The 57,671-nt window shown below is 47.2% G+C and carries 56 protein-coding genes, 2 tRNA genes, 3 pseudogenes and 1 riboswitch (1 of these 62 cut by a window edge); of the genes and pseudogenes, 51 read left to right on the forward strand and 10 right to left on the reverse strand.

Annotated features, from left to right (window positions below; all coding sequences use genetic code 11):
* The first annotated feature begins 132 nt into the window (after positions 1–132).
* From L3V45_RS04385 to thiC, 4 genes are all read left to right on the forward strand, one after another.
* Positions 133–214: transfer RNA gene (locus tag L3V45_RS04385), tRNA-Leu, on the forward strand.
* A 404-nt stretch (positions 215–618) separates the two neighbouring features.
* Complete coding sequence (locus L3V45_RS19620) at positions 619–939, forward strand: hypothetical protein (RefSeq protein ID WP_236837267.1); 321 nt, start codon at positions 619–621, stop codon at positions 937–939.
* Between the two features lie 37 nt (positions 940–976).
* The gene (locus L3V45_RS04395; RefSeq protein ID WP_025852227.1) at positions 977–1,675 is read left to right on the forward strand and encodes a Type 1 glutamine amidotransferase-like domain-containing protein; all 699 of its coding nucleotides are present in this window, start codon (positions 977–979) and stop codon (positions 1,673–1,675) included.
* A 49-nt stretch (positions 1,676–1,724) separates the two neighbouring features.
* A riboswitch (TPP riboswitch) is annotated at positions 1,725–1,835 on the forward strand.
* Between the two features lie 121 nt (positions 1,836–1,956).
* The gene (gene thiC / locus L3V45_RS04400) at positions 1,957–3,729 is read left to right on the forward strand and encodes a phosphomethylpyrimidine synthase ThiC (RefSeq protein WP_014304664.1); all 1,773 of its coding nucleotides are present in this window, start codon (positions 1,957–1,959) and stop codon (positions 3,727–3,729) included.
* A gap of 40 nt (positions 3,730–3,769) precedes the next feature.
* Here thiC and L3V45_RS04405 read toward each other — a convergent pair whose 3' ends face one another.
* Positions 3,770–5,125, reverse strand: coding sequence for an FAD-binding oxidoreductase (locus tag L3V45_RS04405; protein ID WP_003155432.1), 1,356 nt, complete (start codon positions 5,123–5,125; stop codon positions 3,770–3,772).
* Positions 5,126–5,379: 254 nt separating this feature from the next.
* Here L3V45_RS04405 and L3V45_RS04410 point away from each other — a divergent pair, with 254 nt between their 5' ends.
* The 6 genes from L3V45_RS04410 (at position 5,380) to L3V45_RS04435 (ending at position 11,167) form a co-directional block, all read left to right on the forward strand.
* On the forward strand, positions 5,380–5,559 hold the full coding sequence (locus L3V45_RS04410) for an FbpB family small basic protein (protein ID WP_063174138.1): 180 nt from the start codon (positions 5,380–5,382) through the stop codon (positions 5,557–5,559).
* Positions 5,560–5,561: 2 nt separating this feature from the next.
* Positions 5,562–7,283 (forward strand): ABC transporter substrate-binding protein, encoded by a 1,722-nt coding sequence (locus L3V45_RS04415; RefSeq protein WP_069448625.1) that lies wholly within the window; start codon positions 5,562–5,564, stop codon positions 7,281–7,283.
* 68 nt (positions 7,284–7,351) lie between these two features.
* Positions 7,352–8,308, forward strand: coding sequence for an ABC transporter permease (locus L3V45_RS04420; RefSeq protein WP_236837268.1), 957 nt, complete (start codon positions 7,352–7,354; stop codon positions 8,306–8,308).
* Between the two features lie 12 nt (positions 8,309–8,320).
* Complete coding sequence (gene opp4C, locus L3V45_RS04425) at positions 8,321–9,226, forward strand: oligopeptide ABC transporter permease (protein ID WP_003155427.1); 906 nt, start codon at positions 8,321–8,323, stop codon at positions 9,224–9,226.
* The gene (locus L3V45_RS04430) at positions 9,223–10,209 is read left to right on the forward strand and encodes an ABC transporter ATP-binding protein (RefSeq protein ID WP_043866938.1); all 987 of its coding nucleotides are present in this window, start codon (positions 9,223–9,225) and stop codon (positions 10,207–10,209) included. The genes opp4C and L3V45_RS04430 overlap by 4 nt, the downstream gene beginning before the upstream one ends.
* Positions 10,202–11,167, forward strand: a complete 966-nt coding sequence (locus tag L3V45_RS04435) for an ABC transporter ATP-binding protein (protein ID WP_024085043.1) — start codon at positions 10,202–10,204, stop codon at positions 11,165–11,167. Before L3V45_RS04430 ends, L3V45_RS04435 begins: the two co-directional genes overlap by 8 nt.
* 71 nt (positions 11,168–11,238) lie before the next feature.
* Here L3V45_RS04435 and katA read toward each other — a convergent pair whose 3' ends face one another.
* Positions 11,239–12,684: a catalase KatA gene (gene katA, locus L3V45_RS04440; protein ID WP_003155420.1), complete on the reverse strand. Its 1,446-nt coding sequence runs from the start codon at positions 12,682–12,684 to the stop codon at positions 11,239–11,241.
* A 256-nt stretch (positions 12,685–12,940) separates the two neighbouring features.
* Here katA and L3V45_RS04445 point away from each other — a divergent pair, with 256 nt between their 5' ends.
* From L3V45_RS04445 to rpsN, 6 genes are all read left to right on the forward strand, one after another.
* Entirely contained in the window at positions 12,941–13,876 is a 936-nt protein-coding gene (locus tag L3V45_RS04445; protein WP_003155415.1) for an amidohydrolase family protein, read from the forward strand.
* 223 nt (positions 13,877–14,099) lie between these two features.
* Complete coding sequence (locus tag L3V45_RS04450) at positions 14,100–14,867, forward strand: ABC transporter ATP-binding protein (RefSeq protein WP_003155413.1); 768 nt, start codon at positions 14,100–14,102, stop codon at positions 14,865–14,867.
* Positions 14,868–14,882: 15 nt separating this feature from the next.
* Positions 14,883–15,872: an aliphatic sulfonate ABC transporter substrate-binding protein gene (locus L3V45_RS04455; RefSeq protein ID WP_057080140.1), complete on the forward strand. Its 990-nt coding sequence runs from the start codon at positions 14,883–14,885 to the stop codon at positions 15,870–15,872.
* Positions 15,872–16,705: an ABC transporter permease gene (locus L3V45_RS04460; RefSeq protein ID WP_057080139.1), complete on the forward strand. Its 834-nt coding sequence runs from the start codon at positions 15,872–15,874 to the stop codon at positions 16,703–16,705. Before L3V45_RS04455 ends, L3V45_RS04460 begins: the two co-directional genes overlap by 1 nt.
* Positions 16,706–16,729: 24 nt before the next feature.
* Positions 16,730–17,866: an FMNH2-dependent alkanesulfonate monooxygenase gene (gene ssuD / locus L3V45_RS04465; RefSeq protein WP_057080138.1), complete on the forward strand. Its 1,137-nt coding sequence runs from the start codon at positions 16,730–16,732 to the stop codon at positions 17,864–17,866.
* Positions 17,867–18,040: 174 nt separating this feature from the next.
* Complete coding sequence (gene rpsN, locus L3V45_RS04470) at positions 18,041–18,310, forward strand: 30S ribosomal protein S14 (protein ID WP_007610245.1); 270 nt, start codon at positions 18,041–18,043, stop codon at positions 18,308–18,310.
* A gap of 20 nt (positions 18,311–18,330) precedes the next feature.
* On the opposite strand, the gene L3V45_RS04475 is transcribed toward rpsN, so the two are convergent.
* Together L3V45_RS04475 and L3V45_RS04480 are read right to left on the reverse strand one after the other, a co-directional pair.
* Complete coding sequence (locus L3V45_RS04475; RefSeq protein WP_024085048.1) at positions 18,331–18,798, reverse strand: hypothetical protein; 468 nt, start codon at positions 18,796–18,798, stop codon at positions 18,331–18,333.
* Positions 18,795–18,998, reverse strand: coding sequence for a helix-turn-helix transcriptional regulator (locus tag L3V45_RS04480; RefSeq protein WP_003155407.1), 204 nt, complete (start codon positions 18,996–18,998; stop codon positions 18,795–18,797). The genes L3V45_RS04475 and L3V45_RS04480 overlap by 4 nt, the downstream gene beginning before the upstream one ends.
* A gap of 188 nt (positions 18,999–19,186) precedes the next feature.
* On the opposite strand from L3V45_RS04480, the gene L3V45_RS04485 reads away from it, so the two are divergent.
* A tRNA-Gly gene (locus L3V45_RS04485) sits at positions 19,187–19,260 on the forward strand.
* An 89-nt stretch (positions 19,261–19,349) separates the two neighbouring features.
* Here L3V45_RS04485 and L3V45_RS04490 read toward each other — a convergent pair.
* Positions 19,350–19,973, reverse strand: a complete 624-nt coding sequence (locus L3V45_RS04490) for a hypothetical protein (protein WP_003155405.1) — start codon at positions 19,971–19,973, stop codon at positions 19,350–19,352.
* A gap of 84 nt (positions 19,974–20,057) precedes the next feature.
* On the opposite strand from L3V45_RS04490, the gene queG reads away from it, so the two are divergent.
* The 15 genes and pseudogenes from queG (at position 20,058) to L3V45_RS04565 (ending at position 33,896) form a co-directional block, all read left to right on the forward strand.
* Positions 20,058–21,218, forward strand: coding sequence for a tRNA epoxyqueuosine(34) reductase QueG (gene queG / locus L3V45_RS04495; RefSeq protein ID WP_003155403.1), 1,161 nt, complete (start codon positions 20,058–20,060; stop codon positions 21,216–21,218).
* Between the two features lie 76 nt (positions 21,219–21,294).
* Positions 21,295–22,206 carry an amidase domain-containing protein gene (locus L3V45_RS04500; protein ID WP_025852208.1) on the forward strand — a complete coding sequence of 304 codons (912 nt, stop codon included), beginning with the start codon at positions 21,295–21,297 and terminating at the stop codon, positions 22,204–22,206.
* 36 nt (positions 22,207–22,242) lie between these two features.
* Complete coding sequence (trmL, locus tag L3V45_RS04505; RefSeq protein ID WP_007610253.1) at positions 22,243–22,725, forward strand: tRNA (uridine(34)/cytosine(34)/5-carboxymethylaminomethyluridine(34)-2'-O)-methyltransferase TrmL; 483 nt, start codon at positions 22,243–22,245, stop codon at positions 22,723–22,725.
* Between the two features lie 137 nt (positions 22,726–22,862).
* Positions 22,863–23,495 (forward strand): YhbD family protein, encoded by a 633-nt coding sequence (locus L3V45_RS04510; protein WP_024085052.1) that lies wholly within the window; start codon positions 22,863–22,865, stop codon positions 23,493–23,495.
* Positions 23,486–24,199 carry a polymer-forming cytoskeletal protein gene (locus L3V45_RS04515; protein WP_024085053.1) on the forward strand — a complete coding sequence of 238 codons (714 nt, stop codon included), beginning with the start codon at positions 23,486–23,488 and terminating at the stop codon, positions 24,197–24,199. Before L3V45_RS04510 ends, L3V45_RS04515 begins: the two co-directional genes overlap by 10 nt.
* Before the next feature lie 11 nt (positions 24,200–24,210).
* Positions 24,211–24,921: a hypothetical protein gene (locus tag L3V45_RS04520; protein ID WP_032858320.1), complete on the forward strand. Its 711-nt coding sequence runs from the start codon at positions 24,211–24,213 to the stop codon at positions 24,919–24,921.
* A gap of 358 nt (positions 24,922–25,279) precedes the next feature.
* The gene (gene prkA / locus L3V45_RS04525) at positions 25,280–27,175 is read left to right on the forward strand and encodes a serine/threonine protein kinase PrkA (protein WP_003155391.1); all 1,896 of its coding nucleotides are present in this window, start codon (positions 25,280–25,282) and stop codon (positions 27,173–27,175) included.
* A gap of 190 nt (positions 27,176–27,365) precedes the next feature.
* Positions 27,366–28,544: a sporulation protein YhbH gene (gene yhbH, locus L3V45_RS04530; protein WP_014417268.1), complete on the forward strand. Its 1,179-nt coding sequence runs from the start codon at positions 27,366–27,368 to the stop codon at positions 28,542–28,544.
* A 186-nt stretch (positions 28,545–28,730) separates the two neighbouring features.
* Entirely contained in the window at positions 28,731–29,195 is a 465-nt protein-coding gene (locus L3V45_RS04535; RefSeq protein WP_003155389.1) for a MarR family transcriptional regulator, read from the forward strand.
* A 36-nt stretch (positions 29,196–29,231) separates the two neighbouring features.
* Positions 29,232–29,897 carry an HlyD family secretion protein gene (locus tag L3V45_RS04540; protein WP_007610259.1) on the forward strand — a complete coding sequence of 222 codons (666 nt, stop codon included), beginning with the start codon at positions 29,232–29,234 and terminating at the stop codon, positions 29,895–29,897.
* A gap of 40 nt (positions 29,898–29,937) precedes the next feature.
* Positions 29,938–31,533 carry an MFS transporter gene (locus tag L3V45_RS04545; protein ID WP_003155387.1) on the forward strand — a complete coding sequence of 532 codons (1,596 nt, stop codon included), beginning with the start codon at positions 29,938–29,940 and terminating at the stop codon, positions 31,531–31,533.
* Between the two features lie 24 nt (positions 31,534–31,557).
* Entirely contained in the window at positions 31,558–32,091 is a 534-nt protein-coding gene (locus L3V45_RS04550; RefSeq protein WP_003155386.1) for an NAD(P)H-dependent oxidoreductase, read from the forward strand.
* 12 nt (positions 32,092–32,103) lie between these two features.
* On the forward strand, positions 32,104–32,475 hold the full coding sequence (locus L3V45_RS04555; RefSeq protein ID WP_003155385.1) for a hypothetical protein: 372 nt from the start codon (positions 32,104–32,106) through the stop codon (positions 32,473–32,475).
* A 55-nt stretch (positions 32,476–32,530) separates the two neighbouring features.
* Positions 32,531–32,956 (forward strand): annotated as a pseudogene (locus tag L3V45_RS04560) (bacitracin ABC transporter ATP-binding protein); the annotation flags it as partial.
* Positions 32,949–33,896, forward strand: a complete 948-nt coding sequence (locus L3V45_RS04565; RefSeq protein WP_003155377.1) for an ABC transporter permease — start codon at positions 32,949–32,951, stop codon at positions 33,894–33,896. The pseudogene L3V45_RS04560 and the gene L3V45_RS04565, both read left to right, overlap by 8 nt.
* 90 nt (positions 33,897–33,986) lie before the next feature.
* On the opposite strand, the gene cspB is transcribed toward L3V45_RS04565, so the two are convergent.
* Positions 33,987–34,187, reverse strand: a complete 201-nt coding sequence (cspB, locus tag L3V45_RS04570; protein ID WP_003155376.1) for a cold shock-like protein CspB — start codon at positions 34,185–34,187, stop codon at positions 33,987–33,989.
* Positions 34,188–34,568: 381 nt separating this feature from the next.
* Here cspB and L3V45_RS04575 point away from each other — a divergent pair, with 381 nt between their 5' ends.
* A complete protein-coding gene (locus L3V45_RS04575) occupies positions 34,569–35,399 on the forward strand; it encodes a MetQ/NlpA family ABC transporter substrate-binding protein (protein WP_003155368.1) in 831 nt (276 codons plus the stop codon).
* Between the two features lie 16 nt (positions 35,400–35,415).
* Here the strand turns inward: L3V45_RS04575 and L3V45_RS04580 are convergent, their stop codons facing one another.
* Positions 35,416–36,495, reverse strand: coding sequence for a GGDEF domain-containing protein (locus L3V45_RS04580; RefSeq protein WP_003155367.1), 1,080 nt, complete (start codon positions 36,493–36,495; stop codon positions 35,416–35,418).
* Between the two features lie 151 nt (positions 36,496–36,646).
* Between L3V45_RS04580 and L3V45_RS04585 the strand changes: the two genes are divergently transcribed.
* Positions 36,647–38,038, forward strand: coding sequence for an L-cystine transporter (locus tag L3V45_RS04585; protein WP_003155366.1), 1,392 nt, complete (start codon positions 36,647–36,649; stop codon positions 38,036–38,038).
* A 68-nt stretch (positions 38,039–38,106) separates the two neighbouring features.
* Here L3V45_RS04585 and L3V45_RS04590 read toward each other — a convergent pair whose 3' ends face one another.
* Complete coding sequence (locus tag L3V45_RS04590) at positions 38,107–38,586, reverse strand: hypothetical protein (protein WP_236837269.1); 480 nt, start codon at positions 38,584–38,586, stop codon at positions 38,107–38,109.
* 144 nt (positions 38,587–38,730) lie between these two features.
* Here L3V45_RS04590 and L3V45_RS04595 point away from each other — a divergent pair, with 144 nt between their 5' ends.
* Both L3V45_RS04595 and L3V45_RS04600 read left to right on the forward strand, forming a co-directional pair.
* A complete protein-coding gene (locus L3V45_RS04595) occupies positions 38,731–39,270 on the forward strand; it encodes a YhcN/YlaJ family sporulation lipoprotein (protein WP_003155362.1) in 540 nt (179 codons plus the stop codon).
* Positions 39,271–39,390: 120 nt separating this feature from the next.
* Complete coding sequence (locus tag L3V45_RS04600; RefSeq protein ID WP_048368082.1) at positions 39,391–40,335, forward strand: hypothetical protein; 945 nt, start codon at positions 39,391–39,393, stop codon at positions 40,333–40,335.
* Here L3V45_RS04600 and L3V45_RS04605 read toward each other — a convergent pair.
* On the reverse strand, positions 40,295–40,960 hold the full coding sequence (locus L3V45_RS04605) for a spore coat protein (protein WP_014304688.1): 666 nt from the start codon (positions 40,958–40,960) through the stop codon (positions 40,295–40,297). The two genes, L3V45_RS04600 and L3V45_RS04605, sit on opposite strands and share 41 nt — an antisense overlap.
* Positions 40,961–41,152: 192 nt before the next feature.
* On the opposite strand from L3V45_RS04605, the gene L3V45_RS04610 reads away from it, so the two are divergent.
* Positions 41,153–43,207: a 5'-nucleotidase C-terminal domain-containing protein gene (locus L3V45_RS04610; protein ID WP_210602080.1), complete on the forward strand. Its 2,055-nt coding sequence runs from the start codon at positions 41,153–41,155 to the stop codon at positions 43,205–43,207.
* A complete protein-coding gene (locus L3V45_RS04615) occupies positions 43,204–43,800 on the forward strand; it encodes a class D sortase (protein ID WP_236837270.1) in 597 nt (198 codons plus the stop codon). The genes L3V45_RS04610 and L3V45_RS04615 overlap by 4 nt, the downstream gene beginning before the upstream one ends.
* Here the strand turns inward: L3V45_RS04615 and L3V45_RS04620 are convergent.
* Positions 43,797–44,705 (reverse strand): RluA family pseudouridine synthase, encoded by a 909-nt coding sequence (locus L3V45_RS04620; RefSeq protein ID WP_003155350.1) that lies wholly within the window; start codon positions 44,703–44,705, stop codon positions 43,797–43,799. The genes L3V45_RS04615 and L3V45_RS04620 overlap by 4 nt on opposite strands.
* Positions 44,706–44,814: 109 nt before the next feature.
* Here L3V45_RS04620 and L3V45_RS04625 point away from each other — a divergent pair, with 109 nt between their 5' ends.
* The 13 genes and pseudogenes from L3V45_RS04625 to L3V45_RS04685 all read left to right on the forward strand — a co-directional run.
* Complete coding sequence (locus tag L3V45_RS04625) at positions 44,815–45,210, forward strand: DUF5365 family protein (RefSeq protein WP_007408448.1); 396 nt, start codon at positions 44,815–44,817, stop codon at positions 45,208–45,210.
* Positions 45,211–45,340: 130 nt separating this feature from the next.
* Positions 45,341–45,763, forward strand: a complete 423-nt coding sequence (locus L3V45_RS04630; protein WP_003155348.1) for a CBS domain-containing protein — start codon at positions 45,341–45,343, stop codon at positions 45,761–45,763.
* A gap of 127 nt (positions 45,764–45,890) precedes the next feature.
* Complete coding sequence (locus L3V45_RS04635; protein WP_003155347.1) at positions 45,891–46,580, forward strand: HAD family hydrolase; 690 nt, start codon at positions 45,891–45,893, stop codon at positions 46,578–46,580.
* Complete coding sequence (locus tag L3V45_RS04640) at positions 46,573–48,111, forward strand: bifunctional GNAT family N-acetyltransferase/carbon-nitrogen hydrolase family protein (RefSeq protein ID WP_003155346.1); 1,539 nt, start codon at positions 46,573–46,575, stop codon at positions 48,109–48,111. The genes L3V45_RS04635 and L3V45_RS04640 overlap by 8 nt, the downstream gene beginning before the upstream one ends.
* A gap of 242 nt (positions 48,112–48,353) precedes the next feature.
* Positions 48,354–49,706: an aspartate aminotransferase family protein gene (locus L3V45_RS04645; protein ID WP_095315274.1), complete on the forward strand. Its 1,353-nt coding sequence runs from the start codon at positions 48,354–48,356 to the stop codon at positions 49,704–49,706.
* Positions 49,707–49,722: 16 nt separating this feature from the next.
* Positions 49,723–50,298 carry a glycerol-3-phosphate responsive antiterminator gene (locus L3V45_RS04650; RefSeq protein WP_003155344.1) on the forward strand — a complete coding sequence of 192 codons (576 nt, stop codon included), beginning with the start codon at positions 49,723–49,725 and terminating at the stop codon, positions 50,296–50,298.
* Positions 50,299–50,470: 172 nt separating this feature from the next.
* Positions 50,471–51,298, forward strand: coding sequence for an MIP/aquaporin family protein (locus L3V45_RS04655; RefSeq protein WP_236837271.1), 828 nt, complete (start codon positions 50,471–50,473; stop codon positions 51,296–51,298).
* Positions 51,299–51,314: 16 nt separating this feature from the next.
* On the forward strand, positions 51,315–52,805 hold the full coding sequence (glpK, locus tag L3V45_RS04660; RefSeq protein ID WP_007610291.1) for a glycerol kinase GlpK: 1,491 nt from the start codon (positions 51,315–51,317) through the stop codon (positions 52,803–52,805).
* 138 nt (positions 52,806–52,943) lie between these two features.
* Positions 52,944–54,611 carry a glycerol-3-phosphate dehydrogenase gene (gene glpD, locus L3V45_RS04665; protein WP_003155341.1) on the forward strand — a complete coding sequence of 556 codons (1,668 nt, stop codon included), beginning with the start codon at positions 52,944–52,946 and terminating at the stop codon, positions 54,609–54,611.
* A 139-nt stretch (positions 54,612–54,750) separates the two neighbouring features.
* Complete coding sequence (locus L3V45_RS04670; RefSeq protein ID WP_063174155.1) at positions 54,751–56,493, forward strand: phospho-sugar mutase; 1,743 nt, start codon at positions 54,751–54,753, stop codon at positions 56,491–56,493.
* A 145-nt stretch (positions 56,494–56,638) separates the two neighbouring features.
* A pseudogene (locus L3V45_RS04675) lies at positions 56,639–57,043 on the forward strand (GAF domain-containing protein); the annotation flags it as partial.
* A pseudogene (locus L3V45_RS04680) lies at positions 57,012–57,311 on the forward strand (response regulator transcription factor); the annotation flags it as partial. The pseudogenes L3V45_RS04675 and L3V45_RS04680, both read left to right, overlap by 32 nt.
* Positions 57,308–57,671, forward strand: partial view of an NADPH-dependent FMN reductase gene (locus tag L3V45_RS04685; RefSeq protein ID WP_236837272.1) — the 5' portion only. Its footprint extends 161 nt past the window's final position; 364 of the gene's 525 nt are visible here — the first part of the coding sequence; it begins with the start codon at positions 57,308–57,310; its stop codon lies beyond the right edge, outside the window. The pseudogene L3V45_RS04680 and the gene L3V45_RS04685, both read left to right, overlap by 4 nt.

A 57,671-nucleotide genomic window follows, 5' to 3' on the forward strand; every position in this document is an offset into this window, starting at 1 on the left:
ACTATCAATATAAGTTTCTTGCTTGTATCGTATATACTGCATTACCATTTGAAAAAACTTTACTAAAACCATTGACACCTTATAAAATGCATGTTATATTTATATACGTCGGTTGAACACGACGGATTACATGCCGGTGTGGCGGAATTGGCAGACGCGCACGACTCAAAATCGTGTTCCTTCTGGAGTGCCGGTTCGACCCCGGCCACCGGTATACAAAGGCTTCTACAATATGTAGAAGCCTTTTTTGTTGTATGAAAATATCTCCAAGGCTTGTGAAAACATGATACCTGCAGCAGGAGGAGCTGAAAAGGAAACACCGATTCGGCCGTGGAGTTAAATCTTTCCGATCGGGCTGTTTTTGCTATTAACACTGTTTCTCAGCTGGTGGGGCGGCCATTCAAAAGCGCGCATTATTGGCAGCGGTTATTGCAGTATTTGCTCTTTTTATGTTTCAGCGCTTTCCTGCAGGCGAGCTTGTTACCCATTTTATTAAGGGCGGAAACGAATTGATCAATGTTATTATTATGTTATCGCTGATTTGGGCCGTAACACCAGTAGCTGAAAATCTGGGATTATCGAAATATGTTACTTTTCATTTAATCATGGATCCCTCATATGTTTATTGCGCTGTCTCTTTTTATACTGGGGGCTGTTATCTCCTATTTTATCGGGTCATCCTGGGGGACTTGGGACGCTCGGCGTAACGCTGGCGGTTCAGTTACATACCAGCTTATTATTAGCGAGCGGAACATTTGGTTTGCTTCTCCCCTCAGTGATAATACGGTGTTGGGGATCAATGTTGCGAAGTATGCCCGTTCGAAGCTTGTTCCGGCGATTAACGCCGCGGGGATCTCCGTTGTGTTATACGGTGCGTATTTTTCAGATAACAAATACTTTTTGAAGGCGTTATCCGAAATTGGGATAACGCCTTTTTAATGAGCTGTTATACTTGAGAAAAAAAGAGGTGATGACATTGAAGCAGATTATTGCAATGGGCGGCGGGGGGTTTTCCATGGAGCCGGATCATCTTGTGCTGGATCAGTATATTTTAGAGCAGTCGGCGCGGTCAAAGCCGAAAGTTTGTTTTTTGCCGACGGCAAGCGGAGATTCGGAGAAATATACCGGCAGGTTTTATCAGGCCTTTCAAAAGCTGCGGTGTGAGCCGGATCACTTGTCGCTGTTTAAACCGTCGGGTTCTGATCTCAGATCCTTTCTCATGAAGAAAGATATTATATATGTCGGCGGCGGAAATACGCGCAATATGCTTGTCTTATGGAAAGAGTGGGGGCTTGACCTTATTCTTCGTGAGGCTTGGGAAAACGGCATCATCTTAGCGGGTCTCAGCGCCGGAGCGATTTGCTGGTATGAAGAAGGGGTGACGGATTCAGCGGGGGATTTGCGAGAGTTAACAGCTTTAGGATTTTTGCCGGGCAGCTTTTGTCCGCACTATGACGGAGAATCAGAGCGCCGGCCGGTGTATCACCGTCTGATTTCCGAAAAGAAACTCAGGGAGGGCTATGCCGCTGATGACGGCGCTGCGCTTCATTATAAAGACGGTCAGCTGTTCCTGGCTGTCTCATCCCGGGAAACCGCAAAGGGTTATCGGGTTTTTAATACCGAAGAAGGCGTTCGGGAAACAGAGCTTATGACCATTCCGTTATCTGAATTTTGATAATATGCTTTTTTTTGTACACAACTTATGTTACGATGAGAGCGAAATCAATAGTTACTGGGGGTGCCCGTCTGAGCGGGCTGAGAGAGAAGCGGCGGCTTCTTAACCCTTTGGACCTGATCTGGTTCGTACCAGCGTGGGGAAGTAAAGGTTTTATTATTGTTGAGGAAAACAATAATAGTTTCTTTCTGACTGCAAAACCGGGTTCTTCTTTGAACCCGGTTTTTTTGTGCTGGTGCTGAGCTTGGTTCTGTTATTCAAATGATAAAGGAGAGATTTGTATGCAAAATCAATCAGTACAGCAAGCGAACATTTCCATTATGTCGAGTTTTTCCGGCAGTAAAAAGGTTTATGCAGAAGGTTCTTCGCCCGACATACGAGTGCCGATGCGGGAAATCAGCCTGAGTGCGACTACGGGGGCATTCGGGGAAGAGGAGAATGCGCCGGTCCGTGTTTATGATACGAGCGGACCGTATACAGACCCGGATGTACAGATTGATATTCATGAAGGTCTGGGGGCGCTCCGCACAAAGTGGATTACCGGGCGCGGAGATGTAGAAGAATATAACGGACGGACCGTGAGACCTGAAGACAACGGCTATAAAAAAGAGGGCAGTACCGCCGAATACCCCGGCCTGCAGCGGAAACCGCTTCGGGCCAAGCCGGGGAAAAATGTAACACAATTGCATTATGCGAGAAAAGGCATCATTACGCCGGAAATGGAGTTTATCGCTATACGTGAGCATGTGTCTCCCGAATTTGTCAGAGACGAGGTAGCCAGCGGCCGGGCGATTATTCCTTCTAACGTCAACCACCCGGAAAGCGAGCCGATGATTATCGGCCGGAATTTTCATGTGAAAATTAATGCCAATATCGGCAACTCGGCTGTTACATCTTCTATCGAAGAAGAAGTCGAAAAAATGACGTGGGCGATTCGCTGGGGCGCTGATACGATGATGGATTTATCCACGGGAAAAGACATTCATACGACGCGTGAATGGATTATCCGCAACTGCCCCGTGCCTGTGGGGACGGTGCCGATTTATCAGGCGCTTGAAAAAGTTAATGGCATTGCCGAGGATTTAACGTGGGACATTTATCGTGACACATTGATTGAGCAGGCGGAGCAGGGCGTGGATTATTTCACCATTCATGCCGGCGTACTGCTTCGTTACGTCCCGTTAACGGCTAAACGCACGACGGGAATCGTATCCCGCGGCGGGGCGATTATGGCGCAATGGTGCCTGGCTCATCATCAGGAAAGCTTTCTGTACACGCATTTTGAAGAAATTTGTGAAATCATGAAGAGCTATGATATCGCTTTTTCACTTGGTGACGGGCTTCGTCCGGGTTCGATTGCGGATGCCAATGATGAAGCGCAGTTTGCGGAATTGGAGACTCTCGGAGAATTGACGGAGATTGCGTGGAAGCACGATGTGCAAGTGATGATCGAAGGACCGGGTCATGTGCCGATGCATAAAATTAAGGAAAACATGGACAAGCAGCTGGAAATTTGTAAAGAGGCGCCTTTTTACACGCTCGGCCCATTAACAACGGATATCGCTCCGGGCTATGACCACATTACTTCAGCAATCGGCGCGGCGATGATCGGCTGGTACGGGACGGCGATGCTTTGCTATGTCACGCCGAAGGAGCATTTGGGGCTGCCGAATCGTGATGATGTAAGAGAAGGCGTCATTACGTACAAAATCGCGGCACATGCCGCAGACCTTGCTAAAGGGCATCCGGGTGCACAGATCCGTGACGATGCTCTGTCTAAGGCGCGGTTTGAATTCCGGTGGCGTGATCAATTTCATTTGTCGCTTGATCCTGAAAGAGCAATGGAATATCATGATGAAACACTGCCGGCTGAAGGCGCAAAAACGGCTCACTTCTGTTCGATGTGCGGCCCTAAGTTCTGCAGCATGAGAATTTCTCAGGATATTCGTGATTATGCGAAGGAAAACGGACTTACTGAAGACGAGGCCGTCAATGAAGGGCTGAAAGAAAAAGCAAAAGAGTTTGCAGAGAAGGGAAGCCGCTTATATCAATAAAAGAAAAGATGAAGATGGAGTGTACCCATCTTCATCTTTTTTAGAAAAACGGTGAACGGCGAAGCGGCGGAATGCTCTGCTCGAAGCGGAATATATTTTCCGGATCATATTTCGTTTTGACTTGACGGAGGCGGTGAACATTTTCTCCGTAATACGTTTGCAGCCAGTTTCTGATTTCTCTATCAGGCCAATTCACATAATCCCCCATCGTTTCTCTTGATAGGGACGTTCTCAGTCCTTCGATCCAGCGGACATTTTGTCTTTCTTCTTCAGCAGATGTCCAAGTTGTAATATATTCTTGGGCAATGATTGCGTTGCGATAGTAGAATGCCGTTTGGTCCGGAGCGATCCGTCCGGCCGCCCCGCCGAGAGATTGCTGCCAGACACTGGCGTTTTCGTTCGGAGCGTGCTCTAAATAGCGCTTTAAAGTGGATATTGCGCGTGTTGATAATGGTTTTTCAATAAAGGATCCTGACCGCTTCATCTTTTGCGGCTGATTGCCTCCCGGGCTGTTAAAAAAGGCTGCCGCTTTAATAAATGGCACTGTCTTGACCATGCCGCTTGTCGGTTTTCCCGCTTTCATTAACGGAGCCAGCAGTTCTTTCAGCTCCTCTTTTGTCCCGGTAAATTGACCGAGCGCTTCTATGCGGTTGACTTCCTTAGGCCAAAACTGAATTGATGAGGTAAGCCGGTTGTCTGTAAATGGAGCCCAGCGCTGCCACGTATTAAATACTTCCTCGAAATCATCCCAGCCCCAAGTGACAGAAAAAACAGACACGCACGAGATCGGCACGGCTTTAAACATCATGGAAGTGACAATGCCGAAGTTGCCTCCCCCTCCGCCCTGAGATGCCCAAAATAGATCAGAGTGCTTTGAGCGGTTGACTGTGATCAAGTCAGCACCCGCTTTTTCGTCCGCTATGATCATTTCAAGCTGGAGGAGACGATCGCAAGTAAGTCCGGCAGTCCTTGTTAAATATCCGATTCCTCCCCCCAGCGTCAGCCCCGTGATTCCCACATTCGCAATGGTTCCCGCAGGAAGGGTCAAGCCGTACCGCCAGAGTGTCCGGTAGACTTCCCCCAATTCGGCTCCCGCTTCAATCGAGACCAGCCGCTTATCCTCATTTACTCTTATTTTCTTCATTTCACTGAGATCAATGACTAGTCCGTCATTTAACAGGGAAAAATTTTCGTAGCTGTGTCTTCCGCCTCTGATACGGAAAGGCACATTGTTCTCACGTGCCCATCTCACCGCATTGAGGGCGTCATGTTTGTTTTGGCAAAACACAATGATGTCTGGATATCTTTGCAGGCTTAAATTGAAATTGGTTCTTGCGGCATTATAGTCCGGGTCATCTTTTTTGACGATGCGACCGCTCAATGTTGTCTTTTCCACATTCTCACTCACTTTCACTTGTAATCTGCTATGTTTTCTAGCATATGCGGAAAAATGAGAGAGTGTATGAGGAAAACCCCCGGAAGGACACGATATTTTAAATTATAGTTGACAGGTAGGGATTGTATGAATTAACATAATCATTACATATTTCCAAACGATGGCTGATCGGATCACCGAAAGCTCTTATCTATTAAACAGATAAGGGCCTTTTTTGCGTGAAAGTCATTAAATGAAAAGCGGAGGGATGAAAAGTGGCGTTAAAAAAGGTATCACATGTGCGCAAAAAGAGCAAAAGACGGAAAAAGTACAGAAAACACACATTGAATTTCGAACTGCTTGTAGAGAAAAACAAACGGGAGATTATGAGAAATGAGGAACAGATGGAGCAGATTTATATAAAGATAGATGAAAAGCATGCGGGGGTTCGATAAAGATGAAGGAGAGAAAATGGAGGTTGAAAACAACGGTACTCGCGCTGTCGGTATCCATCATGTTATCAGGGTGCGCGTTAGGGAGTGCCGGGGAAGAACCGTCATCTGCGGCTGATAAAAAGGAAGAAACACGTATCACCCATGTCAAGACAAAGGAATTTAAAGCTTCTCATCCGGCGGCGATTCCCGCTAAATCGAAAGCCAGAACTGACACTTTTGTTGCTGGGATTTCCGCGCCGGGCGGCGTGTTTCTGCCGTACTTTTACGAAAACGGCTGGGATGGAAATGCGACAGATCCTATTTTTGAACCGTTAGTCAAACTGGATAAAACGGGGAAGCCTGCCCCGGCTCTTGCGGAAAGCTGGAAAATTTCCAAAGATCAGCTTACATACACGTTCCGTTTAAGAAAAAATCTCGTTTTCAGCGACGGTTCACCGCTGACCGCAAAGGATGCAGCATTCACTTTAACACTGCTGCATGATCCTGCATACGCGGGCTATGAAGATATCACCACGGCTTATATTAAAGGCGGTAAGGCTTACAAAGAAGGAAAGGCAAAGACGATAGAGGGCATTCGCGTCCTTGATGACAGAACCATTCAAATCACGACTGAGAAAGTCAGTGCGAAGTCGCTGCTTCTTTTGGGCGGGCAGGTGCTGTCAGAAGCCTACTACGGGAAGAAATATCAATTCGGCAAACTGGACTATTTAAAAGAGCTTTATGCCAAACCGCTCGGAGCGGGACCTTATCAATTTACAGAATACCTTCCGGGACAGGAAATACGCTATCAGGCTAATGAACACTATTATGCCGGAAAACCGAAAACGGAAAAGCTGATTTATAAAATTATCGATCCGTCAACCTCCCTTCAGCTGTTTGAAACGGGTGACCTTGATTACGCTTCTTTCTCACCTGATGATGATACGGTTCAGCATTTAAAAAGTCTCGGTTTTGCGAATATAAGCGTATCTGTCGTGAATGATTACGGGCTTGTGTACGTCAATCACAAGCGTCCGCCTTTTCAAGATAAGAAAGTGTCCCAGGCGCTTATTTACGGACTTGACCGTCAAAAAATCGTCGATGTCCGCTTTAAACGCTACGGAGAGGTCGCGAATGTTCCGGTGTCTCCGGTTTCGTGGGCTTATGATGACAAAGGTGTCAATCGGTATGCGTTTAACCCTGAAAAAGCCAAAAAACTTCTTGATGAAGCAGGCTGGAAAACGGGCAAAGACGGTGTACGTGAAAAAAACGGCAAAAAGCTTGAAATCAGCTATTACACATCTAAAGCGGATGATGATTTCATCCCGATAGCGAAAGAAAATTATGCGGACATCGGAATCTCATTAAAACCGGAAGTGATGGATTTTAATACAGAAGTAGCGAAAATCAATGACAAACAATATGACCTTGCCGCCGTTTCCACCTCGCAGATCCTTGATCCGAATGACACGGTGGAAAAGCTGGCTTCCGGCCATCCCAATAATGTGACGGGGTATTCCAATCCGAAAGCGGACCGGCTGATAGAGAAAGGAGCCGGCACGCTTGATATCAGCAAAAGAAAAGAGATTTATCACCAGCTGTACCGGGAGCTCGGGGAAAACCCGCCTTACATTCTGATTCATTACCGTCAGAGCGCAAGGGCGGTCAGCGGAAAAATAAAAGGGCTTGAGCCTGACAATTATTCTGGAATCAGTTCAAGTCTCTCAAATGTCTCAATTCAATAGAACGGTTGGGCAAAATACCCGATGCATCCTGGGGATTTTGCCCTTTCAGCGGAAAGGAGGGGCTTTTTATGAAAAGGTATGCCGCAGAACGATTCATTCAAATGCTTGTGATCTTATTCGGTACGTCCTTTATTATTTTTTTCTTATTCGCCATGCTGCCGGGCGACTATATTGATTCCAATGTAAACCTGACTCCGGAAAGAGCGAAGGAGTTAAAAGCGCTTTACGGGCTGGATCAGCCGATTTGGAAGCGTTATGTGACATGGCTCGGAAATGTGCTCAGCGGAGATTTTGGGTTTTCTTTGAAATATCAGGAGAACGTCCTGTCACTGCTTCGGAAATATGCCTGGAATTCGTTTTTTGTCGCGTTTTTGGCGTTGCTTGTCACATGGTCAGCCGCGATGATAACGGGTGTCATATCCGCTGTCAGGAAATACTCATGGTTTGACGGGATCGTGACGTTTCTTGTTTTTGCTTCCATGGCGTTTCCGTCTTTTTTTATCAGCCTTCTGTTTATTAAGTGGTTTGGGGTGGATTTGAAAATATTGCCCGTCGGCGGGATGATTGATACCGGCAGCACGAGTACAGGTTTTTCGTACGTGCTTGAAGCCGCCAGACATATGATTCTTCCGGTCGTGATTTTATCTATGCTCGGCATCGGCTCGCTGACAAGGTATTTCCGCTCCGGCATGCTGGACGTGATCAGACAGGATTATATCAGAACGGCGAGAGCGAAGGGATTGAAAGAGCGCACCGTCATCTGGAAACATGCGTTGAAAAACGCGCTTATTCCGGCCATCACCCTGCTTGCTTTTGAACTGCCGGGACTGTTTTCCGGAGCCATCATTATTGAACAGATTTTCGGGTGGCCGGGTGTCGGACGTATTCAGCTTGAATCTGTGCATTATCGTGATTATCCGGTTTTGATGGCGTTTACCTTGTTTTTGTCTTGTTTAACGATTGTAGGGAACTTCTTGGCGGATATCGCTTATGCCGCGGTTGATCCGCGGGTCAGACTGAAATAGGGGGTGTTCGGAATGAAAAAACAAAAAGAGGTGCCGCCTTCTCTTTGGAAGCAGACGTACCGCCGCCTGCTGCAGCATAAGCTGACGGTCATCAGTCTTCTTTTCTTATGTTTTATGTTTTTATTGTGCTTTATCGGGCCGTCTTTTTCTCCGTACATAACAGATCGGACGGATATTTCAAATGCCAATCAGCATCCGGGAATCCATCACTGGCTGGGCACCGACCAGTACGGGAGAGATGTGCTGACGAGGCTGATGCTGGCGGGGCAGATTTCTCTGACCGTGGGGCTTGCTTCAATGGTGCTGTCGCTTGTCATCGGCTCTTTACTCGGGGCTGCGGCCGGGTTTTATCGGGGAGCCGCTGATATGATCATTATGCGCATTGCTGATATGCTCATGTCCATCCCGGGCCTGCCGCTGCTTTTGATTTTGGCTGCGGTGATGTCGGAGTGGAAAGTGCCTTCTGAATACAGAATGTACCTGATTATGATGATGTTAAGCCTGATCGGATGGCCCGGTTTGGCGCGGCTTGTACGCGGACAGATTTTGTCGCTGAAGGAGCAGCCGTTTATGATGGCCGCGGAAGTTTTGGGGCTTAGTGATAAACGGAAAATCCTCTATCATTTGCTTCCCAATACATTGCCGTTATTATTGGTAGCGGCGACTTTGCATGTGGCGGGAGCGATGCTGAGTGAATCTGCGCTGAGTTTTCTCGGGCTTGGCGTTGCTCCGCCGACACCTTCTTGGGGAAACATGATGGAAGCGGCGAATCATTTTATGGATTTTACACTCCGCCCGTGGCTGTGGATTCCGCCGGGAACGGCCATTTTTCTGACCGTTGTGGCGATTCATCTGCTTGGAGACGGTTTAAGAGACGCTTTTGATCCTAAGGTAAAACGGCAGGTGAAAATGAAATGAAAAAACCGCTTTTAGAAGTGAGGCATTTGGAAACGGCTTTTTATACAGAGGAGGGCGCGGTAAAGGCTGTGGACGATGTCAGCTTTACGATACATGAGGAGGAAACGGTTTGTATTGTAGGAGAGTCCGGCTGCGGGAAAAGCATGGCGTCATTGTCCATTATGCAGCTTATTCCCGAGACGGGGAGAATCGAACGGGGAGCGGTGCATTTTTCCGGACAGAACCTGTTGGAACTGAAACCAAAAGACATGCAGAAAATCCGCGGAAGCGAAATCGGGATGATTTTTCAGGAACCGATGACATCTTTGAATCCGGTGTTTACAATCGGTGAGCAGCTGACCGAACCGATTCGCGAACATTTGTTGCTGAGTAAGAAAGAGGCATGGCGGAGAGCCGTTGAACTGATCACGTTAGTGGAGATCCCGAATGCCGAGCAGGTTATGAACCGATATCCTCATGAGCTGAGCGGCGGCATGCTGCAGCGCATCATGACGGCTGTCGCGCTAAGCTGCGATCCGAAACTGATCATTGCCGACGAGCCGACGACAGCGCTTGACGTAACCATTCAGGCGCAGATATTGGATTTATTGCGGGATATGAAAAAGCAATTTCGCACGTCTATTTTATTCATTACTCATGACCTTGGCGTGGTTGCTGAAATGGCTGATTTTGTGATTGTCATGTATGCGGGAAAAATTGTGGAGGAAGGACCGGTTGCAGAGCTGTTTTCTGATCCGAAGCATCCGTATACGAAAGGGCTGCTCGCGGCCAAGCCGGTTATCGGTCAAAAAAGGGAGACGCTGTACACCATTCCGGGGCAGGTCCCCGAGCTTGCGGACCTGTCCGGATCGTCTTGTTATTTTGCGGAGCGATGTGAACACAGCACGGAAATATGCCGGAGATCGAGCCCGCATTTTACTGAATTCGGGAAGGGGCATCAGGCGGCGTGCTGGCTTTACAGAGAGGAGAAAGCAGATGAGTGATGTGTTGCTGGAGGTCAAGGGGCTGAAAAAATATTACGAGGAGCATGGGGGGATGAGAAAGACTCATAAAAAACCCGTAAAAGCGGTTGACGGTGTCAGTTTTACGATAGGAAAGGGAGAAGTGTTCGGCTTAGCGGGAGAATCGGGCAGCGGAAAGTCATCAATCGGCAAGACCATTTTGAGGCTTCATGAGAAAACAGGGGGAGAGGTGTTTTTTCAGGGGCGTGATGTGTTTCGGATGAGCCGGCGCGAGCTCAAAACTTTCAGATCGGAAGCGCAGCTCATCTTTCAAGATCCGTTCAGTTCTTTAAATCCCCGGCGCCGGATTGGAGAAGCCATCGGTGAAGCGATGATCGAGCATCAATTGGCGGTGAAGCGGAACGCGCGTGATAAAGCGGCGGAAGTTCTTGAAGCCTGCGGACTTTCCGCAAACTTTATCGACCGATATCCGCATGAATTTTCCGGAGGGCAGCGGCAGCGGATCGTAATTGCAAGAGCGATGGCGCTCAAGCCGCAATTTATCATTATGGATGAACCCGTGGCGGCGTTAGATGTCTCCATCCAGGCGCAGATGATCAATTTGTTCAGCAGCCTTCAAAAACAGCACGGGCTGTCATATTTGTTCATTTCTCATGATTTAAGCGTGGTGGAGCACTTATGTACGAAGGTCGCCATTATGTATTTAGGGACGATTGTGGAATATGCGTCAAAGGAGGAGCTCTTTTCACGGCCGCTTCACCCTTATACGAAAGCGCTGTTATCAGCCGTGCCTGTTCCTGATCCCGGATCGAAAAGGGAGCGGATAATTTTAAAGGGTGATATACCGAGCCCCTCTGATCCGCCTTCAGGCTGTAAATTCCGAACGAGATGTCCGGCAGCCAAGAAGATATGTGCTGAGAAAAGTCCGGCGCTGTCAGAAAAAGGGCTTCATCATTTTGCGGCATGCCACTTCGTGTAATTGAGAAAAAAACGGTTTTATTGATAATGAACATAAAAAACCTGCCGGGCAGACCGGCAGGTTTTTTGATGTTATTTTGGTGACGGCAGTCCGAGTCCTTCGGCAACGCGTCTGCCGTATTCAGGATCAGCCTTGTAGAAGTGGCCGATCTGGCGCAGCTTAATTTCTTCTTTTTCCACAGGTTTCATCGCACTGACGATATTGGCGACAAGGCGCGCGCGCTCTTCCTCGCTCATCAGGCGGTACAGGTCGCCGGCTTGTGTGTAATGATCATGATGATTATAGCTTACACTGTCAGCGAAACCTGATACAGGGTATGCCGCCTGTTTATCTTCAGGTGACTCTTTCGGGCCGCCGAAGCTGTTAGGCTCGTAATAGACGGAGCGGCCGCCGTTATCATCAAAACGCATTTGTCCGTCACGCTGATAGTTTTTCACTTCATTGCGGGAACGGTTGATCGGCAGCGCCTGATGGTTCGCGCCGACACGGTAGCGATGCGCGTCATGGTATGCGAACAACCGGCCTTGAAGCATTTTGTCAGGTGAGACGTCGACGCCGGGGACTAATGTGCCGGGAGAGAACGTCGCCTGTTCTACTTCCGCAAAGTAATTTTCCGGATTGCGGTTCAGAACCATGCGGCCGACTTCGATCAGCGGATAGTCTTTTTGAGACCACACTTTTGTGACGTCAAACGGATCAAAGCGATATGTGTTTGCATCTTCTAACGGCATGATTTGAACATATAATTTCCATGCTGGGAAATCGCCGTTTTCAATCGCATTGAACAAATCTTCCGTATGGTAATCGGGATTTTCGCCGGCGATTTTTGCGGCTGTATTAACATCAAGGTTTTTCACGCCTTGCTCTGTTTTAAAGTGATATTTAATCCAGACGCCTTCGCCTTTATCATTTGTCCATTTAAATGTATGGCTTCCGAATCCGTGCATATGTCGAAGAGTCGCCGGAATGCCCCGGTCTGACATCAGAATGGTTACCTGGTGCAGGGATTCGGGTGACAAAGACCAGAAATCCCAAACGGCCGTCGGATTTTTCAGATGTGTTCTCGGATCTCTTTTTTGTGTATGGATAAAGTCAGGGAACTTGATGGCATCGCGGATGAAGAACACGGGTGTATTGTTTCCGACGATATCGTAGTTTCCTTCTTCTGTATAAAATTTAACGGCAAATCCGCGCGGGTCGCGCACTGTGTCACTAGAGCCCAGTTCGCCCGCAACGGTTGAGAAACGGATGAAAAGCGGCGTGCGTTTACCGACTTCTGACAGAAATGCAGCTTTCGTATATTTTGTAACGTCATTTGTGACTTCAAAATAACCGTGTGCGCCCGCGCCTTTTGCGTGAACGACACGCTCCGGAACGCGTTCTCTGTTAAAGTGCGCCAATTTCTCAAGCAGATGGACGTCTTGTATTAAAGCAGGACCGCGATCGCCGGCCGTCATTGAGTTTTGGTTATCTCCGACAGGAGCGCCCCAGCTGGTTGTCAATTTATTTGAACTCATGTGATCACCTCTTTAAATTTATAAGAACATAATATCACCTATCAGTAAAAAGTCAATATTATTTTATAATGATTATAAAATAATTATTTTTATTATCGAAAAGAAGGTATGGGTTTAATGACACACTTGACTGACGGGAATAATGGGTTTAATATGAGAAAAAATAGAAACCGCTGACTTGGACACAAGAGGCTCTTATTCTTCACTGGATAAGGGCCTTTTTTTATTGTCAGGCGGTAAGGGAGGCGGCGATTGTATGCTTTTCCGGCAGCATTTTAAACCTGTCGATATTCACGGTCATCTGCCGTACAGCCTTAATTTCGGCAAAAACGATAAGACATTTTCCGATTATAACCGGGAGCGGTCGGAAAGAATGAATCTCACTTGGGATTTTCCTGATCCGCATGATGTTGATGGCGATGACGGCGAAATCGCTTTGATGACAAGATGGGAGAAAGAATTAGATAAGTACGGCATTGAGGTGCTGAATTTTTTAACTGCAGAGAGCAATGACCGGATGGCGGCGTTTATTCAAGCCAATCCCGCGAGGTTTACCGGATTTGCATATCATCCTTTGGAACAAAAGGATGCGTATGAGGAGCTGAAAAGAGCGGTTGAAGAGCTCGGTCTGAAAGGATATAAACTGTTCGGGCCGCTGACAGACATCGAGTTTCATGATCCGTCGCTGAAAAAGCTGTGGACGTATCTGGCTGACAAAAGACTGCCTGTATTAATTCACTTCGGACTTTTAGGGAGAGCGGGTGGCATTGTCAGCCATCGCAACATCAACCCGCTCTCCATCTATCGCGTCGCGAGAGAGTATGCTGATATACCGTTCATCATTCCGCATTTCGGCGCCGGATATTATCAGGAACTGCTGCAGCTGTGCTGGAGCTGCCCGAATGTGTATATTGACACGTCCGGCTCAAATCAGTGGATGAGGTGGATGCCGTACCGGCTTGATTTGGAAATTCTGTTTCGAAAGACATCTGAATTAATCGGTGCTGAACGGATCATCTTCGGGACGGATTCGAACGGATTTCCGAGAGGATATGTATACAGATATCTTCAGGAGCAGGTGAGGACCTGCCGGGAAATCAATATGCGGGAAGAAGATATAGAAAACATTTTCGGCAACAACGCGCGGACATTATTGAAAATCGCCCGGCAAGAAAAGGAAGTAAATACGTGATACAGCCGATGCGCTCTTTGGCAGGTTTATGCCGGAAGACGCATTTTTAATTCATACAAAAAACAGTTGACAAGTCGGAATAATTTGAATTAACATGATATTCAAATTTAAAAATAAACGGGTTGCCGATCGGACCGCCGAAGGCTCCCATCTCTGCAAGCAATCGGAGATGGGGGCCTTTTTGTTTTTCGATCGCATGCGGCAGAAAGAGAGGGGAAGACAGATGGCTGTAACCATCAGCATACAAGAAAAAGCTTTTGAGCATGAAGGCCGGAAAACGCCGGTGCTGAATGATATTGAGCTGTCAATTGCATCGGGAGAATTTTTGACTGTCATCGGACCGAGCGGATGCGGCAAAAGCACGCTTTTAAAATTGATTGCCGGTCTTGATACCGATTATAAAGGCTCTGTCGCAATAAACGGCCGCAATGTGTCGGGACCGGGCATCCGGCAGGGATTTATCTTTCAGGAGCACCGGCTGTTTCCCTGGCTGACGGTAAAACAAAACATCGCTGCCGATCTCAATATGAACGACCCGGCCGTTCGGAAAAAAGTGGATGATCTGATTGAGGTTGTCAGGCTGCAGGGAGCGGAGAACGCTTATCCGCGCGAATTATCCGGCGGCATGTCGCAGCGGGTTGCCATCGCCAGAGCCCTTTTGCGTGAGCCGGAGGTGCTGCTTTTAGATGAACCGTTCGGGGCGCTTGACGCTTTTACGAGAAAACATTTGCAGGATGTGCTGCTTGATATATGGCGCGAGAAAAAAACGACGATGATTCTTGTCACGCATGATATTGATGAATCCGTCTATTTAGGCGATAAGCTGGCGATCCTCAGGGCAAAGCCCGGCCGGCTGCACAGCCTGATGCCGATTCAGCTTCCGCATCCGCGCAATCGGACGTCAGCGGATTTTCAGGCCGTCCGGCAGAAGGTGCTTTCTGAATTTGAGAAAACGGAAGACCTCCGGTTTGCGGATGGGTCCGGAATATAGAAGGGACGAAGCGAAGTGAAAAAAATCATCATTCTTTTAGCCGCAGCAGTCATGATGTCAGCCGGATGCAGTGCCGACGGGACAGGAGGGAGCGGGAAAACGGTGAAAGAAATCCGGATCGGCATCCAGCAGAGTTTAAGCCCGCTTCTCATTGCCAAGGAAAAAGGCTGGTTTGAAGAGGCCTTCAAAAAAGACGGAATAAAAGTAAAATGGGTCGAATTCCAAAGCGGTCCTCCGCAATTTGAAGGTCTTGCCGCCGATAAGCTTGATTTTTCCCAGGTCGGCAATTCACCGGTCATTTCCGGTCAGGCGGCGGGAATTGATTTTAAAGAGATCGGGCTGTCTCAGGACGGGTTAAAGGCAAACGGCATTCTCGTAAACAAGGGCAGCGGGATTCAGAGCCTGAAAGAATTGAAAGGTAAAAAAATCGCCGTAGCCAAAGGCAGCAGCGGCTTTGATTTTCTCTATAAAGCTTTAGATAAAGCGGGGCTTTCCGCCGATGACGTCACTATCATCCAGCTTCAGCCTGATGAGGCGGTTTCCGCTTTTGAAAACAAATCAGTTGACGCATGGTCCATTTGGGAGCCGTATTTGTCGATTGAAACGCTGCAGCACGGGGCGGAAATATTGGCGAACGGAGAAAGCACAGATTTATATTCTCCCGGTTTCACATTAGTCAGAACGGGATTTTCCAAAGAACACCCGGATGAGGTTGTCCGTTTTCTGAAAGTGTTCAATAAAGCAGTTACATGGCAAAAGGAACACAAAGATAAAGCCGTCTCCTTATATGCGAAAATCAAACATCTTGATCCGAAAGTCGTCAGAAACGTGCTTAACAATACTGAGCCTCTCAATGAACCGATCGATGATGATATTGTCAAAGCCCAACAGGAAACCGCTGATTTTCAATATCGAACAAAAGCGATTCATAAGAAAATTCATGTAAAAGACGTTGTCGACAATTCATTTATTAAAAAAGCGCTTGAAACGGGGGATGGCAAGTAATGAAAGCAGAAGCATCAACGGCTGCCGGCGCAATAAGCCAATCAGAAAAGAAAGCTCTGGCAAGATCCCGGAAGTATTCATACCAATGGGTGAAGGGGGGTGTACTCCCGGCTGCGGTCATCGCAGTATGGCAGTTTATCGCAAGTCTGGGCATCGTCTCGGCCGCGGTGCTCCCGTCGCCTGTCGTCATCTTGCAGACGTTTCAGGAACTTCTTCTTTCAGGTGAGCTTTGGGGTCATTTAGAGATCAGTTTATACCGGGCGGCTGCCGGATTTCTGCTTGGCGCGGGCCTCGGACTTGTTTTCGGGCTGCTGGTCGGTTTTTCAAAGCGGACGGAAGCATATCTTGATCCGTCTCTGCAAATGCTCAGGACGGTTCCGCACTTGGCCGTGACTCCTCTGTTCATTTTGTGGTTCGGATTTGATGAGACATCTAAAATTCTGCTGATCGCATTGGGAGCTTTTTTCCCCGTGTATATTAATACGTTTCTCGGACTCCGCAGTGTGGACGCGAAGCTGTTTGACGTCGCGCGGGTGCTGGAATTTAATTGGTATCAGCAGATGACGAAATTAATTCTTCCGGCATCTCTGCCGAATATCCTGCTCGGCATCAGGCTCTCTCTAGGCATTGCGTGGCTCGGTCTCGTGGTGGCGGAACTGATGGGATCGAGCGAGGGCGTCGGTTATATGATTATGGATGCCAGACAATTTTCACAGACAAATAAGGTGTTTGTCGGCATTATCATTTTTGCGGCTGTCGGCAAGCTGACAGATGCATTGGTCAGAATGCTCGAACGGAAACTATTAAAATGGCGGAACAGTTATGAAGGGTAACCTATTAAAAAAGGAGAGATTCATATGGAGATTCTTTGGTTTATTCCGACGCATGGTGACGGCCGGTATTTAGGGACGCAAACGGGAGGGAGAACGGCGGATCATCTTTATTTTAAGCAAGTGGCACAGGCGGCGGACAGACTCGGGTATACGGGGGTTCTGCTGCCGACGGGGAGATCATGTGAAGACCCGTGGCTGACGGCTGCCGCTTTAGCGGGGGAAACGAGTGACTTGAAATTTTTAGTGGCGGTCCGTCCGGGACTGATGCAGCCGTCTGTCGCCGCGAGAATGGCGTCGACAATGGACCGGCTGTCAGACGGCCGTTTGCTCGTAAATGTCGTAGCGGGCGGAGATCCTTATGAACTGGCGGGAGACGGTATGTTTATCAGCCACGATGAACGTTATAAGGCGACTGAAGAATTTTTAACCGTCTGGCGCGGACTCATGCGGGGCGAAACGGTGACATATGAAGGGGACCATATCAAAGTGGAAAACAGCAACCTCCTGTTTCCGCCAAAACAGTCTCCGCATCCGCCATTATATTTCGGCGGTTCATCACAAGCGGGAATTGAGGCTGCTGCGAAACAAACAGATGTCTATTTAACATGGGGAGAGCCGCCGGAGCAGGTAAAAGAAAAGATTGAAACCGTTAAAAAACAGGCTGCGAAGGAAGGAAGGACGATGCGTTTTGGCATCAGACTTCACGTGATTGTCAGGGAGACTGAGGAAGAGGCATGGGAAGCGGCTGAACGATTAATCAGCCATTTAGACGAAGAGACAATTGCGAAAGCGCAGGCTGCGCTCCGGCGCGCTGATTCATCGGGACAAAAACGGATGGCCGATCTTCATAACGGTGACCGCTCGAAGCTTGAGATCAGCCCGAATCTCTGGGCCGGCATCGGACTGGTCAGAGGCGGAGCGGGCACGGCGCTTGTCGGTGATCCGCAGACTGTCGCTGATCGAATTTTAGAGTATCAGGCACTCGGCATTGAGTCGTTTATCTTTTCAGGCTATCCGCATCTGGAAGAAGCTTATTATCTGGCTGAACTCGTGTTTCCGCTTCTGCCGTTTCAGAATGAGCGGACTAAAAAGCTTGAGCGCAGATTGGGTGAAGCAATGGGAAACGACCATTTTGCAAGAGGAAATAAAGCGACAGTCTGATGACGTCGCAAGGCGGATCATTGATGGCGGGTGCTTTCTGCGGTTTCATTTCCGGGGAAATGCCGGCAGTGAAGGCGGGTATTCACCCGCCTTTTTAAGCGCTTAGCTTGCACGATGCTCATATGGATGATATGATACAAAACGTAATTATTACGATTTGTTAGGAGTGCTGAAATGGCAAAAAAATCAAAAGTAATTAAAGAGCTCAAGCGGCAGAAGCTTGTTGAACAATATGCGGACATCCGAAGAGAATTAAAGGCAAAAGGAGACTGGGAAGCGCTGAGCAAACTGCCGCGTGATTCTGCTCCGGCCAGGCTTCATAACCGCTGTACAGTGACGGGGCGGCCCCGCGGATATATGAGAAAATTTAAACTGTCCAGAATCGCATTCAGGGAGCTGGCCCATAAAGGCCGGATTCCCGGGGTGAAAAAAGCGAGCTGGTAATGTAAAAAACTCCGGATCTGTCATGAACCGGAGTTTTTGCCGTGCTTATGAAAAGTGAAAACATAAGCCAAATGCTGAATCATCATCAGAATGAAAATCAAAAGAATCGGAAAAAAAGGAAGATGCGGCTGAATCAGCGGATAAAACAAAAGCAGAACGGCTGCGGCCGGCAATGAGAAGTAAACGGCGATATACGAGGAACGGCAAGCTTTAGCCGTCATCATTCGTTCTCTTTCATCCTGTTCCTCAAATTCATCGGGCACTAGCCTATGCTTTTTGCCGTTTCGTTTTTTCTTTTCGGCATAGATATACAATGCGGCACAAACGGTAAACAGCAGAAACGGAGTGATATTCAGCTCAAATGCACCGCTCCCCTCCGTTTGGAAAAACTGAGCGATCCGCGGCGCCGCTTCCATAAAGGAAATAAGCGTCCAGCAGGCCAATCCGTAGAGTGCAAGGTGAAAACACGCTTTTCTTTTCAAACTCATTTTTTCTCCTCCTCCAGCCAGAAAACTTCCTCCATCGGCAGTGAGAAAGCCCGGCAGATGTTAAGCGCCAATAAGAGTGAAGGCACATAATCTCCTTTTTCAATCGCTGCAATCGTCTGTCTGGTGGCTCCGGCTTCTTTTCCGAGCGTTTCCTGAGAATAGCCGAATCTGGCTCTCAGCTCTTTTACTTTATTTTTCATCATCAGGGCGTACCTCAAGTTTTCTTCTTTTTTATATTGTATGAGATTCTTAACAAAATGTAAACCTAACTTAACATGTGGACAAAAAAAGAATTTTTTTCGACAAATTTTTTAACATTCCCTTGACGAAAAAAAAATATACATGTAATATTAGAAACATCAAATCGGTACTGACAAAAAACTTTGATGCGGGTGTAGTTTAGTGGTAAAACCTCAGCCTTCCAAGCTGATGTCGTGAGTTCGATTCTCATCACCCGCTCCATACATACGTTATTAACGCAGTGTTTCGTTTCTCTGATAAACGAAGTATTGCGTTTTTTTATGTGAAAAAAGACACGAAGGCGTGTCTTTTTATGAAAGCCAAGAGACGGTATGTGTGCCTCCGTGAATTTGTTCAAACATTTTGGTTAAGGATGATAGCAGCTCATCCGCCGCGTCGGCATGAAATGAAGGCGGGAAAAAGATCAGCTGCAGCATTTTCTTTGTGCCGGTTGTTACAGGGCGGGTATTGATATGTCCGGTAAGGCCGCCGAAAATGCCGCCAGAGTCGGAGAAAGCAAGTACGTGTTCTTTTTCTCCGATTGTAATCGAAATCGGTTCATCTATTTCTGCGGCGTCATACGCCATGATAGGCAATGAATATTTCAAGGAGAAAAAAAGTATGGTATCATGGGCTGAATTCACACTTTCAATGAATCGTTCCCGGGAAATATCGCCGAGCATAAGCTCCATCGGCGTTTTTTGTCCTGAAAAGGCGGGGCTGAGCTGTTCCATTATACGCGCCCACTCTTTAACAAAAGGCTGCTCATCTATACCGCTGTCAGCATAATCAAAGTAAAGAGATTCTTGAAATAAACGGAGGCGGCCTTTCAGCATTTGCGGAGCGGGCCCGACTTCGATCTGTTCATATAAGACGGCTGCCGCTTTGATCCCCGGCACCCGTTCAGCAATAAGTGGATCTAAACTGATGTTCAAGTGTGTTCACTCCATTTCGGGATGATAAAACTCTATTATACCCGTGCGGGAGCCTGATCACAAAGAAAGGAGGCTGTGCAAAAAATGAATATTCATAAACTGAAAGAGGAATTAATCGAATACGCCAAAAGCATCGGAGTTGACAAAATCGGGTTTACAACGGCTGATACGTTCGACAGTCTGCGGGACCGGCTGATTCTTCAGGAATCACTCGGCTATTTATCCGGTTTTGAAGAGCCGGATATTGAAAAACGGGTTACTCCGTCTTTGCTTCTCCCGAAAGCCAAATCAATCGTCGCCATCGCCCTTGCTTATCCTTCCAAAATGAAAGATGCGCCGAGGAGCACGAGGGACGGGCGGCGCGGCATTTTTTGCAGAGCTTCCTGGGGGAAGGATTATCATGATGTGCTGCGGGAAAAGCTTGATCTGCTGGAGAATTTTCTCCAAAGCAAACATGAGGATATCCGCACAAAGTCAATGGTGGATACAGGAGAATTGTCCGACAGGGCCGTTGCTGAACGGGCGGGAATCGGCTTCAGCGCCAAAAACTGCATGATCACCACGCCTGAATACGGTTCTTACGTCTATCTGGCTGAAATGATCACCAATCTGCCCTTTGAACCGGATGTGCCGATTGAAGATATGTGCGGTACGTGCACAAAATGTCTAGACGCGTGTCCGACCGGCGCCCTCGTCAATCCCGGACAGCTTAACGCCCAGCGCTGTATTTCGTTCCTGACCCAGACAAAGGGATTTTTGCCGGATGAGTTCCGCACGAAAATCGGAAACCGTCTGTATGGCTGTGACACGTGCCAGACGGTCTGTCCGATTAATAAGGGGAAAGATTTTCATCTTCATCCGCAGATGGAGCCTGATCCGGAAATCGCAAAGCCGCTGTTAAAGCCGCTTTTGACCATAAGCAACCGCGAATTCAAAGAAAAATTCGGACATGTATCGGGATCATGGCGCGGCAAGAAGCCGATACAGCGGAATGCGATTTTAGCTTTGGCTCATTTTAAAGATGCCTCGTCTCTTCCGGAATTAACGGCCTTGATGCACCAAGATCCGCGCCCCGTCATCAGGGGTACGGCCGCCTGGGCCATCGGGAAAATCGGTGATCCTGATTATGCGGAGGAATTAGAAAAAGCGCTTCAAAAGGAGCAGGATGAGGACGCCATACGGGAAATTGAAAAGGGACTGGAGCTGTTATCGGTTTCTGAGAAGACTAAAACCGGCCGGTCCTGACATATGTATAGAGAAAAAGCACTTGGCCGGAGTTCAAGTGTTTTTTCTTTATAAAATCGTATGGTGGGTGGAGCGCTTGAAGCATATTATTGAAGATTTAGCGGAGGCCCGGCTTCATTATTTAATTAACGGAACTGAGATGAGGCAGAATGGGCAGGCCGGCGATCTTGAGGTCCTGACGAGAAAAAAAGAGCTGTTTGAAAAACGGAAAGTTGATATCGTGAAAGCGAAGGCAAAGGCCGTCATTGTCAAAAGCAGTCTTGAGGACGACGGCACGTTATGTGTCATGTACACGATTCATTTCGAATATTTGTGCAAGGAGCATGACGGACACCTTTACTTAGAAGAGCAGATTGAGGAACGGACTGCATTTCTCTATGATGAGCTTTTGATTAAAGACCGGGAAGTAAAGAAAAAACCGGCTGGATTTTCTGACGGAAACAGCGTAATTGAATATGAGCGGAGTGAACGGGAAGATTTCGGGCGGGCGTTTCAATACGACCGTCTGGCTGCCGTGCAGTACGCGGAGAAGTTTTGGAATAAACGAAACCCCGCTTATAAAAATTTCAGCGATAATTGCACCAATTTTATTTCCCAATGTTTACATGCCGGAAAAGCACCGATGCGGGGGCATCCGAACAGAGGCTCAGGCTGGTGGATGAAGGCAAGCTCGTGGAGCTACAGCTGGACGGTCGCGCATTCGATGAAGATGTATCTGGCCCAATCCAAGGCAGGGCTTCGCGCAGTGCAAGTATCAAGAGCTGAAGAACTGATGCCCGGAGATATCATTTGCTATGATTTTGAAGGAGACGGCCGTTTTAATCATACGGCGATCGTGGTCGCAAAAGATAAAAGCAATATGCCGCTCGTCAATGCCCAAACGTATGACAGCAGGATGAGATATTGGTCATATGAGGATTCAACGGCGTATACTCCTTCCATCAGATATGCGTTTTTTCATATTACGGATGATACGACAAAAGAGTAATTAATGATATAATGGTGGGCGGAATAAAAAACAGAGGTGAACATCGTGGCATTACATGTCGTTTTATATCAACCTGAAATCCCGGCCAATACGGGAAATATCGCACGTACTTGTGCGGCAACAGACACAACGCTTCATTTGATCCGCCCGCTCGGATTCTCAACCGATGATAAAATGCTGAAGCGCGCCGGACTCGATTATTGGGAGTTCGTCAACGTCGTATATCATGATTCATTGGAAGAGTTATTTGAAGCATATGAGAACGGAAAGTTTTTCTTCATTACAAAATTCGGTCAAAAGCCGCACACATCATTTGATTACTCAAATACGGAGGAAGACTTTTTCTTCGTATTCGGCAGAGAAACGAGCGGACTTCCGAAAGAATTGATCGAAAACAATATGGACCGCTGCCTGCGTCTGCCGATGACCGAGCATGTGAGATCATTAAATCTGTCCAACACGGCCGCGATTCTTGTATATGAAGCGCTGCGCCAGCAAAATTACAGAGATTTGACGTGAGAAAAAACGCCCGCATCCGGGCGTTTTTTTATTGAATAAAAAAGACAGGCAGCAGCGGTTTACGGCATTTTTATATTTCCAGGCTTAACAACGTAACAGTGTTATGTTACAATACGTTCATCGAAGGAGCTGGATTCATGGAGGAACAACTGATTTCTAAAAAAGAATTGCTGGAAGAAACATCAATTTCATACGGGCAGCTGTACCGGTGGAAACGGAAAAATTTAATTCCTGAAGAATGGTTTATCCGAAAATCGACGTTTACAGGCCAGGAAACATTTTTTCCGAGAGCGGAAATATTAAAACGCATCTCAAAAATACAGGAAATGAAAGAAAATCTGTCTCTGGATGAAATGAGAGAAATGCTGTCTCCGCAAATGACTGATGTCAATATAACGTCTGCGGAACTGCTTCAAAAGGGACTGATTTCAAAAGCCGCGCTGCAAGTTTATGGCGAAGACGGCGTGACATTCACGTCCCGCGCGCTGCTGTCTTTATATGTGCTTGAAGGGCTTTTGCAATCGGGCAATATCAGCCTTGAGGAAGGAAAATTGGCGGCGGGGGTGCTGAAGACGTATGAGGCTTCCGAGCTGAAAGCGAATACGGAGCTTGTCATGCTCCGAAAGCTCGGCGTAACGACGTGCTTCATCGCAGACGCGGAACATATTTTATTTGAACCGACTGTCAAAGTGGTTGAACGGGTGGCGCTTGCTGCGGCATCGGAAGAATTAAAAGCGAAATGGATGCAGGAGGACCATCAATGGAAGTAACAGATAAATTAATCATTAACGGTTCGGGAAGTTCAAAAGGAGGCCGTTTTCATACAGTGGAGATCAACGGGAGCGGCACGGTGTCGGGTGATGTGGAGTGCACGAGCCTTTTGTTTAACGGCAGCGGAAAAACAGACGGACATGTCAAGACGCAAACGCTGACAATCAGCGGTTCGGGGAAAATCTCCGGCAGTGCCGAAGCTGAATCCATCCGTATCAACGGAACGGGTGTCATTAAAGGTGATGTCAAAACGGAGCGGCTGAACGTTGCGGGATTTTCGTCTTTCGGCGGCGGTGTGAAAGCTGATGATATTTTCATATCCGGGAAAGCCGGGATTGAAGGTGATTGCGAGACAGAGACGTTCCGTTCGGAAGGCAAATGCAAGATCGGCGGCCTGCTGAATGCCGATGAAGTCAGTATGAAGCTGGCGGCGGGAGAAAGCCATGTGAAAGAAATCGGCTGCCGCCATTTGAAAGTGATGAGCAGAAAGAGCGTGCTTACGCGTTTTAAGCTGATGCCGGCCCCGGTGCTGACAGCAGAGCTGATTGAGGGTGACATCATTGAATTGGCGGACACGAACGCGAAGACAGTCCGCGGAAATCATGTGCGGATCGGCGCGGGCTGCACCATTGGGACGGTGGAATACAGCGGCGATTTTACATGTGATCCTACCGCTTTGGTTAACAAAGTCGTGAAACGATAGGAGGAGCTGCAATGGAAACGACAAAAAAATTGAGTCATTTAAAAATGTACGGAGCCGGACACGCTTCCGGCGGTTCCTACCAAAATGTAAGCATTAAAGGGGAAGGAACTGTCGGCGAAGGACTTCAAAGCGAACGCTGCCGGATATTCGGCACGGGACTTTTTCTCGGAGATGCCGAGATCAACAGGCTGAAAATTTTCGGAGAGCATGAAGTTGCAGGAGATTTATCAGCACATTCAGCAAATGTGATCGGCACATTGAAAATTGGCGGCTCCATGCGTTTCGCCAGGATGAGGCTGAAAGGACTTGCTGAAATTGGCGGCGGGGCCGCGGGGGAACAGTGTCATATAAAAGGCAGTCTCACCGTCGGCGGCGATTGCGAGACGGAGCTGCTTCATGTAACAGGATGTATCAATGTGGCGGGATTGTTAAACGCAGGGGACGTAAACATCCATTTGCGTTATGACCGAAGCCGCGTGAAAGAAATCGGCGGCACATCGATTACCGTCAGACGGAAACCCGGTTTTCTTAAACGGAAAGCCGGCATGCTTTCTGCTGAATTGATCGAAGGAGACGCAGTTTACCTCGAATACACGGAAGCGGACATCGTCAGAGGGAAGCGTGTGGAAATCGGCCCGGGCTGCAAAATCGGAAAAATCGAGTATCAAACAAGCTGCAAGTCTCATGAAAAATCAACTGTCCAAGAACATATTCAAATATGAAACATTGTTATGTTGTACAGGAAAGGGTGCTCTTCATTAAGAGCACCCTTTTGCCGTTATTTGTTTTCAGGTTTGCTGTCGTAACCCGCAGTAAAAATGGATACTAAAAAAGTGAGAATGACCCCAAGTAAAATGATCGTTTTCATCATGTCTCCTCCTCTTTGCTTTTCCATTTGATGTCCGAGTCTGGATGAAACTGTATTTCTTTCATTATGAACGGTGCACCGGACCCTTGTCAATGACGGCCTTATAACGTCTTTATTTTTAAGAAACGAAAAGCATGTATTATCACGTCACCGCATAGATTGTAACAAAGTACCTTATTTCTAGTGCATTAACCATGATAGAGGAGGTTCTTATGGATATATTAAAGAAAATTGAAAAGTACAGAGAGGAAGAGCAGCGTCTCAAATGGGAAGGGACGTTCGCTGATTATTTGGAGATCATAAAAGAAAATCCATTGGTCGCGCAGTCTGCTCATTCTCGCGTTTTTAATATGATAAAAGACAGCGGAATCGAGGAGGATGACGGGAAAAAGACATACAGCTTTTTCTCGCGGGAGCTGTTCGGCCTTGAGGAATCTCTGGAACGGCTCGTGGAGGAATACTTTCACCCGGCTGCCAAGCGGCTCGATGTAAGAAAACGGATTTTACTATTGATGGGACCCGTCAGCGGCGGAAAGTCAACTCTTGTCACCATGCTGAAAAAAGGGCTTGAAGCCTACTCATTGACAGATAACGGCGCTGTTTACGCCATTAAAGGCTGCCCGATGCATGAAGATCCTCTCCATCTCATTCCCCATCATCTGCGCGACGACTTCTACAGAGAATACGGCATCAGAATTGAGGGCAGCCTTTCTCCGCTTAATGTCATGCGGCTTGAAGAAGAATACGGCGGCAGAATTGAGGATGTTAAAGTTGAACGTATATTCTTCTCGGAGGATAAACGTACCGGAATCGGAACCTTCAGCCCGTCTGATCCGAAATCACAGGATATCGCCGATTTGACGGGGAGCATTGATTTTTCGACGATTGCCGAATACGGTTCGGAATCAGATCCGCGCGCTTATCGGTTTGACGGTGAATTAAATAAAGCGAACCGCGGAATGATGGAATTTCAGGAAATGCTGAAATGCGATGAAAAATTTCTGTGGCACCTTCTGTCACTCACGCAGGAAGGGAATTTCAAAGCCGGACGGTTTGCGCTCATCTCAGCCGACGAATTGGTTGTTGCGCATACGAACGAAACGGAGTACCGCTCGTTTATTGCCAATAAGAAAAACGAAGCCCTTCACTCCAGGATCATCGTGATGCCTGTTCCTTATAATTTAAAGGTGTCAGAGGAAGAACGGATTTATGAAAAAATGATTTCTGAAAGTGATGTTTCTGACGTACACATCGCCCCCCATACATTAAAAGTGGCTGCGATGTTTTCTATTTTGACCCGGCTGAAGGAACCGAACCGCTCTGATATTGATCTCGTCAAAAAAATGAGGCTCTATGACGGAGAAAGCGTTGAAGGTTACAATTCCGTTGATCTGGAGGATATGAAGAAGGAATTCCATGATGAAGGAATGAGCGGTATCGACCCGCGCTATGTCATCAACCGCATTTCCTCAACGATTATCAGAAAAAATATGGAATCCATCAATTCGCTTGACGTGCTGCGTTCCTTAAAAGAAGGACTCGACCAGCATCCGTCCATCTCCGCCGAGGACAAAGAGCGGTATATGAATTTTATTTCCGCCGCCAGGAAAGAGTACGATGACATCGCCAAAAAGGAAGTGCAGAAGGCGTTCGTTTATTCATATGAAGAATCCGCGAAAACTCTCATGGACAATTATTTAGATAATGTGGAAGCGTACTGCAATAAAAATAAGCTTCGCGATCCGCTGACGGGTGAAGAAATGAATCCTGACGAAAAACTGATGAGATCCATTGAAGAGCAGATCGGCATTTCAGAAAACGCCAAAAAAGCGTTCCGCGAAGAAATCTTAATCCGCATATCCGCCTATGCAAGAAAAGGAAAACGCTTTGACTATAATTCGCACGAAAGACTCCGCGAAGCGATTCAGAAAAAGCTGTTCGCAGACTTAAAAGATGTAGTGAAAATTACGACCTCCACCAAAACGCCGGATGAACAGCAGCTTAAAAAGGTCAATGAGGTAGTGGCAAGGTTAATAGATGAACACGGCTATAATTCGACTAGCGCTAATGAACTGCTGAAGTATGTCGGAAGCTTGTTAAACCGCTGATATTTGATTTCATTGAGAGGCCCGTCTGTAAAAGGACGGGTTCTTTTGTCTGTTTTTCGCAATTGTTTGTCAATTGGAGAGTCCGGCCGGCATAAGATAAAAATAAATCTTTTCGCCGGACTTGTTTCATAAACAGGACCAAGCCGGAATACACATGTAAAACGACCATAACGGTTAAGGAGGGGAATTCATGTCCCGTAATGACAGCGGAAATTTTTTGATTTCAGAGGAAGACTGGTCCCTCCATCGCAAAGGCTTTGACGACCAGCAGCGCCACCAAAAGAAAGTGCAGGAAGCGATAAAAAACAACCTTCCGGACCTTGTCACTGAGGAAAGCATTATTATGTCCAACGGAAAAGATGTTGTGAAAATCCCGATTCGTTCGCTTGATGAATATAAAATCCGTTATAACTATGATAAAAATAAACATGTCGGCCAAGGCGACGGCGACAGCGAAGTCGGCGATGTCGTCGCAAGAGACGGCGCAGATAAAAAGCAGGGCGCCGGAAAAGGCCAGGGAGCAGGCGATCAGGCAGGCGAGGATTATTATGAAGCGGAAGTTTCATTGATGGATCTGGAAGAAGCGCTGTTTCAGGAATTAGAACTGCCGAATCTGCAGCAAAAGGAAAGGGACAATATCGTCCATACCGATATCGAGTTCAATGATATCCGGAAAACCGGGCTGACAGGGAATATCGATAAGAAAAGGACGATGCTGTCGGCCTATAAACGAAACGCCATGACAGGCAAGCCGTCGTTTTACCCTATTTATCCGGAAGATCTGAAATACAAAACATGGAATGATGTGACGAAGCCGGAATCGAAAGCTGTCGTTTTAGCCATGATGGATACAAGCGGTTCGATGGGCGTATGGGAAAAGTATATGGCGAGGAGTTTCTTTTTTTGGATGACACGATTTTTACGGACAAAGTATGAAACGGTTGATATCGAATTTATCGCCCACCATACGGAAGCGAAGGTTGTGTCGGAAGAAGATTTTTTCTCGAAAGGCGAGAGCGGGGGCACCATCTGTTCCTCCGTTTACCGGAAGTCTCTTGAATTAATTGATGAAAAATATGACCCCGCCCGCTACAACATCTATCCGTTTCATTTTTCAGACGGAGATAACCTGACTTCGGATAACGCCCGGTGCGTAAAGCTCGTCAATGACATCATGAAAAAATCGAATCTGTTCTGTTACGGTGAGGTCAATCAATATAACAGGCATTCCACCCTCATGTCCGCCTATAAAAATGTCAAAGATGATAAATTTAAATACTACATCCTGAAACAGAAATCGGACGTATTTCAAGCGCTGAAAAGCTTTTTTAAAAATGAGGAAGCCGGTATAAGCAAAGCATCGTATTAAATATAAAGCCGAGTGAAGAATCGTGCGGCCGCGGTTCTTCACCCGGCTTTTTTAAATTAAAAATAAAGAGAAAAAACGGCATAAAAAAAATCCTTAAAAAATGAAACTTTTCTCTTTACAAACCTTCTTTCATTTATTAATATTTTATCTTGTGAACTATTATTAAGGGAATGAGGTGAAAATACGGTGATTGAATCAGAGCTCGCTTTGCTCAGTTTTGAACAACTGTTTGATACTTCCAGATCGATTTACAAAAAGCAGAAAATGATTCTGGAGACAGTGCTTGAACCATTTGATATTACAGTGCTGCAGTATCTGCTGATGTTCAAAATACATAAGAGCAAAAGCACGCAGCTTTCAAGGCTGGCTTTGTCGCTTGATCTGAAACCGGCGTCTGTCACGAGAATGACCGATATTCTGTATAAGCGCCGCCTAATGGTTCGGAGCGACTATCACGACGACCGGCGTGTTGTTATGATTCAGTTAACCGAAGAGGGGGAAGAACTTCTAAAGAAAGCTGCTGTTCAATATGCCGAAAAAGCGGCGGTCTTATACCGGCAGCTCAATACCGCTGAACTGCAGTACCTGCGCAAGCTTGCGGAAAGTTTAACGAAGCTTGCAAACGGCTGTGCAGTGAAAAACGGAAAATAAAAAAATCCCCACATATTTTTATCATCATTCCACAAAATGATAGAGGAAGAAACGAAAGGAGAAAACAAAATGAACAGAGGACGTTTAATTCTGACCAACATTATCGGTTTGATTGTTGTTCTTGCAATTATAGGCGGAGGTGCTTACTACTATTATCAAAGCACACACTATGTAAAAACCGATGAAGCGAAAGTTGCCGGCGACATGGCTGCTATCACAGCTCCTGCTGCGGGTAAAGTAACTGACTGGAACCTTGATGAGGGGAAAGAAGTAAGCAAAAACGACGTGGTTGCAAAAATTAAAGGACAGCAAAATGCTGACGTAAAAGCCATCATGGATGGAACAATCGTGAAAAACGAAGTGAAAAACGGCCAAATGGTGCAAGCCGGTACGACAATTGCCCAGGAAATTGACATGAAACACCTTTACATCACTGCAAACATTAAAGAAACAGACATTAGAGACATTGAAGTAGGAAACAAAGTAGACGTAATTGTTGACGGCGATCCTAATACAACATTTGACGGAACAGTAGAAGAAATCGGTTATGCGACAAATTCAACATTTGATATGCTGCCTTCTTCAAACTCAAGCGGCAACTACACTAAAGTAACGCAAAAAGTTCCTGTTAAAATTTCACTCAGCAACCCATCTGACAAGGTGCTTCCTGGTATGAACGCATCTGTAAAAATCTCTGAATAATACAGATCAGTCATCAAACCATGAAGGGAGGTTGTCTTAGGTGGCTAAATCAGATAATCAAGTAAAAAGTCCTAAAACATTGCTTATTGTGCTTATGGCCGGGTTATTCCTGGCGATCTTGAACCAAACGCTTCTTAACGTGGCGATGCCGCACTTAATGACCGAGTTCGGTGTGAGTGCGACGACGATTCAGTGGCTTACGACCGGATACATGCTGGTCAACGGTGTTTTGATTCCGTTATCTGCGTTCTTAATCACCCGGTTCGGACAGAGAAGCCTCTTTCTCGTAGCCATGTTCTGTTTTACAGCGGGAACGTTAGTCTGCGGAATCGCGCCTAACTTCTCAACCATGCTGATCGGCCGGTTAATTCAGGCGGTCGGCGGCGGTATCCTGCAGCCGCTGGTCATGACAACCATTCTGCTTATTTTCCCGCCTGAAAGCAGGGGGAAAGGAATGGGGATTTTCGGTCTTGCGATGATGTTTGCTCCGGCGGTCGGACCGACTTTATCCGGCTGGATCATCGAGCATTACACATGGCGCATTATGTTCTACGGCCTTGTTCCGATCGGGGCAATCGTTATTATCATAGCGTTTTTCCTCTTTAAGAACTTGGTGGAACCGCAAAAAATCAAACTCGACAGCTTGGGTGCGATTCTATCTATTGTCGGATTCGCCTCATTGCTTTACGGAGTCAGTGAAGCGGGCAGCGACGGCTGGGGAGATCCGATCGTGCTGTCTACCGTCATTGTCGGTGTCATCGCGATTGCCGCGTTTGTCATTCAGCAATTGCGCTCTGAAAAACCGATGCTTGACTTCCGGGTATTTAAATATGATATTTTCTCACTTTCCAGTGTCATTAATATCATTATTACCGTTGCGCTTTACACAGGAATGTTCCTGCTTCCGATTTACCTGCAGAACTTAGTCGGCTTTACGGCGCTGCAATCGGGTCTCTTGCTATTGCCGGGCGCGATTGTCATGCTGATCATGTCGCCGATTTCCGGTATTCTGTTTGACAAAATCGGTCCGAGACCGCTTGCGATTATCGGGCTGGTCATCACGGTCGCAACGACATTCCAGTACACAAAATTGACAATTGACACACCTTACACGCACATCATGCTTGTCTATGCCATCCGCGCATTCGGTATGTCACTGTTAATGATGCCTGTTATGACAGCCGGAATGAACCAGCTTCCGGCACGGTTGAACAGCCACGGCACGGCGATGAGCAACACGCTCCGCCAGATCAGCGGATCAATCGGAACAAGTTTGATCACAACGATTTATACGAACCGTACGACAATGCATTATTCGCAGATTGCGGATAAAACAAGCACGGCTGATCCAAGCTTCATGCAGTCGTTCCAAAGCGCGGTTTCGAATTTAATGGTCAACATGAACATGTCGCTTGATGCGGCGAAACAAACCGTTTATTCATATCTCTACAAAACAGCTTCACTCAATTCCAACGTTATGGGGATTAATGACGCGTTTATGTGGGCGACGATCTTTGCGGTTATCGGCGTAGTCCTGAGCCTGTTCTTGCGTGACGTGCGGAAAGACAAACAGCGGGCGAAGAAAAAAGAGGAGCTGTCATTGCTTCCGGCCCCTAAAGAAGTGAAGGAATCTTAATCATCTGAATGGGAGGTTTCCTGAATGAAAATTTACGTAGTGTACGATAGTGAAGGCGAACACACAAAACATCTTGCTGAAGCCATTGCCGAAGGCGCACGAGAAAACGCTGAGGCTGAAGTCCTGATCGACCATGTCGATCAAGCAGACATCCGCAAGCTGAAAGACATGGATGCCATTATCTGGGGATGCCCGGGTCACTTTGGTACCATCAGTTCAGGCTTAAAAGCGTGGATCGACAGGCTCGGCTATCTGTGGGCTGAAGGCGAGCTGATTGATAAAGTCGGCGCTGTATTCTGTACGACGGCGACAACACACGGCGGATTAGAAATGACCATGCACAATCTGATCACTCCTATGTTTCACCAAGGCATGATTGTTGTCGGTCTTCCCGGCAACGTTCCTGAAAACGCGCTGTACGGCTCTTACTACGGCGCGGGCGTCACATGCCCGGTTGACAGCGATGTGCTGATGACGGAAGAAGGCCTTCAATTAGGCCGTGCGCTTGGCAGACGTGTCAGCCAGGTCACTGGTAATCTAACTGCCGGACGACAGTAAGGAGAGGGTTATATGGCCATTATTATAGCGGTTATTGCTGCTGTCATTGTGATTGCACTTCTTATCACATTCAATGTCCGCAGCACTTCTGCAGGACAGGATGTCAAAGAAGAAAAGAGAGAAGCGATCGGCACTACAGCCGAACAGCCGGAAAAGCATGATCCGGCCGAGGAGCGCTCAGCCGAGCATGCTCCCGTCGTTGTAAAATCTGAATCTCCCCGTGAGAAAAAGAATACAATGGGCGATGATGTGTACCGTCAGGCGCTTCAGAAGTTTAAGACTTCTGAGACGGATCAGGAACCAAACGATCCTGATAGCGGCGGCAAAATGCAGGATAGCAGCTATCGTGATGCGCTGCTCTCCTTAAAAAACAAAAAGAAGTAATTGAAAAGGCAAATCCGCGCAAGAGCGGATTTGCCTTTTTTTATTGAAGATACTGCCCGCCGGCATCAGAGAAATCAGGGACCATCTGAAAAAGCTGACACGTGAAAAAGGAATGGCTGTCATCGTCTCAAGCCATCTTCTGTCAGAAATGGAGCTAATGTGCGATCGAATCGGCATTCTGCAAAAAGGAGAGCTTGTCGATATTCAAAAAGTAAGGGATGAAGGAAAAGAGGATAAAGATACATACTTCTTCCATATTGAACAAAGAGAAGAGGCTCTTGCCGTTTTGAGTCAGTTTGACTGTGTGAAGAAGACAAACGGCATTGAGATCCAGCTGTCCAAACAGGAAGTGCCTGATGTGATATCACTGCTCGTCCGTGAAAACATCCGCTTATATGAAGTGAAAATCATGACAAAATCTTTGGAAGACCGTTTCTTGGAAATTACCGGCGGGACGAAAGAGGAGGTTCAATATGTTTAAGCTGATCTATAATGAATGGATTAAAATTTTCAGCCGCGTCGGCACGTGGGCTATGATTGTGATTTTAGGCGTTTCGATGATCGGTTTTGCGCTTCTGTCAAACCATTTCACCTCGAGCGAAGCCAATCCGAATTGGAAACAGGAGCTCCAGGCTGAAAACAAAGAAATGAAACAGCAGATGAAGGAAACCGGAAATCAGACGCTCATTGATAACCTGAAACAGAATGTCGCGATAAATCAATACCGTATGGATCATAACATCCCCGAGGATACAGGGTACACAGTGTGGTCATACGTAGCTGATTCTTCGATGATGACTGTTTTGACCGGGCTGTTTACGATTATCATTGCCGCAGGCATCGTGGCGAATGAGTTCAACTGGGGGACGATCAAGCTGCTGGCCATCCGTCCGCTCAGCCGTTTTCAGATTTTGCTTTCTAAATATATGACAGTGCTGCTGTTCGGACTGCTGATGCTTGTGATTTTATTTGCCGGCTCCGCTCTGTTGGGATTGGTCTTTTTCGGTACAGGCGGAGATACTGCGGCTGATGTTCATCTCGTATACAAAGACGGCCATGTTTTTGAGCAAAATATCATCGCTTTCCTCGCTAAAACATATGTCTATGAATCTGTCTCCGCTTTTATGCTTGCGACGATGGCATTTATGCTGTCTGCGGTATTCCGGAACAGCTCATTAGCGGTCGGATTTTCTATTTTTCTATTGGTTATGGGGAACACGGCGACGGTATTTCTTGCTGCGAAATTTGAATGGACTAAATATATTTTATTTGCGAACACGGATTTGTCGCAATATATGAACGGGACTCCTTTAGTAGAGGGGATGACGATGACATTTTCGGTTGTGATGCTTGTGATTTACTTCGTTATTTTTCTGGCGCTTGCATTCGGCGTCTTCTTAAAACGGGATATTGCCACCTGATATAAAAAAGCTGTTTTGCCTTTGCAAAACAGCTTTTCGTTTTAGATGAAAAAAACCTGCCGGCGTACACCGGCAGGTTTTTTAAACAATTTATGCTTTTGTTACGTTAGCAGCTTGTGGTCCGCGGTTTCCTTCAACGATTTCGAAAGAAACAGATTGGCCTTCTTCTAAAGTTTTGAAGCCTTCGCCTTGAATAGCAGAGAAGTGAACGAATACATCGTCTTGACCTTCTACTTCGATGAATCCGAATCCTTTTTCAGAGTTGAACCATTTTACTTTACCTTCTAACATGAAATTTCCTCCTAAAGCGACAAACGCTTAAATTCACTATTCTTGCTCTAAAACAAACTTCCAAGACGAAAACTCTTACAAAACTTTCTTCTTAAAGATAGTTCGAACAAAAATAATTACCTTTACTCTACCAGTAATCCGAAGAAAAAACAACTGCTAAATGTAACTTTTTTCGAAATAACATGTTTTAAGAGGAAAACGCTCTGATACGGAAATCTGATTTGAGACCAGAACAGCCCATTTGCAGCTGATAAAAACCGCTTTGCAACCTCTTAAGGAAGCAATTGACAACCCTTTTTTTAATCGGTATTGTATGTAATCATGAGCCCGAATACCATGGTGCAGCTTCTGTACATAAAAATAGATAGGGAGTAGGTCAACTTGAATCTGCGGCTTATAAACAGTCTGTTTCTTTTCATTTTGATCATGTCACTTACTTCATGCGATTATCCTGACGGGAACCGGACCATTACTATCGGAATCAATGAATCTGATCAATCGATCTGGGAGTTTGTCGCGAAAAAAGCCGGTGAGGAAGGATTGCAGCTTTCTTTGGTAACGTTTTCGGATTATGCTGAGGCCGATTTGGCACTTGCCGGCGGGGATCTCGACGCCAATGCGTTTCAATCCGTTACTAATTTTAAATCTTTGCCGCCTCACGTGAAAAAGAAGCTGGCTCCTTTAGGAACGACATATGCGGCATCGCTGGGGGTGTATTCCAAGCAACATAAACGGCTGAAGGATATACCGGACGGAGCGGTCATTGCCGTGCCTGATGAAGCGGCGGCCTTCGGCAGGGCGCTTTTTCTCATGCAGGAGGCCGGACTGATTACATTGAAAAAGGGATTCACCGGTACGGGTTCAACGGATATGATCAAGGACAACCCGAAGCATCTGACCTTAAAAACGGAAACAAAAAAGAACGCCTATCAGGCGGCGGAACATGCTGACGCAGCAGTTCTCAGTCAAAGCGAGGCGAAAAAAGCAGGATTTCATGCGGAGAAGGACGCGCTGATCCGATCGGCGCAAATGAAGGAAGCGTATATTCATCTGATCGCCGTCAGAGCTGAGGATAAAGATGATGAACGGATGCAAAAACTCCTGTCTTTGTATCAATCAGATGATACCGCGGCGTTGATTGAAAAAGAATATGAGGGCAGCCTGATTCCCGTTTTCCTGAGGGGCGGCTTTCTCACTGAAAAGAAAGAATGATTTCCTCTTCGGGCGATCATTCTTTTTTTTCAGTGCTGCACACTTGATTGCGCCCTGATGTTTTCGCTTTGTACAGCATCCGGTCCGCGATCAGGGGCAATGTCTGAGGGTCCGGTGTATTTGTCGGATAATGCGCGATGCCGAGGGAAACGGTCACGGGAATTGTATCTCCGCTCGTCAGCAGAATCGGGTTCGCGTCAATCGTGTGCCTGATTTCCTCTGCGAGGTGAAGCCCTTTTGTATACGTGCAATTGGGCATAAGCACGGCAAATTCTTCCCCGCCGATGCGGGCTGACGTATGAGAACTGCTGAGTAAGAACCTCAGGCGCGCCCCCAGTTCCTTCAGCACTTGGTCCCCTTCATAATGGCCGTATTGATCATTGATCTGCTTAAAGTGATCAATATCCAAATAAATAAGCGCGAGCTGAGACGAGGGGGATTGAGACGTCCGATCGTACAGAACGCGCGAGACTTCCTCGAATTTTCTCTTATTAAAAATTCCCGTCAGAAAATCATAATTCGCTTGAAACTTGTATTGCTTGAACAAAACGCGGGCATCGGCTTCGTGTTTGATGATATACAGTGACAGCATTCCGCCCAAGATGGAAATGAGCCAATAATAAACGAGGGCCCCGGCAGGCTGTTCAGGCATAAGAAACAGCAGCGTCAAGGTGAAAATAACATTTGAAAAAAGCAGCATAACGAACGCCATTTTATGATCCGGCTTTTTTCCTCTGAGGACGGCCGCAGAAAGTATCGCAATAACCCCGACGGCGGCGATGGAAAAAATGGCGCTTGCATTGAAATTGATCAGGATACGGCCTGCGACGATAATCGCAAAGGCGGCTGCCGTAGACACCCAGCCTCCGTAAAGAGCGGCGATGATAATGGGGATATTTCTGAGATCAATGATGGAATCGGAGTAAGAAAAGCCGAAAGCAATCAGAAAAACCCCTAAAAGCCCGCAGACCGTCCCCTTCAGTAATTGAAACATCGGACGGTCTTCTTTATACGAAAGCGACTCTTTAAAAAGAAGGGTGAACAGATAATTAAATGTGATTAAAATCGTTAAATTAAGAAACAGTTCCTTCAGCATAACAATCACCCTTATATAAGTTACTAGAGAAAGGGTGGAAAGAAAAGAGAAAAATCAATTAAAATACATATATTGTCAATCCTTACTTGACCGATCGGAATTGATATAATATAGTGTTAAAGGATAATGAGCAAGGGAGTGTTTACCTGTTTTGGAGAATTTATTTGTAGTCTTACATGTTTTTATTATGCTTTTGCTTATAGCAGGTCTGTTTGTCATGCAAAAAAAACACGTTTCCTTTTCTAAACGTGTCTTTACCGCGCTCGGACTAGGCATTGTATTCGGTTTTGCACTGCAATTGATTTACGGGCCGGCATCACATATCGTGACACAAACGGCCGATTGGTTTAATATCGCCGGCGGCGGTTATGTCAAATTGCTTCAGATGATCGTCATGCCGCTAGTCTTTATTTCTATTCTCGGCGCATTTACGAAGCTGAAACTGACCCATAACATCGGGAAAATCAGCGGACTGATCATCGGAATTTTGATCGCCACGACAGCAATTGCCGCGGCAGTCGGAATTGTTTCGGCGCTTTCTTTTGATCTGAAAGCCGTCCATATCGACCAGGGAAGCACCGAGTTATCAAGAGGCCAGGAGCTGCAGCAAAAATCTGAGGATATGACGGCCAAAACGCTGCCTCAGCAAATCGTTGAGCTTCTGCCGGGAAATCCGTTTCTTGATTTCACGGGAGCCAGACCGACTTCCACCATCGGAGTCGTTATTTTCGCCGCTTTCCTCGGCATCGCTTTTCTGGGCGTGAAACGGAAGCAGCCGGAGCACGCTGCGACGTTCAGCGGAATTGTCGATGCGGTATACGCGATTATTATGCGTGTCGTGACGTTAATTTTAAGATTGACGCCTTACGGGGTATTGGCGATTATGACAAAGACGATCGCGACAAGCGACATCGACAGCATTGCGAAACTGGGGATGTTTGTGATCGCTTCATACGCCGCGCTTATCGTCATGTTTATCATTCACCTGCTGCTGATTACGTTCAGCGGTTTAAATCCGATCACATACGTGAAAAAAGCATTTCCTGTCATGGTGTTTGCGTTTACGTCCCGTTCAAGCGCAGGGGCTTTGCCGCTTAATATTAAAACGCAAAAAAGCATGGGCGTCCCTGAAGGAATTGCGAACTTCGCCGGTTCATTCGGTTTATCGATCGGTCAAAACGGCTGTGCCGGCATTTACCCGGCGATGCTCGCGATGATGATTGCGCCGACAGTAGGGCAAAACCCGTTTGAACCGGGATTTATCATCTCCGTCATCGCCATCGTGGCAATCAGTTCATTCGGTGTAGCAGGCGTGGGGGGCGGCGCGACATTTGCGGCTCTGCTCGTCCTATCCGCTTTGAACATGCCTGTCGCGCTTGCCGGGCTGCTCATTTCAATTGAGCCGTTAATTGACATGGGGCGTACCGCCTTAAATGTCAGCGGCAGTATGACCGCAGGGCTGTTAACAAGTAAAATGACGAAGGAAACCGATACCGCGGTGTACAATGATTCCTCAATCGTCATTGAAGCTGAAGAAGCTTAATAAAAAAGCAGATAGCGCTAAAACGAAAAATCCTTCATCGTTGAACGAATGAAGGATTTTTTTCGTTTCTAATGATTTCCGGGTTCAATTTCTTCCAGCATATTCATCACGGTGCTGTCATTTAAAACATTTACCGCGCTTTCTTCGAAGTGAATCGGCTCGGTATAGTGAGGCTTCGGCGAAGTTTCTTTACTGCGGTCTGCCTGTCCGTCCGTATGGGATGAGCCGGAGTGATTGCGGGAAGTCTGCTCATGCTGCTGTCCGCCGGATTCCCCGCCGAAAGCCTGTTTGATCAGCTCGGCAGGCTGCACGGAGCCTGTTTGTGAATGCCGTGGTTTGTCCGTGTGCTGCTGTCCGCCGGATTCCCCGCTGAAAGCCTGTTGAATCAGGTCAGCAGGCTGCATGGAGTGTGTACCATCTTTATGCTGCATTCGGCCTGAAACCATTCCGGAGATTTTCCGACGGATTTCGGGTGATAAAGCTGCAATCAGAATCGATGATCCGATCAGCAGCGCTGTCGGGCTGATGCCGCTTTTTTGTCTGAACAAGTTAAATCCCTCCTCATTCAATTGATTACGCTTACCTTTCCCTATCCTTCTGATATTTATCCAAACCGCTCAGAATGCAAACGGCGTGCATAAATCCCGCCGAATAGAAAAACCTATACGTAAAGTGAGAAAGGAGGAATTCACATGATAAAAAAACAAGCAGTTATTTCTGCCCTTCTTCTGCCGATGCTGATTACCGCAGGGTGCAGTATGGGGAACCAGGGAGAAGGAAAACGAAATGACAACCGCACCCAGAATGTAAATTACCGCAACACACCTAACGACGGTGCGACAAATATGAATACAGTGAACCGTCATAACCAAAACACCGATCACAATGACAACCGTAACCTGAGAGTGGCTGATAAAGCCGCCGACAAGGTGACTGATTTAAAAGAAGTTAAAAATGCGACTGTGATCGTTGCCGGAAACAGCGCTTATGTAGCCGTTGTTCTGACAAACGGACAAAAAGGCGCCATCGCCAACCATTTGAAAAATAAGATTACCGATAAGGTGAAATCAGCCGATAAACATGTCCGGACTGTATATGTATCAGCAAACCCGGACTTCGTTGAACGTATGCAAGGCTACGGAAAACGAATCCAAAACGGCCACCCGGTATCCGGACTGTTTGATGAATTCGGCCAAATGGTGCAGCGTGTATTCCCAAACCCCAATAAATAAATGAATGGAAAAGCCGCATTTGCTGCGGCTTTTTTATTTTATCTGCCGTCACGACCCAGCGCTTCTGAGCATAAAGTAAAGAATGAGATGAAAATTAAAGGATCGGGGAGGGGAGCTTGTTTGCGTGACGGCATGGGGAAACGGGCGGCATTCACTCTGATCCTGTGCGGAGTCCTTGTCATATTGGCTGTCAGTTCAGCCGTTTCAGTAAGTATGATGTACGTCCTGTCAGGCCAAAACAGCCGCTCTGTTCCGACGAAGGAACAAGTGACTGAACACATGAATAAAGAAATTTACAAACATACAGCGATTTACTATACGGCGGATGAAAAGCCGCTCTTGGATCTGACCAAGCTTACGCTGGACCACGCAAAGCGTATCAACCAAATCATTGTCGGCTATAAAGGAGCGGCGCCTCTTGAACTCATTTTCTTTTCGGATGAAGCTGAAATGGAGCAATACTCAGGATTGAAAAATGTAGTCGGTTTTTATTCAGAGCAGGAGCAGATGATGGGGCTTTTGCCAGAAGAGAAAAAAAAGCTTTTGAAAAAAGATGAGCTGGCCGTTTTCATGTATAAGCAATTGATTATACATGAATATACACACTACGCATTTCATCAAAAAACACGCCAATTGGGGACGGATACGTCTGTATTTCCGCTTTGGTTTCATGAGGGGCTGAGCGAGTGGGTTGCGCATTATGATGTGGTCATTGATCCGATTGAATTTTCCGTCGTGCCGTTTGATCAATTAACGACCGACCGAAAATGGCAGAAATCGCGTATGGAATATGAAACGGATGTTTATTTGCAAAGTTTCTATATGATAAAGGATTTAACCGAAACATTCGGAGAAGGCATTATCTTAACCATTATCAATAAAACCGCCGAAACACAGGATTTTGAAAAAGGCTTTGAAGCGGCTACGAAAGAAAGCCTGAAACAATTTGAACATGATTTCACAAAAGCATATGAAAAAAAGAAAACGGCATTGGAGAGTCAGGTTTCCAACGCCGTTTTTTTCATTAATGGAGGTTTTGCTGCTGCTGTCCCATTTGTCCTTTAATCGGAGGCATTTGCGGCTGTCCCTGCGCCGGCGCAAATGAATTCAGCATGGTCTGCATATCTTGTGCATTGAGCTGAGGAACCTGATAATAACCGTGTTTGTTTTGGTATAAGAAGATTTCATACGCCATTTCGACATATTGCTGAATTTGGGCGGAGAGCACTCTTCTTGTGACAGGATTGGTCATTTCAAGCGAGCTCATCGTCAAGAGAGAAGCTTGAGCTTTAATCAGGCCGAGCATATGGCCGCTTATTCCGAGATCTTTGACATCATTTAATGATTGATTCGGTTTTTTCGGCTGAGTCGGTTTTATACCGTAGACGGCCTGGTTCTGTTCCTCCATCATATATGTCGACGTTTCCTGAGAAGGCTTTTGGCCGGTCTTAAAGCATTCTGCCGTCAGATTATAGAGTCCGAGAATGAATTGATACTGGCGGTCAAGAATGTCGGCCAGCTGCTGATCCTGTATAAACTGTCTGAGCATCATAAATTGATCCAAAACGCCGACTGTTCCGGCCAGCACTTCATGCATATCGAAAAGCTCATGTCCTCCGTGATTCACTTGCGGTGAACCCGGAATCCCCTGATTTACTGGCGGCTGCTGCTGATTCTGCTGCTGTTCCACTGGTTGTTTTCCTCCTTCATGTCAAATCACATTTAAGATGTGAAAAAAGCCGATCCGTTATACATCAAGACTTATTTCGTTACGTGGGGATTATTTACTATTTTGCGCCAGCGAAGACAATCTTTACAAAAAAGTGATGTGATTTTTAAGAAAATAAGCTAACGTATTTCTTAGAAGACAGGGGGGAAATGAATGAAGAAAAAAAGGGGTTTGCGTCTTTCGTGCTGTTTGCTGACGGTTTGTTTTATGATGTTCAGCGTGAAAGATGCGGAAGCAATCGGACAAGCCGGATCACTGAATGAAGCTGGAACGGATAAAGCGTATAAAGAACGGCAGACTGAAGACTCCGGCCGTATCCCGCTCAGAATCATCAGCATGAATGATCTGCACGGAAAAATTGATCAGCAATATGAGCTTGACCTTAACGGAGACGGTAAACCGGATGGCACTTTCGGACGGATGGACTACGCCACCGCGTACATTAAAAAGGCGAAAGCCGAGAAAGAACACGCCTTTGTCGTGCATGCGGGCGATATGATCGGGGGCAGCTCTCCCGTGTCAGCCCTTTTTCAGGATGAACCGACAGTAGAATTGATGGAAGACATCGGTTTTGATGTCGGAACTGTCGGCAATCACGAATTCGATGAAGGAACGAATGAGCTTAAACGGATCATCAATGGAGGAGATCATCCGGACGGTAAGGGGACAAGCGGTTATGACGGCCAAGATTTCCCGCTCGTCTGCGCCAACTGTAAATTGAAGTCAGGGGAGTCCTTTCTGCCGCCGTATGAAATCAAATACGTTTCCGGAATTCCGGTCGCATTTATCGGGGTTGTAACCAGATCGGCGGCAGGCATGGTCATCCCGGACGGAATTAAAAATATTACGTTTACGGATGAGGTAAAGGCCGTCAATGACGCCGCCGCAGACCTGAAGAAAAAAGGAATTAAAGCAATCGCCGTGCTCGCCCATATGTCTGCTGAACAAAATGGCTCAGCCATCACGGGAGAATCCGCAAAGCTTGCAAGCGGAACAGACTCAGAGATTGACGTGATTTTCGCCGCGCACAATCATAAAGTCGTAAACGGAGAAATCAACGGCAAGCTGATCGTGCAGGCATTTGAATACGGAAAAGCAATCGGAATCGCCGATCTCGAACTAGATAAAGAGTCGAAGGATATCGTGAAAAAATCAGCGGAAATCCAATATATCGATCAAAGTAAAATCAAGCCTGATCCGGATGCGGCAGGCATATTAAGCAAATATGAAGAGAAAGTGAAACCGATTATCAGCGAAGCGGTCGGGGAAGCGGCCCATGATATAACGGGCGGGTATTCAAATGACGGCGACACGGCGCTCGGAAATCTGATTGCCGACGGTATGAAAGCGAAGATGAAATCCGATTTTGCGCTTATGAATGGGGGAGGCATCCGGGACGGCATAAAAAAAGGGCCGATCACATGGGGAGATCTTTATAATGTACAGCCGTTCGGCAATGTGCTGACGAAGCTTGAAATCAAAGGAAAAGATTTGCGGGAGATCATCAACGCGCAAATTTCTCCGGTGTACGGACCGGATTACAGCATCAGCGGATTTTCCTATACATGGAACCCGGAAACCGGACAAGCGGCGGATGTGAAAATGGCGGACGGTACAGACATACAGCCCGAAAAAGGATATACAGTAACAGTCAATCAATTTATGGCGACGGCAGCGGGGGCAAAATACGGTCCGATCGGGAAACTCGGCAAGAATCCGGTGACGGGGCCTGAGGATTTGGAAGCGACAGTAGACTATGTCAAAAGCTTTTCCGCACCGATTTCTTATCAAACCGACGGCCGCATCCGCACGGCATCAGCCGCCGAAACACCTGATGACACCGGCAATCAGCCGGGAAGCGGGGAAACACCGGGCAGCACCGGGCCTGATAAAGGAGAAAAACCTCAAACGGAAAAACCCGCTAAAAAACCGGATGCAGCAGAACAGCCTGATCAAACCAAAAAACCTAAACGTCCTGTCGTAAAAGAAGCAGCATCTGATACAGTGCAGTCAATTCCCGAATCCCGTACGGCGTCTGCCGCAGATTCGGAACAAAGCACAGAACAGACTGAAAGCGGCACACAAAAAGGCCGCCCATTGCCTGATACTTCAGCGGGCAGCCATCAGACGGCATTGGCCGGCCTGGTGATCACGGGTGCCGGCGTATATTGGCTTTTCAGAAAGAAAAGGGGAACCCGCACACGATGAACAAACTGAAACATATTCCGCTTCTCGTCATCATCGCAGGTGTTATCATCACATGTTACGGAAGCTGGAAGATCATTGATTCACATATGAAAACGAACCAATCGCTTGAAGAAGCAAAAAAAGCAACAGAACCTGTCTTGGAAAAGAACGAAACAAAAAGCGCTGTGCAGGCACAGCTCAAAAAAGAATTTCACCCCGAAACGGGTGAGGCAAGCGGCATTTTAGAAATCCCTGAAATTGACGCTGAGCTCCCGATCGTCGAAGGGACTGACGCAGATGATTTAGCAAAAGGCGTCGGACATTATAAGGACAGCTATTATCCTGGCGATCACGGCCAAATTGTGTTATCCGGCCACAGGGACACGGTGTTCCGCCGGACCGGCGAACTGAAAAAAGGAGACAGACTGAACGTGATTTTGTCTTACGGCACGTTTTCTTATAAAATCAGCCGTACAAAAATCGTCAGCCGGGATGATACGTCTGTCATCACCCTTCAACACAAGCGGGAGGAACTGATCCTGACCACTTGCTATCCGTTTTCTTACATTGGAAATGCGCCGAAACGATATATTATATATGCCGACCCGGTTTAAGAAAAATACGTTTCGGTAAAATGAGCAAGATCAGCCGGCATCGGCGCCTCGGCAACGATTTCTTCTCCTGAGATCGGATGGACGACACTGACTTTTTTGGCGTGAAGCGCCTGCCTGTGAAACAGCGCCCTGCTTCCGCCGTACAGGTCATCGCCCGCCAACGGATGGCCGATGCTTGCCATATGCACCCTGATTTGATGTGTTCTCCCGGTTTCCAGTTCAAGCTCTGCCAATGTAAGCTGCGCACCGGGATGATAGCCCTTCACTTTGTAATGGGTGACGGCGGCTTGTCCGCCGGGTGAGACGCGCCGTCTGACGGAATGTGACCTGTCGCGGCCGATCGGCGAGTCAACCGTGCCTTTTTTCGGCGTGACTTTTCCTTCCGCCGCGGCGATATAGGTGCGTTTTAATGTTTTGGTTTCGAGCTGACGGTCAAGGATTGCATGGGCCAGGCGGTGTTTCGCGAAAACGACCGCGCCTGACGTGTCACGGTCAAGACGGTGAACGTGGCGCACTTTCGCCTGTTCGCCGTTGATTTGAAAATGGTAAGCGATCAGGTTGCTGAGGGTTCCGGTCTGACCCTCTTCATTTGGATGAGTCGGCATTCCCGCCGGCTTATTTGCAATCAGCATATGACTGTCCTCAAATAAAATGTCCGGCTCTCCGTATTCAGGAATTACCGAAGAACCCGTTTTTTCCTGAAGATCAATGAATAAGCGGTCTCCGGTTTTCAGTATGATGTTGTTTTTCGGGGATGTCCGATTCACCTGAATACTTTTTTGGTTCATCCATTCCGTTATCACGGGTTTTGACGCCTGGAATTCAGATTTCAGGACTGAAAACAGCCATTGTCCGGCGTGTTTTTCCGTAATCAGGAGTTCCAGACCGCGGTCATTTTGTTTCATATCATAAAGCTCCTTTTCAAGCGGAAAGCGGCTGTTTCAATAGGAAACACTTACCTTAGCTTTCGCGTTTTTTTCTATGCTATTCTTGATAAAGATTAAGGATATTCACATGGCAAGAAAGGTGATTGATGTGAGAATTGTGAACGCAGCGACTGACGGACAAGAAAGCGCGATACAAGAGCTTTCCTCTGAATTGTTTCAAAATGTCTTTCCTCTTTATTTCTCCGAACTGGAAATTCAGCGCTTTAAAAAAAGGGGCGTATTGTCATTACAAAACCAACGTTACCAAGGAACTTTAAAAGAAGCGTTTCAAATTATGGCTTGTCTGCAAACGGTACATATCATGCTGTCAAAGCCGCACCCCGTATATGACGTCAAAGAGCGGGCGCTGTTTGATAAAAATTGCGCTTTGCTGAATGAATGCGGAATGAATTTTCCCTTTACCTATGATGATTTCGAGACAGGGGCCGGATCAGAAGCCTGCGGTCACAGAAGGCTGATCTGACGGGTATAAAGAGCCTTTTGACAGGCTCTTTTTTGCTTCCTTGACATGATACCACAATTTCTTTCCTCTAACTCCCTTTATAATGAGTCAAATCCCCGAGCATAATAAAATGCGAAAGGGGTGCTTTACAATGAGTTCAATCAAACAATCAATGACTACCCACGTGGCTACCGTTTCTCCCAACCAAACGATCCAGGAAGCGGCTGCGCTGATGCACCAGCATAATGTCGGAGCAATTCCCGTCGTTGACGGAGGGGAATTAAAAGGAATGCTGACAGACCGTGATATCGCATTGAGAACAACGGCTCAAGGCCGCGACGGCCAAACACCTGTTTCACACGTGATGTCTTCTCAAGTTGTATCCGGAAACCCGGAAATGAGTCTTGAAGAGGCGTCACATCTGATGGCCCAACACCAAATCCGCCGCCTTCCCATTGTCGATCAAAATCATCTGGTCGGGATCGTTGCGCTTGGAGACTTAGCGGTCGATCAGCGTTCAAATGAGTCTGCGGGAGCGGCTCTTTCCAATATTTCCAGTCAAAACACACAGTAACGGATGAAGAGAGCTTGCACTCATGCAGGCTCTTCTTTCCGTGAGAATGTTACATTTTGAATGCAAAAGAAATTCACGGTATAGTGTATACATAGGTCAGTACGTTTAGCTAAAGGAGCTGTAACCATTGATAAAAGCATTAATCTTTGATTTTGACGGGTTAATTTTAGATACAGAAACCCATGAATATGAAGTGCTGCAGGAAATGTTTGAGGAACACGGTTCAACATTGCCTTTATCCGTCTGGGGAAAGGTGATCGGAACGGCGGCGGGGTTTAAGCCGTTCGCATATTTAGAGGAGCAGCTGGGAAGAAAGCTCGATCATGATGAACTGACGGCGATCAGGCGCGGGCGCTTCGAACAGCGGATGAAGACGGAAACGGCACGTCCCGGAGTGGAGGCTTATTTAGCCGCGGCAAAAGAATTAGGGTTGAAGGTGGGGCTCGCTTCCAGCTCAGATTTTAAATGGGTGTCGGGCCATCTGAAGGAATTAGGCCTGTTTGATGAATTTGAAGTGATTCAGACGGCTGACGACGTAGAAGAAGTGAAGCCCAATCCGGAGCTCTATCTGAAAGCTGCGGAACATTTAGGCGTTGAACCTTCTGAATGTCTTGCCTTTGAGGATTCGGTCAACGGCTCAATCGCAGCCAAACGCGCCGGCATGAAATGTGTCATCGTGCCGAATAAGGTAACGAGCGCCCTGTTATTTGAAGAATACGATCACAGACTGGAATCGATGGCGGAAATGGAACTTGAATTACTCTTACAGCGATTGAACGATCAAAACGAACCGGCAGGGGGAAGCAGCATTGTCTGAGAAACTTGATCTGACCCGTTTTGAAAAGAAAATGGTCATACGGAATATGGAAGAGAAAGATATCAACAAAATTATTGAGCTGCAAAAGGATTGTTTTCCGGGGATGGAGCCGTGGGAGCCTGAGCATTTAATCAGCCATCTCGCGCACTTTCCGGAAGGTCAGTTTTGCGCCGAGTATGAAGGGGAAATTATCGGTTCATGCTCAAGCCTGATCATCAATTTCGATGAATATGATGACCGCCACACGTGGCAGGACATTACAGACGACGGTTATATCACGAACCACAACCCGGACGGATTGAATCTGTACGGGATTGAGGTAATGGTTCACCCGGAATACAGGCGGATGAAAATCGGACACCGGCTGTATGAGGCGAGAAAAGACTTGGCGAGACGATTGAATCTGAAAAGCATCATTATCGGCGGGCGGATTCCGAATTATCATAAGTATGCGGAAGAAATGACGGCGAGAGCCTATGTCGAACAGGTGACGCGCCATCAGATTTATGACCCGGTGCTTTCTTTCCAGCTGATGAACGGATTTACGCTCATGCGGATCAATCCGAATTATCTCCCGGATGACACCGCGTCCATTAAATATGCGACATTAATGGAATGGAACAATGTCGATTATCTGCCGCAGTCAAAGCGCTATTACAAATCGGCATTTCCGGTGCGCATCTGCGTCATTCAATATGAGATGAAAAAGATTTATTCTTTCGAGGAATTTGCCAATCAGGTTGAATATTATGTCGATGTGGCTTCAGATGCGAGATCTGATTTCGCGGTATTTCCGGAGATTTTCACGACGCAGCTCATGTCATTTCTCGAAGAGCGTTCTCCGAGTCTGGCCATTCAGAGGATTACCGAATATACCGAGGACTATATCAGCCTCTTTACAGATCTCGCGGTGAAATATAATGTGAACATTATCGGCGGCTCCCACTTCGTTGAAGAAGAGGGGAAAATTTATAACATCGCCTACTTATTCAGACGTGACGGCACGATTGAAAAACAATATAAGCTTCACATTACGCCGAATGAGCGGAAATGGTGGGGCATCAGCGCCGGAGACAGGGTGCGCGTATTTGATACGGACTGCGGAAAGATCGCCATTCAGATCTGTTACGATATCGAATTTCCGGAGCTTGCGAGAATTGCCGCGGATCAAGGGGCGAAAATTATCTTTACGCCGTTCTGCACTGAAGACCGCCAAGGCTATTTGCGCGTAAGGTACTGCTCTCAGGCGAGAGCGGTTGAAAACCAAATTTACACCGTCATCTCAGGTACGGTCGGAAACCTGCCGCAAACAGAAAATATGGATATTCAATACGCGCAGTCAGCCATTTTTGCTCCGTCTGATTTTGAATTCGCCAGAGACGGAATCGTCGGTGAAACGAATCCGAATATCGAAATGGTCGTGATCGGGGACGTGGACCTTGAAATCTTAAGAAGGCAGCGTGAAAACGGAACCGTGCGCCAGCTGAAAGACCGGCGCAAAGACATTTACCGGATTACGCATCTGAAATAAAAAAACGCCCGCTCCGCTTAAGGGCGGGTTTTTTTATAAAAACACTTGCACCGGCCCCGGTTTCGGGATATGCTCTTGTAGCCCTTTCGCTTTCTGGGAGAAAGCGTTTTTTTAATTGCCGCCGCTTTATTGACTCGCCCATGCCGCGCCTTTATATTCTTATTAAGAGGAAAACTTCACCATGAGAATCGGCGTCAGAAGCCGGGCAGCTTTCGATACAGTGCAATGATATTGAAAGGGAGATGAGCGGTGTGGAACATGTACAAAAAAATCAGTCACTCAAACAAAAGGATAAAGAGCTGATTTGGCACGCGATGAAAGGGGCGGAGCCGGATGACAGCATAATCGTCCAAAAAGGGGAAGGCGCCTGGGTTACGGACATTGACGGCAGACGGTATTTGGACGGCATGTCAGGTTTGTGGTGCGTCAATATCGGATACGGGAGAAAGGAGCTTGCCGATGCGGCTTACAGCCAATTGAAGGAGCTTCCTTATTATCCGCTGACCCAAAGCCATCAACCCGCGATTGAGCTTGCGGAAAAACTGAATGAATGGCTCGGCGGCGATTATGTAATCTTCTTTTCCAACAGCGGATCGGAAGCAAATGAAACCGCGTTCAAAATTGCCCGCCAATACCACATTGAAAACGGCGATCACAGCCGCTTCAAATTCATCTCCCGGTACAGAGGCTATCACGGCAATACGATGGGGGCGCTCGCCGCTACCGGCCAGGCGCAGAGAAAATATAAATATGAGCCGCTCTCACAAGGTTTTTTGCACGCGGCGCCGCCTGATCTTTATCGGAATCCCGGCGATGCCGTCACATTGGAAAGCGCGCATGAAATCGACCGGATCATGACGTGGGAGTTAAGCGAAACGATTGCCGGCGTTATTATGGAACCGATTATTACAGGCGGAGGGATACTGATGCCCCCGGACGGGTATATGGCAAAGGTAGAGGACATTTGCCGCCGCCACGGCGCGCTTCTGATCAGTGATGAAGTCATTTGCGGTTTCGGCCGCACGGGAGAGCCGTTCGGATTTCAGCATTACGGCGTTTCACCGGACATCGTCACAATGGCAAAAGGCATTACGAGCGCTTATCTGCCGCTGTCGGCAACGGCAGTAAAACGGGAGATTTTTGAGGCGTATTCGGACGCTGAGCCGTACGGCCGCTTCCGGCACGTGAATACATTCGGAGGCAATCCGGCAGCCTGCGCCCTTGCTTTGAAAAACCTGCAATTGATGGAGGACGAAAATCTGATCGCCCGCTCCCGGGAGCTTGGAGAACGGCTGCTCCGTGAGCTTGAGCCGCTCAAAGAACATCCGGCGGTCGGCGATGTACGGGGCAAAGGCCTTCTTGCCGGCATTGAGCTCGTCAAGGACAAAATCACGAAGGAACCCGCTGATGCCGCTCTTGTGCAGCACGTCATCACCGCGTGCAGAGAAAAAGGCCTGCTTGTCGGGAAAAATGGTGATACTGTAGCGGGATATAATAATGTCATTCAGCTGTCTCCGCCTTTTTGCCTGTCCGACGAGGAGCTCTCTTTCATCATTTCGACCGTCAAGGAAAGCGTGCTGAGCATTGATTTTTAAAGTAAAGGAGTAAAACATGAGTTTTCACAACCAGAAGATTCTACCGGCTATCCGGAACATGAAGCAATTCGATGCATTTTTAGAGAGTCCGTTCTTATACGGCGTCATTTTAGATATCCACCTCGGTCAATTAAAAGGTGTCGTGAATGAAGCGAAAAAACACGGAAAACTTCTGATGGTTCACGTCGATTTAATTCACGGCATTAAGCATGACGAATACGGTGCGGAGTTCATTTGTCAGGACATCCGGCCCGCGGGCATCATTTCGACGAGATCCGCCGTCATCGTCAAAGCGAAACAAAAGAAAATATACGCGATCCAGCGTCTGTTTCTCTTGGATACGAGCGCCATGGAAAAAAGCATGGAATTCGTCGGAAAGCATAAGCCTGACTTTATCGAGGTTCTCCCGGGCATCGTTCCGACTTTAATCAGAGAAATTAAAGAAATGACGGGGATTCCGATTTTTGCCGGCGGCTTCATCCGCACGGAGCAGGACGTTGAAAACGCCTTGCAGGCAGGAGCCACGGCCGTGACGACTTCAGACACCGAACTATGGGCTAAATATGAACATTCTATGACAAAAAAAGATTGACACCGCTTACACCCATTGTTACAATAGACCTAGGTTAATACTATGTGATGGAGACCCGGAGACCCACAACAGCTCTTTACGGAAGCAATAAAGCGTAAAGCGGTTTGTTGTGGGTTTTTTATTCTCTATAACTCTGTCAAACCTGCTATTTTGTCATTTAGGAGGAATGATGATGACAGCATTTTGGGGAGAAGTAATCGGTACAATGCTGCTTGTTATTTTCGGCGGCGGCGTTTGTGCGGGAGTCAACTTAAAGAAATCGCTTTCATACCAATCCGGATGGATTGTTATTGTATTCGGCTGGGGATTGGGAGTAGCCATGGCGGCATATGCCGTCGGCAGCATCAGCGGCGCTCACTTGAATCCGGCTTTAACGATAGGCCTTGCGCTTGAAGGCAGCTTTCCTTGGAAAGACGTCCCTGTTTATATTGCGGGACAGATGATCGGAGCAATGATCGGTGCGGTTGTTGTGTACCTTCATTATCTGCCGCATTGGAAGGCGACGGATGATCCGGCCGCTAAACTGGGCGTTTTCTCGACCGGCCCGAGTATTCCTCATACATTTGGGAATATGATAAGTGAAGTCATTGGTACGTTTGTGCTTGTGCTCGGCATTTTGGCAATCGGAGCGAATGAATTTACAAAAGGGCTGAACCCGCTGATTGTCGGATTCCTCATCGTTGCCATCGGGATTTCTCTTGGAGGGACGACCGGATATGCGATCAACCCTGCGCGGGATTTGGGGCCGAGAATCGCTCACGCCTTTCTGCCGATCCCGAAAAAAGGGCCGTCAAATTGGAAATATGCCTGGATTCCCGTAATCGGTCCGATCATGGGCGGTGCGTTCGGCGGCGTATTTTACAATGCCGCGTTTAAAGGAAATGTGACACTTAGCTTTTGGTTTGTAAGCGTTATAATGGTTGTAGTGCTTTTCATACTCTATATTTATACCAAGAAATCTCAATCACGGAAAACATTATCAAATTCTGAATATATTTAAAAAGGAGAGCGGCATCATGGAGACCTATATTTTATCAATTGACCAAGGCACAACAAGTTCAAGAGCGATTCTTTTTAATAAAGAAGGAAAAATCGTGCATTCCGCTCAAAAGGAATTCACACAGCATTTCCCTCAGCCGGGCTGGGTGGAGCACAATGCGAACGAAATCTGGGGATCGGTGCTCGCCGTTATCGCGACTGTGATTTCCGAGTCCGGAATCAGCGCTGATCAAATTGCCGGCATCGGCATCACGAACCAAAGGGAAACGACGGTCGTATGGGATAAAGATACCGGAAAGCCGGTATACAATGCGATTGTGTGGCAATCGAGACAAACATCCGGCATTTGCGAAGAGCTTCGTGAAAAAGGATATAATGATACATTCAGAGAAAAAACGGGACTTTTGATCGACCCTTATTTCTCAGGAACGAAAGTCAAATGGATTCTTGACAATGTAGAAGGCGCGCGGGAAAAAGCGGAAAACGGAAATCTTCTGTTCGGAACGATTGATTCATGGCTCATCTGGAAAATGTCCGGAGGCGCGGCGCACGTAACGGATTATTCCAACGCTTCAAGAACGCTGATGTTTAATATTCATGAATTAAAATGGGATGACGAGCTGCTTGATATTTTAGGCGTGCCGAAATCCATGCTGCCGGAAGTGAAACCGTCTTCTCATGTGTACGCGAAAACGGTTGATTATCATTTCTTCGGTAAAAATATTCCGATTGCGGGAGCGGCCGGAGACCAGCAGTCTGCGCTGTTCGGTCAGGCGTGCTTTGAAGAAGGCATGGGGAAAAACACATACGGCACAGGCTGCTTTATGCTGATGAATACCGGAGAAAAAGCCATCACTTCTGATCACGGCCTTCTGACGACAATCGCCTGGGGATTAGACGGAAAAGTCGAGTATGCCCTGGAAGGAAGCATCTTTGTCGCAGGTTCTGCCATCCAATGGCTGAGAGACGGCATGCGGATGTTTCAGGATTCGAAAGAAAGCGAGACATACGCAGAGCGTGTGGATTCCGCTGACGGTGTTTATGTCGTGCCCGCTTTCGTCGGATTGGGCACACCGTACTGGGACAGTGACGTGCGCGGCTCAGTTTTCGGCCTGACACGCGGAACGACGAAGGAGCATTTTATCCGTGCCACGCTTGAATCTCTCGCATATCAGGCGAAAGATGTGCTTGATGCCATGGAGGCTGATTCAGGCATCTCTTTAAAAACATTGCGTGTAGACGGCGGAGCGGTAAAAAATAACTTCCTCATGCAGTTCCAGAGCGACTTGCTTGATGTGCCGGTCGAACGTCCGGAAATTAATGAAACGACTGCGCTCGGTGCCGCATATTTAGCCGGAATCGCTGTCGGCTACTGGAAGGACAGCACTGAAATCGCCGATCAGTGGAACCTTGATAAGCAATTCAAACCGGAAATGGAAGATGAAAAACGCGATGAATTGTACGGCGGATGGAAAAAAGCAGTAAATGCAGCTATGGCTTTTAAATAAGATAAAATTATGGTATACTGAAAACAAGTTAATAGGAACGGTCCTGAGATGAGGAGAGACCACAGCACCAAAGTGATGACATGCGCTTTGGCTGTTGTGGTCTCTTTTTCTATACCGTGACAACAAGGAGGAAGCGTAATGATGAATCACCAATTTTCAAGTTTGGAACGGGATCATATGCTGGAAGACATGACTAAAAAAACATACGATCTGTTTATTATAGGCGGAGGTATTACGGGTGCCGGTACGGCGCTTGACGCTGCTTCAAGGGGAATGAAAGTCGCTTTGAGCGAAATGCAGGATTTCGCGGCCGGCACATCAAGCCGATCCACAAAGCTTGTCCACGGCGGTTTGCGTTATCTGAAGCAATTTGAAGTCAAAATGGTGGCTGAAGTCGGTAAGGAACGCGCCATCGTGTACGAAAACGGCCCGCACGTCACGACGCCGGAATGGATGCTGCTGCCGTTTCATAAAGGCGGCACGTTCGGTTCATTCTCTACTTCAATCGGCCTGCGTGTGTATGACTATTTAGCGGGAGTAAAAAAATCAGAGCGCAGAAGCATGCTGTCTGCTAAAGAAACGCTGCAAAAAGAGCCGCTCGTCAAAAAAGACGGCTTAAAAGGCGGAGGCTATTATGTAGAGTACCGGACGGACGATGCGAGACTGACGATTGAAGTCATGAAAGAAGCCGTTAAATTCGGTGCTGAGCCTGTCAACTATTCTAAAGTGAAAGAACTGCTTTATGAAAAAGGAAAAGTTGTCGGCGTTTTAATTGAAGATCTGCTGTCAGGCAAGGAATACAAAGTGTACGCCAAAAAAATCGTCAATGCGACAGGTCCGTGGGTCGACGAGCTGAGAGAAAAAGACCACAGCAAAAGCGGAAAACATCTCCAGCACACAAAAGGGGTCCATCTCGTATTCGACCAATCCGTATTCCCGCTTAAACAGGCGGTGTACTTTGATACGCCGGACGGCCGGATGGTGTTCGCCATTCCGCGTGAAGGAAAAACATACGTGGGTACGACCGATACGGTTTACAAACAAAAACTTGAGCACCCGCGCATGACGGTGCAGGATCGCGATTATGTCGTCAGCTCCATCAATTATATGTTCCCGGAACTGAACATTACGGCGGACGATATTGAATCAAGCTGGGCCGGCCTCAGACCGCTTATTCACGAAGAAGGGAAAGACCCGTCTGAGATCTCCCGTAAAGATGAAATCTGGACATCTCAATCAGGCCTGATTACGATCGCCGGAGGAAAACTGACGGGCTACCGTAAAATGGCTGAGCACATTGTCGATCTTGTCCGCGACCGCTTGAAAGAAGAGGGCGGCCAGGACTTCGGCGGCTGCAAGACGAAGACGATGCCGATTTCCGGCGGACATGTCGGCGGCTCTAAAAACTTCGAGTCATTTGTGGAAGCAAAGACAAAAGACGGCTTGAAAATCGGTTTATCACAGGAAACCGCTAAGCAGTTAGCCATCAGATACGGCTCTAACGTTGAAAATGTATTCAGCCGGATTGAAGGACTGAAAGACGAAGCGGAAAAACGCCAGATTCCGGTTCACATTTTGGCTGAAGCAGCTTACAGCATCGAAGAAGAAATGGCTGCGACACCTGCCGATTTCTTCGTCCGCAGAACGGGAAGACTGTTCTTCGACATCAAATGGGTGCAAACGTATAAAACGGCCGTGATTGATTACATGAGCGACCGATTCCAATGGAATGACGAAACGAAAGAAAAACACACTGAGTGGTTAAATACGCTGCTGCACGACGCGGTTGTTCCGCTCGAACAATAATAACCGGAGGGCTGTGCCGAAAAGGCATGAGCCCTTCTTTTATCTTTTTACATAAAGCATTTGGTTAAGTTATCAAGTGACACGGGCAGCCGCTTCATATTAAAATATGGTCATAAGCTGAAATTATAGGAGGACGAACATGAGTTGGAGTAAGAGTTACGAACGCTGGAATCAGGCCGAACAATTAGATTCAGAATTGAAAAAATTATTGGCGGACGCAGAAGGAAACGAGCAGCTGCTGGAAGATTTTTTCTACAAAAATCTTGAGTTCGGAACAGGAGGCATGAGAGGAGAAATCGGGCCGGGTACGAACAGAATGAACATTTACACGGTCCGCAAAGCATCCGCCGGACTTGCGGCGTATATCGCGAAACAGGGGGAAGACGCGAAAAAAAGAGGGGTTGCGATCGCATACGACTCCCGTCATAAATCTCCTGAGTTTGCGATGGAAGCTGCAAAAACCCTTGCTTCCCAAGGCATTCAAACATACGTATTTGATGAGCTCCGCCCGACGCCTGAGCTGTCTTTTGCGGTGAGAAAGCTGAACGCTTATGCCGGCATCGTCGTGACGGCCAGCCATAACCCGCCTGAATATAACGGATATAAAGTGTATGGCGATGACGGCGCACAGCTGCCGCCGAAAGAAGCGGACATCGTCATTGCGGAAGTGAATGCCATAGAAAATGAATTAACGATTCAAGTTGAAGATGAACAGTCGCTGAAAGAAAAAGGTTTGATTAAAATAATCGGTGAAGAAATTGATAAACCGTATACTGAAAAACTGACTTCCATCTCCGTACATCCCGAGCTTTCGGATGAAGTGGATGTCAGCGTCGTGTTCACTCCGCTTCACGGCACGGCAAATAAACCGGTGCGCCGCGGTCTTGAAGCACTCGGTTACAAAAACGTCACCGTCGTAAAGGAGCAAGAGCTGCCGGACCCGGATTTTTCAACCGTCAAATCGCCGAATCCGGAAGAGCACGCGGCATTCGAATATGCCATTAAGCTCGGAGAAGAACAAAATGCCGATATTCTTGTCGCTACGGACCCGGATGCCGACCGTCTCGGCATTGCCGTAAAAAACAGCGAAGGCAAGTACACAGTGCTGACGGGAAACCAGACAGGCGCGCTTTTATTGCATTACCTGCTTTCCGAGAAGAAAAAACAGGGCACCCTTCCTGAAAACGGTGTCGTCATGAAAACGATTGTCACGAGCGAATTGGGCCGCGCCGTCGCTTCATCGTTCGGATTAGATACGGTTGACACGCTGACAGGCTTCAAATTTATCGGAGAAAAGATCAAAGAATATGAAAAATCAGGCCAATACACGTTCCAGTTCGGGTATGAAGAAAGCTACGGCTACTTAATCGGCGATTTCGCGCGTGACAAAGACGCGATCCAGGCTGCGCTGTTAGCCGTTGAGGTATGCGCCTTTTATAAAAAGCAGGGCATGTCGCTTTATGACGCGCTGCTGTCCATTTTTAAAGAATACGGATATTACCGTGAAGGCCTGAAGTCATTGACATTAAAAGGAAAACAGGGAGCAGAGCAGATTTCCGCTATCCTGACTTCATTCCGAAACGATCCGCCGAAGCAGATGGCCGGAAAACAAATCACGCAGGCTGAAGACTATTCAACGGGAAAACGGACTGTATTTGCCGATCATCTTGAAGAAGATATTGATCTGCCGAAGTCAAATGTCCTGAAATATTTCCTTGAAGACGGCTCTTGGTTCTGCCTTCGTCCATCAGGAACGGAGCCGAAAGTGAAGTTCTATTTCGCCGTGAAGGGGACTTCTTTACAAGACAGCGAACAGCGTCTTGCCGCATTATCTGAAGCCGTCATGAAAACGGTGGATGGCATAGTGGAAAAAACGAAATAAACAACAAACCGCCGGAAGCGACATCCGGCGGTTTTTTTATACGCCTCATCCGAAAGTATGAGGAAAATTCATGCTGAAAACAAAGGAATATACAGAAAAGAATTGATATAATATGGATAATTCTGATTGGCCGGAGTGAGAGAAATTGACGAAAACGACGGTAGAAACGTTAAAAACGTTAAAAGCGATTGCGGAAACCTTAAACCAAAACCACGATTTAAAGGAAGCGCTTGATAAAGTGCTCCGCGAACTGCTCAGCCTGACCGGGCTGCAGACAGGGTGGATTTTTCTGATTGAGCCGGACGGGTCTTATACGCTCGCCGCATCCGCTTATTTACCGCCGGCTCTCGGTCAGCGGGAAAATGCACTCATGTGCAGCGGGGAATGCTATTGTCTGACCAAATTCAGCAATGGCGGATTGACAAAGGCCGTAAACATAATGAATTGCAAACGGATTGAATTTGCGGAACAGACGACGAACTGCCGCGATACGGAGGGCATTACCCATCATGCGACCGTACCGCTTGAGGACGGCGGCCGGAAGTTCGGATATTGTGCCTCACGTGCTGACCCATATGGTTCATGATGATCAGGATAAGGAAAAATATTATCAGCTGACCCCCCGTGAAAAAGATGTTCTTCAAGAAATAGCCAAAGGAAAAAGCAATAAGGAAATTGCGGCGGCCCTGTTTATTTCAGAAAAAACAGTGAAGACCCACGTGTCCAACCTGCTGTCAAAGCTGAATCTTTCCGATCGGACGCAGGCGGCATTGTATGCGGTAAAATATAATGTTTTGGGAAAGGCGGTAAAATCATGAGCATATTAGTGATCAGCGGCACACCGAGAAAAAACGGGCGGACGAGAATTGCCGCTTCTTATATCAGAGATCGGTTTCATACCGATTTTATTGATTTGAGCGAAAGTGAACTGCCGCTTTATAACGGTGAAGAAGAACAGAACGAGCTGCCTTCAGTGCAAAAGTTAAGGCGGCAGGTGAAAAAGTCAGCGGCCGTCGTCTTATTATCTCCTGAGTATCACAGCGGCATGAGCGGCGCTTTAAAAAACGCCATCGATTTTTTAAGCAGCGATCACTGGGCATACAAACCGGTGGCCGTCATTGCCGCGGCGGGCGGAGGAAAAGGAGGCATGAACGCGCTGGCGAATATGCGGACGGTCA

This window comes from Bacillus sp. R45, from assembly GCF_021729365.1.
GTDB lineage: Bacteria > Bacillota > Bacilli > Bacillales > Bacillaceae > Bacillus > Bacillus velezensis.

Excerpts from the sequence above, each read along its gene's own strand:
- L3V45_RS19620 (WP_236837267.1), top strand. The coding sequence starts at position 619 with ATGTTTATTGCGCTGTCTCTTTTTATACTGGGGGCTGTTATCTCCTAT.
- thiC (WP_014304664.1), top strand. The coding sequence starts at position 1,957 with ATGCAAAATCAATCAGTACAGCAAGCGAACATTTCCATTATGTCGAGT.
- L3V45_RS04415 (WP_069448625.1), top strand. The coding sequence starts at position 5,562 with ATGAAGGAGAGAAAATGGAGGTTGAAAACAACGGTACTCGCGCTGTCG.
- L3V45_RS04420 (WP_236837268.1), top strand. The coding sequence starts at position 7,352 with ATGAAAAGGTATGCCGCAGAACGATTCATTCAAATGCTTGTGATCTTA.
- opp4C (WP_003155427.1), top strand. The coding sequence starts at position 8,321 with ATGAAAAAACAAAAAGAGGTGCCGCCTTCTCTTTGGAAGCAGACGTAC.
- L3V45_RS04430 (WP_043866938.1), top strand. The coding sequence starts at position 9,223 with ATGAAAAAACCGCTTTTAGAAGTGAGGCATTTGGAAACGGCTTTTTAT.
- L3V45_RS04435 (WP_024085043.1), top strand. The coding sequence starts at position 10,202 with ATGAGTGATGTGTTGCTGGAGGTCAAGGGGCTGAAAAAATATTACGAG.
- katA (WP_003155420.1), bottom strand. The coding sequence starts at position 12,684 with ATGAGTTCAAATAAATTGACAACCAGCTGGGGCGCTCCTGTCGGAGAT.
- L3V45_RS04445 (WP_003155415.1), top strand. The coding sequence starts at position 12,941 with ATGCTTTTCCGGCAGCATTTTAAACCTGTCGATATTCACGGTCATCTG.
- L3V45_RS04450 (WP_003155413.1), top strand. The coding sequence starts at position 14,100 with ATGGCTGTAACCATCAGCATACAAGAAAAAGCTTTTGAGCATGAAGGC.
- L3V45_RS04460 (WP_057080139.1), top strand. The coding sequence starts at position 15,872 with ATGAAAGCAGAAGCATCAACGGCTGCCGGCGCAATAAGCCAATCAGAA.
- ssuD (WP_057080138.1), top strand. The coding sequence starts at position 16,730 with ATGGAGATTCTTTGGTTTATTCCGACGCATGGTGACGGCCGGTATTTA.
- rpsN (WP_007610245.1), top strand. The coding sequence starts at position 18,041 with ATGGCAAAAAAATCAAAAGTAATTAAAGAGCTCAAGCGGCAGAAGCTT.
- L3V45_RS04475 (WP_024085048.1), bottom strand. The coding sequence starts at position 18,798 with ATGAGTTTGAAAAGAAAAGCGTGTTTTCACCTTGCACTCTACGGATTG.
- L3V45_RS04480 (WP_003155407.1), bottom strand. The coding sequence starts at position 18,998 with ATGAAAAATAAAGTAAAAGAGCTGAGAGCCAGATTCGGCTATTCTCAG.
- queG (WP_003155403.1), top strand. The coding sequence starts at position 20,058 with ATGAATATTCATAAACTGAAAGAGGAATTAATCGAATACGCCAAAAGC.
- L3V45_RS04510 (WP_024085052.1), top strand. The coding sequence starts at position 22,863 with ATGGAGGAACAACTGATTTCTAAAAAAGAATTGCTGGAAGAAACATCA.
- L3V45_RS04515 (WP_024085053.1), top strand. The coding sequence starts at position 23,486 with ATGGAAGTAACAGATAAATTAATCATTAACGGTTCGGGAAGTTCAAAA.
- L3V45_RS04520 (WP_032858320.1), top strand. The coding sequence starts at position 24,211 with ATGGAAACGACAAAAAAATTGAGTCATTTAAAAATGTACGGAGCCGGA.
- prkA (WP_003155391.1), top strand. The coding sequence starts at position 25,280 with ATGGATATATTAAAGAAAATTGAAAAGTACAGAGAGGAAGAGCAGCGT.
- yhbH (WP_014417268.1), top strand. The coding sequence starts at position 27,366 with ATGTCCCGTAATGACAGCGGAAATTTTTTGATTTCAGAGGAAGACTGG.
- L3V45_RS04540 (WP_007610259.1), top strand. The coding sequence starts at position 29,232 with ATGATAGAGGAAGAAACGAAAGGAGAAAACAAAATGAACAGAGGACGT.
- L3V45_RS04550 (WP_003155386.1), top strand. The coding sequence starts at position 31,558 with ATGAAAATTTACGTAGTGTACGATAGTGAAGGCGAACACACAAAACAT.
- L3V45_RS04555 (WP_003155385.1), top strand. The coding sequence starts at position 32,104 with ATGGCCATTATTATAGCGGTTATTGCTGCTGTCATTGTGATTGCACTT.
- L3V45_RS04565 (WP_003155377.1), top strand. The coding sequence starts at position 32,949 with ATGTTTAAGCTGATCTATAATGAATGGATTAAAATTTTCAGCCGCGTC.
- cspB (WP_003155376.1), bottom strand. The coding sequence starts at position 34,187 with ATGTTAGAAGGTAAAGTAAAATGGTTCAACTCTGAAAAAGGATTCGGA.
- L3V45_RS04580 (WP_003155367.1), bottom strand. The coding sequence starts at position 36,495 with ATGCTGAAGGAACTGTTTCTTAATTTAACGATTTTAATCACATTTAAT.
- L3V45_RS04595 (WP_003155362.1), top strand. The coding sequence starts at position 38,731 with ATGATAAAAAAACAAGCAGTTATTTCTGCCCTTCTTCTGCCGATGCTG.
- L3V45_RS04610 (WP_210602080.1), top strand. The coding sequence starts at position 41,153 with ATGAAGAAAAAAAGGGGTTTGCGTCTTTCGTGCTGTTTGCTGACGGTT.
- L3V45_RS04615 (WP_236837270.1), top strand. The coding sequence starts at position 43,204 with ATGAACAAACTGAAACATATTCCGCTTCTCGTCATCATCGCAGGTGTT.
- L3V45_RS04620 (WP_003155350.1), bottom strand. The coding sequence starts at position 44,705 with ATGAAACAAAATGACCGCGGTCTGGAACTCCTGATTACGGAAAAACAC.
- L3V45_RS04625 (WP_007408448.1), top strand. The coding sequence starts at position 44,815 with ATGGCAAGAAAGGTGATTGATGTGAGAATTGTGAACGCAGCGACTGAC.
- L3V45_RS04630 (WP_003155348.1), top strand. The coding sequence starts at position 45,341 with ATGAGTTCAATCAAACAATCAATGACTACCCACGTGGCTACCGTTTCT.
- L3V45_RS04645 (WP_095315274.1), top strand. The coding sequence starts at position 48,354 with ATGAGCGGTGTGGAACATGTACAAAAAAATCAGTCACTCAAACAAAAG.
- L3V45_RS04650 (WP_003155344.1), top strand. The coding sequence starts at position 49,723 with ATGAGTTTTCACAACCAGAAGATTCTACCGGCTATCCGGAACATGAAG.
- L3V45_RS04655 (WP_236837271.1), top strand. The coding sequence starts at position 50,471 with ATGACAGCATTTTGGGGAGAAGTAATCGGTACAATGCTGCTTGTTATT.
- glpK (WP_007610291.1), top strand. The coding sequence starts at position 51,315 with ATGGAGACCTATATTTTATCAATTGACCAAGGCACAACAAGTTCAAGA.
- glpD (WP_003155341.1), top strand. The coding sequence starts at position 52,944 with ATGATGAATCACCAATTTTCAAGTTTGGAACGGGATCATATGCTGGAA.
- L3V45_RS04670 (WP_063174155.1), top strand. The coding sequence starts at position 54,751 with ATGAGTTGGAGTAAGAGTTACGAACGCTGGAATCAGGCCGAACAATTA.